Origin of the sequence: Marinobacter manganoxydans MnI7-9, from assembly GCF_000235625.1 — a bacterium.
In the GTDB taxonomy this organism is placed as follows: Bacteria; Pseudomonadota; Gammaproteobacteria; order Pseudomonadales; family Oleiphilaceae; genus Marinobacter; species Marinobacter manganoxydans.
This window is the reverse complement of record NZ_AGTR01000054.1, coordinates 1-52769: the sequence shown is the minus strand read 5'-3', so window position 1 is coordinate 52769 and position 52769 is coordinate 1. Positions and strand designations below refer to the sequence as shown.

46 protein-coding genes and 2 pseudogenes are annotated in these 52769 nt (G+C 55.1%); 27 read left to right on the top strand and 21 right to left on the bottom strand.

Annotated features, from left to right (window positions below; translation table 11 throughout):
• The 9 genes from KYE_RS13290 to mobI form a co-directional block, all read right to left on the bottom strand.
• Positions 1-527: DUF4276 family protein (locus KYE_RS13290; RefSeq protein ID WP_008174237.1), on the bottom strand; the 527-nt coding region annotated here is incomplete at its 3' end.
• Positions 524-1636: an AAA family ATPase gene (locus KYE_RS13285; RefSeq protein ID WP_008174235.1), complete on the bottom strand. Its 1113-nt coding sequence runs from the start codon at positions 1634-1636 to the stop codon at positions 524-526. The genes KYE_RS13290 and KYE_RS13285, both read right to left, overlap by 4 nt.
• Positions 1637-1649: 13 nt before the next feature.
• The gene (gene pglX / locus KYE_RS13280; protein WP_008174232.1) at positions 1650-5117 is read right to left on the bottom strand and encodes a BREX-1 system adenine-specific DNA-methyltransferase PglX; all 3468 of its coding nucleotides are present in this window, start codon (positions 5115-5117) and stop codon (positions 1650-1652) included.
• 84 nt (positions 5118-5201) lie between these two features.
• Complete coding sequence (locus KYE_RS13275; protein WP_008174230.1) at positions 5202-6875, bottom strand: ATP-binding protein; 1674 nt, start codon at positions 6873-6875, stop codon at positions 5202-5204.
• Between the two features lie 40 nt (positions 6876-6915).
• Positions 6916-10497, bottom strand: a complete 3582-nt coding sequence (gene brxC, locus KYE_RS13270) for a BREX system P-loop protein BrxC (RefSeq protein ID WP_008174228.1) — start codon at positions 10495-10497, stop codon at positions 6916-6918.
• Positions 10498-10540: 43 nt separating this feature from the next.
• Positions 10541-11131 carry a DUF1788 domain-containing protein gene (locus tag KYE_RS13265; RefSeq protein ID WP_008174226.1) on the bottom strand — a complete coding sequence of 197 codons (591 nt, stop codon included), beginning with the start codon at positions 11129-11131 and terminating at the stop codon, positions 10541-10543.
• A 17-nt stretch (positions 11132-11148) separates the two neighbouring features.
• Positions 11149-11763, bottom strand: a complete 615-nt coding sequence (locus KYE_RS13260) for a DUF1819 family protein (RefSeq protein WP_008174224.1) — start codon at positions 11761-11763, stop codon at positions 11149-11151.
• Positions 11760-11969, bottom strand: a complete 210-nt coding sequence (locus KYE_RS13255) for a helix-turn-helix domain-containing protein (protein ID WP_008174223.1) — start codon at positions 11967-11969, stop codon at positions 11760-11762. The genes KYE_RS13260 and KYE_RS13255 overlap by 4 nt, the downstream gene beginning before the upstream one ends.
• Positions 11970-12218: 249 nt before the next feature.
• Positions 12219-12821: a conjugative transfer protein MobI(A/C) gene (mobI, locus tag KYE_RS13250; RefSeq protein WP_008174221.1), complete on the bottom strand. Its 603-nt coding sequence runs from the start codon at positions 12819-12821 to the stop codon at positions 12219-12221.
• A gap of 698 nt (positions 12822-13519) precedes the next feature.
• On the opposite strand from mobI, the gene KYE_RS13245 reads away from it, so the two are divergent.
• The 3 genes from KYE_RS13245 to KYE_RS21200 are packed head-to-tail and all read left to right on the top strand — an operon-like array spanning position 13520 to position 15691.
• Positions 13520-13720 carry a helix-turn-helix transcriptional regulator gene (locus KYE_RS13245; RefSeq protein WP_008174219.1) on the top strand — a complete coding sequence of 67 codons (201 nt, stop codon included), beginning with the start codon at positions 13520-13522 and terminating at the stop codon, positions 13718-13720.
• Between the two features lie 11 nt (positions 13721-13731).
• Positions 13732-15456, top strand: a complete 1725-nt coding sequence (locus KYE_RS13240; RefSeq protein WP_008174218.1) for a DUF927 domain-containing protein — start codon at positions 13732-13734, stop codon at positions 15454-15456.
• Complete coding sequence (locus tag KYE_RS21200; RefSeq protein WP_008174217.1) at positions 15449-15691, top strand: helix-turn-helix transcriptional regulator; 243 nt, start codon at positions 15449-15451, stop codon at positions 15689-15691. The genes KYE_RS13240 and KYE_RS21200 overlap by 8 nt, the downstream gene beginning before the upstream one ends.
• Positions 15692-15702: 11 nt before the next feature.
• On the opposite strand, the gene KYE_RS13235 is transcribed toward KYE_RS21200, so the two are convergent.
• Positions 15703-16944, bottom strand: a complete 1242-nt coding sequence (locus KYE_RS13235; RefSeq protein ID WP_008174215.1) for a tyrosine-type recombinase/integrase — start codon at positions 16942-16944, stop codon at positions 15703-15705.
• 185 nt (positions 16945-17129) lie between these two features.
• On the bottom strand, positions 17130-17996 hold the full coding sequence (locus KYE_RS13230; RefSeq protein WP_008174213.1) for a YicC/YloC family endoribonuclease: 867 nt from the start codon (positions 17994-17996) through the stop codon (positions 17130-17132).
• 168 nt (positions 17997-18164) lie between these two features.
• Between KYE_RS13230 and rph the strand changes: the two genes are divergently transcribed.
• Positions 18165-18881 carry a ribonuclease PH gene (gene rph, locus KYE_RS13225; RefSeq protein ID WP_008174211.1) on the top strand — a complete coding sequence of 239 codons (717 nt, stop codon included), beginning with the start codon at positions 18165-18167 and terminating at the stop codon, positions 18879-18881.
• A 196-nt stretch (positions 18882-19077) separates the two neighbouring features.
• Here rph and KYE_RS13220 read toward each other — a convergent pair whose 3' ends face one another.
• Positions 19078-19884, bottom strand: a complete 807-nt coding sequence (locus KYE_RS13220; RefSeq protein WP_008174210.1) for an exodeoxyribonuclease III — start codon at positions 19882-19884, stop codon at positions 19078-19080.
• Between the two features lie 81 nt (positions 19885-19965).
• On the opposite strand from KYE_RS13220, the gene pyrE reads away from it, so the two are divergent.
• Together pyrE and KYE_RS13210 are read left to right on the top strand one after the other, a co-directional pair.
• On the top strand, positions 19966-20604 hold the full coding sequence (gene pyrE / locus KYE_RS13215) for an orotate phosphoribosyltransferase (RefSeq protein ID WP_008174208.1): 639 nt from the start codon (positions 19966-19968) through the stop codon (positions 20602-20604).
• 3 nt (positions 20605-20607) lie between these two features.
• A complete protein-coding gene (locus KYE_RS13210; protein ID WP_008174205.1) occupies positions 20608-21261 on the top strand; it encodes a DUF4124 domain-containing protein in 654 nt (217 codons plus the stop codon).
• Between the two features lie 96 nt (positions 21262-21357).
• On the opposite strand, the gene KYE_RS13205 is transcribed toward KYE_RS13210, so the two are convergent.
• Complete coding sequence (locus tag KYE_RS13205) at positions 21358-21780, bottom strand: hypothetical protein (RefSeq protein WP_008174202.1); 423 nt, start codon at positions 21778-21780, stop codon at positions 21358-21360.
• 279 nt (positions 21781-22059) lie between these two features.
• Here KYE_RS13205 and KYE_RS13200 point away from each other — a divergent pair, with 279 nt between their 5' ends.
• Positions 22060-22539: a fibronectin type III domain-containing protein gene (locus KYE_RS13200; protein WP_008174200.1), complete on the top strand. Its 480-nt coding sequence runs from the start codon at positions 22060-22062 to the stop codon at positions 22537-22539.
• A 7-nt stretch (positions 22540-22546) separates the two neighbouring features.
• On the opposite strand, the gene KYE_RS13195 is transcribed toward KYE_RS13200, so the two are convergent.
• Positions 22547-22885: a DUF2782 domain-containing protein gene (locus tag KYE_RS13195; RefSeq protein WP_008174197.1), complete on the bottom strand. Its 339-nt coding sequence runs from the start codon at positions 22883-22885 to the stop codon at positions 22547-22549.
• An 87-nt stretch (positions 22886-22972) separates the two neighbouring features.
• On the opposite strand from KYE_RS13195, the gene polA reads away from it, so the two are divergent.
• Together polA and KYE_RS13185 are read left to right on the top strand one after the other, a co-directional pair.
• A complete protein-coding gene (gene polA, locus KYE_RS13190; protein WP_008174196.1) occupies positions 22973-25705 on the top strand; it encodes a DNA polymerase I in 2733 nt (910 codons plus the stop codon).
• A 233-nt stretch (positions 25706-25938) separates the two neighbouring features.
• Positions 25939-26313, top strand: coding sequence for a hypothetical protein (locus tag KYE_RS13185; protein WP_008174194.1), 375 nt, complete (start codon positions 25939-25941; stop codon positions 26311-26313).
• A 31-nt stretch (positions 26314-26344) separates the two neighbouring features.
• Here the strand turns inward: KYE_RS13185 and KYE_RS13180 are convergent, their stop codons facing one another.
• The 3 genes from KYE_RS13180 to KYE_RS13170 all read right to left on the bottom strand — a co-directional run bounded on the left by KYE_RS13180 (position 26345) and on the right by KYE_RS13170 (position 30242).
• Positions 26345-27628, bottom strand: coding sequence for an OmpP1/FadL family transporter (locus tag KYE_RS13180; RefSeq protein WP_008174193.1), 1284 nt, complete (start codon positions 27626-27628; stop codon positions 26345-26347).
• A 239-nt stretch (positions 27629-27867) separates the two neighbouring features.
• Complete coding sequence (locus tag KYE_RS13175; protein ID WP_008174191.1) at positions 27868-28989, bottom strand: PilT/PilU family type 4a pilus ATPase; 1122 nt, start codon at positions 28987-28989, stop codon at positions 27868-27870.
• 218 nt (positions 28990-29207) lie between these two features.
• A complete protein-coding gene (locus tag KYE_RS13170; RefSeq protein WP_008174189.1) occupies positions 29208-30242 on the bottom strand; it encodes a type IV pilus twitching motility protein PilT in 1035 nt (344 codons plus the stop codon).
• Between the two features lie 140 nt (positions 30243-30382).
• Between KYE_RS13170 and KYE_RS13165 the strand changes: the two genes are divergently transcribed.
• The 10 genes from KYE_RS13165 (at position 30383) to KYE_RS13120 (ending at position 39439) form a co-directional block, all read left to right on the top strand.
• Positions 30383-31087 (top strand): YggS family pyridoxal phosphate-dependent enzyme, encoded by a 705-nt coding sequence (locus KYE_RS13165; protein WP_039882033.1) that lies wholly within the window; start codon positions 30383-30385, stop codon positions 31085-31087.
• A 61-nt stretch (positions 31088-31148) separates the two neighbouring features.
• On the top strand, positions 31149-31982 hold the full coding sequence (proC, locus tag KYE_RS13160; protein WP_008174185.1) for a pyrroline-5-carboxylate reductase: 834 nt from the start codon (positions 31149-31151) through the stop codon (positions 31980-31982).
• A 22-nt stretch (positions 31983-32004) separates the two neighbouring features.
• Positions 32005-32589 (top strand): YggT family protein, encoded by a 585-nt coding sequence (locus KYE_RS13155; RefSeq protein ID WP_008174183.1) that lies wholly within the window; start codon positions 32005-32007, stop codon positions 32587-32589.
• Between the two features lie 243 nt (positions 32590-32832).
• The gene (locus KYE_RS13150) at positions 32833-34797 is read left to right on the top strand and encodes a dynamin family protein (RefSeq protein ID WP_008174181.1); all 1965 of its coding nucleotides are present in this window, start codon (positions 32833-32835) and stop codon (positions 34795-34797) included.
• A 128-nt stretch (positions 34798-34925) separates the two neighbouring features.
• Positions 34926-36074, top strand: a complete 1149-nt coding sequence (gene metX, locus KYE_RS13145) for a homoserine O-succinyltransferase MetX (protein WP_008174179.1) — start codon at positions 34926-34928, stop codon at positions 36072-36074.
• Positions 36071-36670, top strand: a complete 600-nt coding sequence (gene metW, locus KYE_RS13140) for a methionine biosynthesis protein MetW (RefSeq protein WP_008174176.1) — start codon at positions 36071-36073, stop codon at positions 36668-36670. The genes metX and metW overlap by 4 nt, the downstream gene beginning before the upstream one ends.
• A gap of 2 nt (positions 36671-36672) precedes the next feature.
• The gene (locus tag KYE_RS13135) at positions 36673-37128 is read left to right on the top strand and encodes a DUF4426 domain-containing protein (protein WP_008174175.1); all 456 of its coding nucleotides are present in this window, start codon (positions 36673-36675) and stop codon (positions 37126-37128) included.
• A 6-nt stretch (positions 37129-37134) separates the two neighbouring features.
• Positions 37135-37734 (top strand): RdgB/HAM1 family non-canonical purine NTP pyrophosphatase, encoded by a 600-nt coding sequence (gene rdgB, locus KYE_RS13130; protein ID WP_008174172.1) that lies wholly within the window; start codon positions 37135-37137, stop codon positions 37732-37734.
• A 5-nt stretch (positions 37735-37739) separates the two neighbouring features.
• Complete coding sequence (gene hemW, locus KYE_RS13125) at positions 37740-38906, top strand: radical SAM family heme chaperone HemW (RefSeq protein WP_039882032.1); 1167 nt, start codon at positions 37740-37742, stop codon at positions 38904-38906.
• On the top strand, positions 38906-39439 hold the full coding sequence (locus KYE_RS13120; protein WP_008174168.1) for a hypothetical protein: 534 nt from the start codon (positions 38906-38908) through the stop codon (positions 39437-39439). Before hemW ends, KYE_RS13120 begins: the two co-directional genes overlap by 1 nt.
• A 17-nt stretch (positions 39440-39456) precedes the next feature.
• Here KYE_RS13120 and trmB read toward each other — a convergent pair whose 3' ends face one another.
• Positions 39457-40188, bottom strand: coding sequence for a tRNA (guanosine(46)-N7)-methyltransferase TrmB (gene trmB, locus KYE_RS13115; RefSeq protein ID WP_008174166.1), 732 nt, complete (start codon positions 40186-40188; stop codon positions 39457-39459).
• A gap of 72 nt (positions 40189-40260) precedes the next feature.
• Positions 40261-40941: pseudogene (locus tag KYE_RS13110) on the bottom strand (ATP-binding protein); the annotation flags it as partial.
• Positions 40942-41045: 104 nt separating this feature from the next.
• On the opposite strand from KYE_RS13110, the gene KYE_RS21195 reads away from it, so the two are divergent.
• The 8 genes and pseudogenes from KYE_RS21195 (at position 41046) to KYE_RS13075 (ending at position 51347) form a co-directional block, all read left to right on the top strand.
• Positions 41046-41732: a TnsA endonuclease N-terminal domain-containing protein gene (locus KYE_RS21195; protein ID WP_158217745.1), complete on the top strand. Its 687-nt coding sequence runs from the start codon at positions 41046-41048 to the stop codon at positions 41730-41732.
• Positions 41717-43642, top strand: a complete 1926-nt coding sequence (locus tag KYE_RS13100; protein ID WP_008174160.1) for a Mu transposase C-terminal domain-containing protein — start codon at positions 41717-41719, stop codon at positions 43640-43642. The genes KYE_RS21195 and KYE_RS13100 overlap by 16 nt, the downstream gene beginning before the upstream one ends.
• A complete protein-coding gene (locus KYE_RS13095) occupies positions 43636-44529 on the top strand; it encodes a TniB family NTP-binding protein (RefSeq protein WP_008174159.1) in 894 nt (297 codons plus the stop codon). The genes KYE_RS13100 and KYE_RS13095 overlap by 7 nt, the downstream gene beginning before the upstream one ends.
• Entirely contained in the window at positions 44526-45593 is a 1068-nt protein-coding gene (locus tag KYE_RS22370; RefSeq protein ID WP_008174157.1) for a TniQ family protein, read from the top strand. The genes KYE_RS13095 and KYE_RS22370 overlap by 4 nt, the downstream gene beginning before the upstream one ends.
• The gene (locus tag KYE_RS13090) at positions 45590-46660 is read left to right on the top strand and encodes a hypothetical protein (protein WP_008174156.1); all 1071 of its coding nucleotides are present in this window, start codon (positions 45590-45592) and stop codon (positions 46658-46660) included. The genes KYE_RS22370 and KYE_RS13090 overlap by 4 nt, the downstream gene beginning before the upstream one ends.
• Positions 46661-46733: 73 nt before the next feature.
• Positions 46734-46914 (top strand): annotated as a pseudogene (locus KYE_RS22000) (IS3 family transposase); the annotation flags it as partial.
• 702 nt (positions 46915-47616) lie between these two features.
• Positions 47617-50607, top strand: a complete 2991-nt coding sequence (locus KYE_RS13080) for a class I SAM-dependent DNA methyltransferase (protein WP_008174154.1) — start codon at positions 47617-47619, stop codon at positions 50605-50607.
• A complete protein-coding gene (locus tag KYE_RS13075; RefSeq protein ID WP_008174152.1) occupies positions 50595-51347 on the top strand; it encodes a hypothetical protein in 753 nt (250 codons plus the stop codon). The genes KYE_RS13080 and KYE_RS13075 overlap by 13 nt, the downstream gene beginning before the upstream one ends.
• A gap of 215 nt (positions 51348-51562) precedes the next feature.
• Here KYE_RS13075 and KYE_RS13070 read toward each other — a convergent pair whose 3' ends face one another.
• Positions 51563-52045 carry a hypothetical protein gene (locus KYE_RS13070; RefSeq protein WP_008174150.1) on the bottom strand — a complete coding sequence of 161 codons (483 nt, stop codon included), beginning with the start codon at positions 52043-52045 and terminating at the stop codon, positions 51563-51565.
• Positions 52042-52769 (bottom strand): RHS repeat-associated core domain-containing protein (locus KYE_RS20895; RefSeq protein ID WP_008174149.1); only part of this gene is annotated, 728 nt, incomplete at its 5' end. The genes KYE_RS13070 and KYE_RS20895, both read right to left, overlap by 4 nt.

Here is a 52769-nt window from a genome sequence, read left to right as displayed (position 1 = left end):
GATGGCGCTGTTTCTCGACCGTCATTGATGAGCTCCGGATTTTGGGTGCCGACCATCTTCACCAGATTCCCAATTGGCTGGCCGTGCTCCAGGTACTCCCAATCCAGCTTGGCCGGGTCAGCAAGAATCAGGCTTTCAAATTCATGCAACTGGATATAGGGAATAAAGTTTGGCTTGTTCATTTCATTGCCAAAAGCAACTTCGAGCCGTTCGATCCTTTGATAAGGCTCCAGCCGTTTCGCTTCATCAAATCCTGGAAAATCCTCTGGCAAGGCATATAAATCGAACATGCTGGTAAACCAACATTCCTGATTGGCGTCTTCCTTCATCCAGGTTTCGATATCGGCTTTTGCTTTCTGGTAACTGATCAGGCCACCCCGGTATTCTTTGGCCGCCCGTTTGTCCTTGCTCGTTAGCACACAGCGCGCGTCGGTGTATACATCAAAGTGCGCCAGATGGGGTGTCAGAACCTGGTCGACAAAGGCTTTCTCGGTCTGACCCTCTGCGGTTATGTGCAGTCGAATCACGGCTGCCCTCCCAACACATTTTTCTCCCATAGCTCCGAGAGGCTGTACCGTTGCAACCATTCACCCAGCGCCTCCGGTTCCAGACGGTGGAACGAGCTGGCGCCGGTCTTTGAATTCCGCTCCACGATCACGATCTGATCGGGCAGGAATTCATCCACCAGGCGTGTGGACTGGGTGGCCAGGACCACCTGCGTTTTCTGGGATGCACGTTTGATCATACCGGCAAGCTCAAGCGTGGCAGCCGGATGAAGCCCTAGCTCCGGTTCATCCAGAACAATCACTTTTGGAAGCAACGCCGGTGGCTGCAACAGCAGCGTCGTTAACGCCATAAAGCGAAGAGATCCGTCGGAAATCTGATCTGGACCAAAGAGATAATCCTGGCGGTAGGTATCAGACCAGTTCAGTCGCACGAAACGGTCATTGCCAGGAAGGGTATCCAGTACGAAGTCGTTGAACTGCGGCATGATCTTGCGAATATGCCGGACAATCCTTTCGTAGTACGGGCGATAGCTGTCCGACTCCTTTAAAAGCTTGAGAAAAGCAGCGAGGTTGCCCCCATCGCTGCGTAGGTAGGCCGCATCGTCAACATACACCCGGTCCTTGATTCGAGCGGTATCCGAGGTGTCGTGAAACTGAAAAGACTGAATGCCCCGCAGAAGCGCTGTGAGTACTCTGCTGGTCTGGCGGGAATCTTGAGCCAATTCAGCTTCCGCCCCGCCACTAGACAGAAAATAGCTCTGCGGACTGGAATGCCCAACTTTGTGGTAGCTGACCTGCTCGCCACTGACAAACAACCGATCCGGCAAGCCATAGGACAACTTCACTTCATATGTATCGGTTGTGTTGTCATCCTCCAACGTCACGACAAAACTGACTGATTCCGTCACCTTGGGGCCATAGAACAGAAGCTGGCTAACCCCCTGTTTACCGACATACTGCTGCAGCGCGCCAGTGGTCATGAACCCCAGCAGCCGGAACAGTGAAATCAGGTTGCTTTTCCCGGAGCCATTTGCCCCCAAAAGCACCGTCACATCGTTAAAAGCAATACGCTCGTAGTCGTGGTTGCTGATGGATTTAAAGCCTTTAATGGCAATTTCTTTCAATTTCATAGGTAGCCCTCCTTCATGAGAGGCCAGGAATCTTCTTCAAGGCGTCGCCAAATTTCGGATAGTTGGCCTTCACCCCGTCATCGAGATCGATTTCCACCTGTTCGGTGGCCAGTGGGTAAAGCACATCCCGCTCGTAATCATCCAGCTCGGCGAGGATCTTATTGATCTTCTCGATCTCTTTCAGGGCCTTGGTCTTATCACCCTGGGAAGCCCCAGCACTGATGCTGACGGCCTCCAGATGGTTTTTCCGGGCTTTCAGCTTCTCGTCTTTGAAATCGCGCAGATACTCCAGCACCGTGCCCACGGTATGAGGCTGGTAGCGGTGCATGTAGATCAGCGCGTTGAATGAGCCCTTGGGAGAGGAGAACAGCCAGTAGATGGGTCGCTTCTTGTAGCGACGCACGTGGTCGTTATAGAAGTCCTTCAGGAAGTACTTGCGGATGTCCTTACCCAGTGCCTGCTCGACAAAACGGAGGTTCTCTTCATAGTGCTCTTCGCCAAAGGCGATGCGCAGGAATTCACGGAAGCGCTCGGTTATGTCGTCGGTGAACCAGTCGCCATCGAGCATGGGGATGACATTGTCATCGTCTGCCGGGAAGCTGGGCTCTGGGATCTGCTTCAAGTAATCATCTACAGTCTCACCCTGATTAGCGAGAATCAGGCCCGGCTTATCGAGCGCGTAGCGGCCAAACATGCAGCCCACGGCGTAGGAGACCATCTCGCGCATAGTGTCGGCCAGCAGCAGCACCTCCAGCTCTTCTTCACTTTTATTGTTGCCGTAGCGGTAGTGGGGGTTGCAGGTCAGAGTGATCTCCTCCAGCGGTACATCTGGTGTCAACTCGTCCTGCAGGCCGTAGGCTTCGATAAAGATGCGGTTGTTCTCTTCCTCCAACCGCTGCATTTCCAATGTCATCTCCCGCCAGTGGGTGCGTAGCCTCTGATAGGAGGCATTCAGAGTCGACCGACAGTGGTCTGGAACCAGTAGAGGCAATCTCCTGAAATTCCAAGAAGTTTCGTAGGAATCCCAATCTAATTGAGAGAATAAAACTGCACGGTCTGATATTCTAGCTACTTCTGCATGGGGGACATTCTGCTTAATAGGAATATTATCGAAGTCCCCTGGATTAAAGTGAATAGTTGGATTTAGCACATTTAAGAACAATTGCCCTAAATGTGAATTCATTAACGATAGACCAATCTTCATTAATTTATCGCAGGTAAAGAACGCTGCCGGTGATGCATTATTAAATGTAAATCCTTCTGGAAGTAATCGAACTGAAACACCACCTGAAGTGACATCAGACCACGTTAGGCCCCGTTTACCAAAAAAAGAAACTCCGTCATTGCGAAACCCTTTATTACATCTCATTGCCGCTTTGGACTCATCGTCAAAAGCCAGTAACTCACAATGATTACCATACCATTTTCGGCGCTCCCCACCCTTCATATGGGGCTTGAATCGAGCAACGTCATTCAACCCCGGGGTTAGGTCTCTCTGTTCGGAGGAAACCTCCCACCACAGGCGAATGAACCTTTCGTTATCTCCTGTAGTCAGTCCTTTTTTGGCCTGTGCCAGGCGATCTGACAGGGAATCCTTTCCAAAAGCTTCGAGAACCTCATCCGAAAGCCAGTATGCTATCGGCGCTCCAGGTACGTTGGCAAAGTTCGACTGACGGAAGGTGTATCGATTATTTTTACTTTGTAAGAATAAAGATTCAATATCATCAACACTTCGCACTTGAACATGCTTTTCAAAGAGGCGCCTGTATATACCATGAAACTCCGGATTTCGGTCATTCTTCATGACAAAAGCAACACTACCAAAATCCGATCCAAAAACCCCTCTTCCGAGGTGCAATAAAGAAATTATGGTTTGCTCATCGAGCACTCTCTTTCTTAGAGTTTCGAAAGAGGAAAGAAACATCCAAGATGGGAGATTAATCATGCTCCAAAACCCGAGCCTTCGGCAAAGCAATGCAGACCTCTCCATAAACATTGTCATGAAGTCGGCTTTGCTGGCTGGATAATTCCTCTTCGCCCAAGTACTTAGCCGTGGATTCATTCCCTTACTGCCCATATACGGTGGATTCGAAATCACCACACTGTATCTCGGGCTAAGGTAATCCGTCTGTCGAAGTGCTTGAAGAGCCTTTTGATGGGTTTCACTCAGGAACAATTGACCAGAAACGTCCTTGGCCTCCAGTGTTCGGAGAATTTCGTCCACTTCGGTGAGATCCGAACGAATTAGCGATCCAAAATTATCAGCCTCTTCGAACTGCCTAAGTGTGGTTTGAAGTGGCACACTAAACAAATCCCGTCCGACGAACCCCATGTACTCTCTGAGCTCACTTTCCTCGAACCGAATATTTTCCAGCACGCAGATATTGGGCTGTACCGGCTTGCGGAAGAAGCGTCGCTGCTTAGCCCGGGCCTTCATCGTTAAAGCAAAGGCGGCCAGCTCACCGGCACGTTCATCAATCTCGATGCCGTAAAGATTGTGAGCCAGAATCTTGGCCGGAATATCGGCAGGTTCGTAGCCTTCTTCTTCGTATATGGCATAAAGCAGATCGAATGCATAAGTCAGCATGTGACCCGATCCACAGGCTGGATCGCAGATTTTTATTTCTTCCGGGCTACTGATGCAAAGGAAATCGGTCTCGGGCTCTTCCGGCTTGATGTAGTAGTCCATCTGCTCAATCAAGCCAGAGTCTGGCCGGTTGAGCATCCAAAGGCGGCCCAGCGAATTTTCCACCAGATAACGGACGATCCAGTGCGGGGTAAACAGCTGGGTCGCAGCCGGGATATTGTCCGGCGTAATCTTTTTGTTCTTCTTAAGATCAGAAAATACCTGGTCTTTCTTTTCGGAGATGTAGAACTGATACAGCCAGCCGATCACCTCAACATCCTCACAGGCATCCGGCGTCATGGCTTCGCGGGTATGGGCCAGGATCGAGTTTCCAGATAGCAGGTCATCTGGCATCAAAAGCTCGGTGTAATCGTCAATGCGCTCGAACAGGAACGGCATCGCGATGTACCAATAGTTACAGGCGGCTACGACCAGTAAGCGATAGGCTTCCCCTTGGGGATCCTGGCTGGGCATTTTGCCATCGAGCAGGGCGAAGACCCGTTTTCGGGTATTTTCCACGACCATCTCTTCATCGATATGGCCCATCTTGGCATCCGCCAGGATCTCGGGCTGAAACTGCCCCTCGGCGGGAGAGACCACGCCAATGCGGTTATATCGGTTCACGTCCATAAACCGCAGGGCTACGAGCCGGTTGAACCAGATATACGCCACCCGCTCGACAACCTGCTCTTTACCCTGCTCGGCTATCGCCTCTTCCAGCTTTTTGATGGCCAATGGGCTTTCCCGCCGGGCGGGGCTTTCTTCGGCCAATACCAGCTTTAGCTTGGCGCCGACCTGTTCAATCAGGCTGCGGCGGGCGAACTGGGCGAATTTTCTGAGTTTTGCGGTTTCCATCGATTCATGCCTTGGTTTTGATCGTGACCGAGCGATATACGCTGGCGCATAAATGGGCGTATATATTTACGCTTAGCGCATAAATTAACGCGCGCGCTTGTAAATAGCCCCTTTTCGCTCGCCTACTTGCTCGATTTCTTCCCTTTTCTTCAATCTGGCCAACAACTTGTAGGCTTGATCCGGGCTGATATGGCACAGCTCAATCACGTCAGCACGCTTGATGCTGCCGTGCGTATCAATAAAGCTCATGACCATCTGCTCTTGCTGGATAGGATCAAACCCTGCCTGGCGCACATAGGCGGCCTTTTGCCCCGCGCCCTGATATACCTTGGCGCTCAAGGTGTAGGTGCGGCCCTTGCCGGTTCCGTGGGCTTCCACCATGCCGGCTTCCACCAGTTTTTCCAGGGTACCCCGGACCACGGTTTCGGGCTTCTGCACGGATTTGGCCAGGTCCGCCGTTCTTAAGCGCCGCTCATTGCGTAGCCGGGACAGGATGATCAGGCTGTCAATGGGCATGGCGGCGCCGGTCTGCTCCTCGCGCTCGACGATCATGCGCAGGAACTCGGCGTCCGCGTCTGCTGCGCTCATGCGCACGGAGACGGTGTGAGCGGACGACATGGAGTAGTCGGGGGCGGTGCGCCCGTAGCGGAGCATACCCTCGAAGATCCGGTCGATGCCCCGGCCCGTGCGTTCGGCAAGGCCGATGCGCTTGATAATGTCAGCCAGCAAGGGGTTACGGGAGCGAGGGTCGGCCACCAGCAGGTTGTCCAGGTTGACGCCCTCGACAAAACCACCGGGATTGCTGATGCTCAGGCCGTCGTCGTCCAGTTTGACGTGTACGGCGCCCAGGGCGCTGTAGTCGCGGTGAACCAGGGCGTTTACGAAAGCTTCCCGGAAGGCCCGGCGGTCGAAGTTGGGGATGGGCACGCGAAACAGCCCAACCTGAATCTCCTCTTCCTCCACCCGGGCGCGAAACAGCACTTCGACCTCTTCAAAGGTCTCCAGCAGCGGTTTGCGGTAGAACTCATTGACCAACACATCGGTACCGCGCAGCACCTGGAAGGCTACCTCATGGGAGGGCAGGTGTTGCCGGAGCTGCATTTCGTTCCCCAGCAGCAACAGGCCTGCAACCGTGGGGCGGCGAATGCCTCCCATGCTCACAGTCAGCCCCAGGGCGCCGTCCAGCTCATCGTCCGCCAGGGGCATCAGGCTCTGATCGCCGCCGTATTTCTTGATGGCATTGCGGATCCGGATGCGCTGAATCGGGTCCAGGTCTTCAACCGCCAGGTTTTCCACCGGCAAGGCCGAGGGGTCCGTTACTCCCAGGCTGGACTGGCGCTGAACAAACTCATGGGGGTAGAAGGGCACGGCCTCCGGAGTGCCGTCCATTCTCAGGCGCCGACGTTGCAGCAGGCCATCCGAGGTCGACACCAGCTGCCGGGACTTGGGCACCTGGATCCTGGCAATAGGTTGCCCCTCCAGCTCCAGGGCCTCAACGCGCACGGCCAGCGAGGGGATGGTCTTATTGGCAATCAGTGCGGGCAGGCCGGCGAGGTTGCGGTGGTTGGCATGCAGCCCGGTCGGGGTGCCATCGTCTTCAACGCCCAGGAAAAGGTCGCCGCCCTCGGTGTTGGCCAGGGCCACCACCGCGGCTACCAGATCCCGGTCCGGCAGGCTCTTGACGTCGCTCTTGAATTCGACGGCAAGGTTTTCGCCGCCGCGAATGAGCGCCTGGATTTCCTGTTCGGCTTCGTGCATGGCTATCCCCAACTTTGACCGATTAGACGGTTCGGCACGCTTAGATCTGAACCTTGCGCCCTTGCTGGACTTCAACCAGCAGGGCCTCGCGCAAGGCATTCAGGTACCGGTCCACATCCCCCTCGTCGGCCAACCAGGCCTTGTCGAACGCGACACGGAGGTTGCGGGTGTGAACATAGTCGGCGGGCGATTCCTTGACCTCGGGAGTCCCCCCGTCACTCTGGTCTTCACTCTGGCTACCTGGGTGCTGATCGGGGTCGTCTGCCGGTGCTGATTTCTGATTGGCCAGCGCCACCATTTTGCCCAGCAGCTTCTGGTAGCCCTCTTCTTCAAAGTACCGTGTCCGGTCCTTGATCACGGCAATCAGGCGCTCTTGCCCGATGTAATCGACCAGATCCCGGAACGGTTTGTTGAGTTCATCCTGGCGCGGCTCCGGCAGGGACTGATATTCGTCCATGCTTTGCATGCGTTCCTGCATGGTCTTCAGGGAGGTTTCTGCCTGAGCTCGGGTTTGCTGCACTTTCTCGTCGATGCGCTCCTGCAGGCTATCCAGTTGGCCCTTGAGCTGCTGAATGCGATTCCCTTTGTAGCAGTTGGGGTCGTTCAGGATGGTGCGGATCTGCTCGATCTCGTCCCCGGACACATAGATGAAGTTGGGCTCCTGGCTCTGTAGGAAGGACCGAGCCTGGTTGTAGATGTCTTTTTGTGAGCCGCCCATAAACTTGCGGATGGGGTCGATGACATCCTCTTTCAGGTCCAGCAGCTGGTCTTCCTGCTTGCCCAATTCCGTCAGGTGCCAGGTGTAGGGCTTTCCGGCGACCTCTTTCAGCGTCACCAGGGCAGGTTTCAAGGCATTGAGAAACGGGTACTGATCGACCTGCGCTATCCGCCGATCCAGGTCGTGGTACATGTCCTGGAAGGCTTCGCCGGCCTCTTTACCCAGGGCCTTGGCTTCGCTGCTGCGAGGCGGGCTGTCGAAGAAGTCCTCGTAGAACGACTTGAGGGCTCGGACCTGAGAGGCGGTGAACTCAATCTGTGGTTCCAGCACCACGTTGCCGTGGCCGTGAGTGTTACGCAGGGCGCGCTCCAGCTCGCTGTCCTCCAGGATATTCCCGTCGAGACGCACCTCCACCTTGCCACGGGCACACAGGTTGGCCAGGGTGCAGAGAATTGCGGCGTAATACCAGCCGTAGGGTTTGCGTTCGAACTTCTCCAGCAGGCTCTTGAGGGTGGTGCGGACACCGCCCCGGTTGTTGCTCTGAATGAACGCCAGCACCTCCTGCTCGGATTCCGCCAGGGCTGTGGCGTCGTTACCGAAAAGGCCATCGTCTGTACGGTTGAGGCAATTGCTGATGTCGTTTTCCGTGTAGGAAACACCGCGCAACATGCGGAGGTTGGGGTAAGCCCGTGAAATCAGCTCATGGAAGCCCCGAATAATGCGGGTCTGGGGGTCCTCATTCGCCACTTCCACATCGGCGCCGCCAATGAGCAACTTGGACTTGCCAATGAGGGTCTGAACCTGCTGCCGGAGCCTGGCCTCGCGCTCACGGTTCTGGAAGCCCTTGTCATTCAGGATCCGTTTGACGGCTTCTTGCTGGGTAACGGAAATGTTCTGCTTGATGTACTTCTCGGTGCGCTTGAACATGAGCAGATCGCGCACCAGGCGCTCGTCCGACGGCATGAGCACAAACAGTTCGTCCGCCTTGTACGTAGAGGCTGTACGGAGCATTTGCTCGTTGTCGGTATGCTCGTGGAACGGGCTGATGACATTGATCGAGAGCTCGTATTCACGCCCATGCAGACGATCATCCAGTTTGCGCGAAAAAGAGTAGTCCTGCCCCTGGTTCTGGGAAGAGCCGGCGTCATAACGGATCTTGCGCTGCTTTATAACAAAGTCGAAAACGATCTTTTCCAGCTCGTCCGCGACATCCGATGATTCGACCTCGGTGTTCTTGATCTCCTGCTCGACGTCCTTTTCCTCGTCCGTCAGGTACTCGTACTGGTCCCCGTTGCGCTGTATGTAGGTCTGTTGCTCCAGAAGGCTCAGGGCTTCCTCGACCTTGGTGCGAAGTGCCGGCAGATCCTGATCGAAGGCATCCAGCATCAGCACGCAAAGGTTGCGCACCGTGGGCTTGAATTCCTTGACATATTTGACCAGGAACAGGGCCTTCAGCAGCCGAATGGCGAAGGCATTATCGAGGTGGTTTTCGGCCTGAATAATCGCCCGCTGTATTTGTGATTTCAGTGCGGAGCGGATGCCTTCAAACATCAGGTCAAAGGTGGCCAGTTGGCCCACCTCGTGATTACCGATGTGGATGGCCACCTGCTGGAAAACCCCAAGCATGGAGCGCTCACCGACGGAACTGTGTTTACCCTCGAAGGCGTTGTGCTGCGACAGGTTCTGGATCGCCGATTGAAACAGCGCGAACTGGTAGGGGACGAAGGGGTAGCTGTGGATAAAGTGGTCCCTGTCCCGGAAGTTCCGGTAGGTAGCCGATCCATCCGCGAAGTCAAAGAGGGTTTTGAAGTTGTTCGCCTGTGCGTGGTAGACGTCCGACAGCTGATTGACGCCTTCTTCGGTCTTGGTTAACAGGCGCTTCTGGATGACCTCTGCCACGTCCGCGCTGGACAGCTTCATGCGGTTATTGAACCGTGCCTGAATTTTCGAGAAGTCGTTGCCTTGTTGCTTGCCCATTTCGCCAACCACGTTTTTCATCTCTTCCTGCGCGGTGACGATAATCCAGGCCCGGCCCCGACACTTGGTGGCGAGGCTCTCGGCAATGGTTTGCAGGTTGGTCATCAGCTTGGTGTTGTCGGCAATGTACTGGCCGACCTCGTCCACAAAGAAGTTCAGGCGGAACTCTTTGTGGCCACCCTCTTTTGCCTGCTTCTCGATATAGGCATTCACATTGTCCGCGAAGTCTTCAATCGAGACTCGGTATTCGCTGCGGTACTTGTCCAGAATGCCCGCTGCCGACTGCGGGTCGCCACCGGTCACAGCGGCGTAGGCTTGGGCAATATTCGGGCCTTCCAGAAGGGCTTGCTCCCGGCCTTTCTGCCAGGGGCGGCCGGCGATGGTCTCGTACTCGGCTTTGAATTGTTCGTACAGGCCACGGCCGTCCAGATCGCGCTCAAACTGGGCAATGTGCCCTTGTTTGCCGTAGTAGCCGCACATTTCGTCGAAGACTTTAACGAACACGGCCAGAAGCGCATCAATCTGGGTTTTGCTGATGACATCGGCTTTCTGATCGATGTTGAACAGAATGCTCTTCGCCGGAATTGAGACAGCTCGCTTCAGGTCGCCCCGGAGAATTTCATTCTCGCTGCACTTGGGAAGGAACAGGTCCAGGGTTGTAGCACCGTCCATTTCCCGGTTTTCAAGCAAAAGGGCCAGCATTTTGAGCAGGTGAGACTTACCGGACCCGAAGAAGCCGGAGACCCATACACCGTTGGCCCCTTCGTAGTTATTGTAGGCGTCCAGGAACTCTTCGAGGCGTTTCTCGACTTCGTTGGTCAGTACGTATTCTTCAATTTCGAGGCGAAGACTGGCTTCATCGTCGGCTTTGATAACGCCTTCAATGGGGCGGTCAACGGGCTTTAGAAAAATATTCTTCAATGTCATTGTACTTTCCCTTAATGATTACGCCTCGAATCGTATCGTCCGCTCAGGCTTCGTAATGAAAGATGTTGAACGCACGGTAGTACTTGTCGTCATGCAGCCTGCCGAACAGATCCAGAGATGCACCGGTTTCCAGCGAGTGGGTATAGGAGCCCGGGAAGAACATCACCGTTGGCTGGTCTTTGGCGGTGCTCTGCAAGTTGTTGAGCACGTTATGGGAGCGTATGTAGGGGAAGACCTCGCCCACCCCTGAGAGAAACAGCACGTCAAAATCAACGGACTGGAGTTTTGCCGCAATAGCGGGCACCAAATGGGCTTCCGGGTCCAGCACTCCCTGTAGCAGTTCTTTCAGCTGATCCTTTGAGACCGTGGGCTCGAGCTCCAACACCTGCTCCCAGATGTCTCTTTCTTTCAAAATATCGACGGCCAGGTCGTACAGATTGATACTCAGGATCCGGATGCCCGCCTGCTCCAGCCGGTTAACCAACTGCCGCTGAAGACGCTCCATCTCGACCGCTTCTTCAGGCCGGTAGGGGCAGATGAAGAAAGGCACTTCATTACCCAGTCCCTGTTTGTTCAGGAACCGCTGGCCGGAAACCACGCTAAACAGGTGCTGTAGTCGCTCCTGCATCGGCATTTTGGCAATGTCCTTTCTCAAGCTGACATCCCCCTGATATCGGATTCATAGACTGGGAAGTAGAAAAACTCGTCAGGATTGTTCTGACGCAGCAACTCAATCAGCCTGGGGCTTAGCAGTATTGCGTTTATGGTTTTGTCCTTAGCTAACAACCCTGCCTCCCGCAGCATTCTGAACAGGACCTGTCGCAATTTATCGCGCGTTGAGGCGCTGGCATTATCCAGTTCGTCATGCCATTCCGATTTACGGTTATAGAAGGCATCGAAATCCTCAAAACTGAGGTCCAGCTTCATCGCGACAAACCGTTCGTGTAGCACTTCCACCGCAAAGTCTGCGATAAAGCGGTAAAGGCGGCACACTGCAACCCAGAGGAGGTGCGCCTGGTCCTGGTGGTTTGCCTCGGCCAGGAAAGTCAGTTCGCTCTCGGTCAACGTCTTCAGGCGTGCAATCGCCTCTCTACAGGTGCGCTTTGCCGTGCTTTCCGTTCTGGCCTGTAGCAGGTTGTCATGTAGAGCTTGAGTCCGCACCTCTTCCCAGTCACGTAGCGACAGGTACAGCTCGGCCAGCTTCACCGATTCTCGGTGATACAGGCTGCCGGACGTGAAGGAGATGCGATACCGGCCTTGGGTCATTCGGAACGCTCACCCTTGCTCGTCTCGGCGGCTCCACCGCCCTTGACCCACTCATCTACTTCGACTTTTTTGAACTTCCAAAATCGCCCCATACGGTGGGCGGGCATTGCGTGCTTGTCGATCCAGCGGTACACGGTGTCATTGCTGACACCGAGGTGCTTGCCAATTTCGTCTACGGATAACCAGCGATCTTCCATCTCGGCCATGTTTTCGCTTCCTATGGGCGATGGTGTTGCCACCTCATCTGAGGCGGCACGGTCTCATGGGCTGAGCAGCCCTACACTACATTGACTGATCAATATATAGAGGTACCACGCCGCATTCAACCGATTTGACCCGGATAGACCGGCAAAGGACAGCATCCATAGCTACCGTAAATTTAGCCGCGCCCACCAATAGCCCCACGCAATCAACACCTACGGTGTGAGCGGCAGGCCTTTTACCGCCAACAGCCCTCATTCCGCCTCGTTGGAGGGGCTTGAACTCCCGCTGGCAGCCTCCTTCAGTCCACCGAGGTGCTCCTCCAGATCTTTCAGGAGGCGCTCGCTTTTCCGCACGATTCGACAAAGCTCCGCCTGGTTGGCATTGAGTCTTCGCAGCATTTCAAAACCAGTCTCAGTCTCCATGATATGGGGTTGCTCCCAGTCCTGAGCCCGAGTGAAGGCCGGTTTGTGGTAGCGGAACCGACCTTCTTTGCGAATGTACTCACTGAACACTGATCGGCCCTCGCCACTCTTCTTCGGGATAAAGCGGTTGTAGTACCAGGACAATTCCAGTTTTCTTTTTCTGAGTCGAACGCGGCAGCCGAAGTGCCCGGGATAGCCGGGTGTCTTGTCGGTACGATAAGCCATGTTGTGGGACCAGAAGTGATCACAGAGCCGCTGCGCCAGATAGCGGTACCTCGCTTGCTCCACGTCCGCTTGCTGGTGAATCGCCGTCAGAAACTGACGGCATTGCGTGATGGCGGCTTTGATACCACGTTGGTGGTTCACATTTTGGGCTCGGCTGACCGCCTCCCACTCTTCGCAGATTTCCTGGTGGGTCATTCGTTTGCTCATGGCTGGCTCCTCGCTATGGATTTGCCAACAATCGTAAGCAGCTGAGTGCTTGGAGCTGCCATGCGCTTTTGCCTTTTTCGGACGAAAAGACGGGGTTGGAGGCAGATTCCTTCCTCCAAGCCATGGGACCTTTCCAATTCCTGTCCACGTAACTACCTGATTTGGGACTTTGCCGCTGCGCTCCCACACTCCATGAAATAGCTCGCATGGGCTGAAGGGTCCGCGTTCCATTATTTATTTGGGACCCTGGCTTACCACCTCAGTGACAACACCGGTATACAGTGGCGTTACTTCCTCGGGGTACTTACAAGGGGCTTGGAAGAGACCTTTTGGAGCACCGGTGTGATGCAGGCACGTCCCGTGAAATAACAGGGTCTCGACAAGGCTTTTTGAGAGGCTGTTTTGATCACGTCCAGCATTGACTTTCACATGTGAAAGTCAGCGGGAGTTACCGCTTCATAAAATGATGCCGTGATGATGGCGGCTAGCGGAGACTGTTCACATTTTCGCCAGAATTTATCCAAAAACCGATGGCCGCCACATGGAAAGCGCCTAAACCCTAAAATTTATCCTTTAAATTCAGCGTTTTAATATCTTTTTCTCTTTGCGCCCAAATTGGCCAATTCCACGGTTCTGGTGTGAATTCAGGACTATTCATAATCACTCCTGACCGTTAAACAACGAATTAGGAGTGGATTATGCAACGACAGTATTTCAACGAGACGAACGAGCGTTTGCTCACCTATGAAGAGGTTTGTGCCGTCACCCAGCTTTCGCAAGCCACGCTTCGACGGTACGTGAAAGCCGGTCGTTTCCCTGCCCCCATAAAGCCAAGCCCGCAAGGAAGGGCCGTCAGGTTCCGGATTCAGGATGTTCGTGACTGGCTAGACCGGCTGTGACGGAGGCGCGAATGAAATATCAATTGAGAGACTCAGGGCTGTACTGCTACAGCTCTGAAGAGTGGCAGAGGGTTGGCGGGTGGATAGAGGTTGTTGCCCGAACCCGCCTCTCCAATAAAAAACACGGCCACGGCGCGCTGCTGCAGTGGAAAAATATGGACAACGTCCTGCTGCGCGAGGTGGTGTATGCGAGGACTCTGAACGGTGATAACGCTCGTCAGATACGAGAGCTGTTGGTGGACACCGGCTATCCCCTCGAACCCGGCAATATTAGCTGGACACGACTGCAGCGGTATTTGCTGGAGGAAATGGCAAAGGCGCCTCCGGCCACAATCGTCGACCGCAGCGGCTGGCATGGGCCTATTTTCGCGACGAGCAGCTGGACGGCAGGTCAGGCGGATGAGCAGCACCACTTTGTAGGGCAGCTATCGACCTCACCGTTGCTCCAGGAAAGCGGGTCTCTTCGAGACTGGCAGAATCAAGTGGGGAAGCTCTGTGGCGGCAACCCGCTGGCGATCCTCAGCGTCGGGGTGGCACTCGCGGCGCCCCTGCTAAAGCATGCGGAGCTTGAAAATGGGGCCTTTCACTTGGTTGGTAATAGCTCCACCGGGAAAACGACGTTGCTGCAGGTGGCCGCGAGTGTTTGTGGAGCACCAACGTTCGTGAGGAACTGGGTAGCGACTGCCAATGGCTTGGCAGCCGTCGCTGCTGAGCACAACGACATGTTGTTAGCGTTGGACGAGATTGGCCTGGCTCGGCCGGAAGATGTCGATGTGGCGACGTATCACATAATGACCGGTGCCAGTAAGCTGCGCGCGAATATCTCAGGGGATCTTGCTGAACAAACGCACTGGCGAACGCTGGCGTTAAGTACTGGTGAGGTATGGCTGTCGGAAGTGTTTCAGGAAATAGGAAAGTCGGTTAAAGCCGGCCAAGAGAATCGTCTTGTCGAGATCCCCGTTTTTGGAAAATTTGGAGCCTTTGACGAGGTGCATGGCTTCAGCAGCCCCCAAGAGTTCGTGGACGCGTTGAAAAGCCGCACCAGGCACTACCATGGCACGCTGTTCCGGCACTGGCTTGAGCGTCTCACAGAAGATGTGGATGACTTGCCCGGCTATATCCAGAATGAGGTCGCCCGGTTGACGGACCAATGGAAGACCTCTCATATGGCTTCGCAAGTCCTCCGGGTGATCAGGCGGTTCGCACTGATCACCGCTGCTCTGTGCCTAGCCTGCCGGAACTATCTACTCCCCTGGTCGGAAGCGGAGTCAGTTCGAGCGGTACACCAAGCAGTTGGAGCCTGGCTTCGGAGCCGAGGTCACATCTTCAATTCGGAGGAGCACCGCATTTTGGCTCGCCTTCGCGATGCGATTTACAAATGGAATCACCGCCTCGTTGACATAGAGCGGGGGGATTACGGAAGAGCAATTGGTCTGCGACGCAAAGTGGCCGGTGAGACGCAGTGGCTGATACCCAAAAATACTCTGATCAAGGAGCTTGGCCTTCGTAGTCGATACACTCGGGAAATTGAGCCGCTTATCCAGAGAGATTTCATGGAAACCAATGAGCAGAGCCGTGGCACCATGAAAATCAAGCTGCGGGATCGATCGGAGCGTTTTTTCGCCCTGTGGCCTGATCGCATCAAGGCGTATTGGGAAGCGCTACCGGATGGAGATGGACTTTCCCAGTTTCCCACTATTCCCACTGGTGATTCGGAGGTAGAGGAGGATGATTGATAAAACCTTCAGTCCGCCTTCGGAAGAGGTGCGCACCAAGCTTCTGGCTCGTTCTGGACAGTGTGAGCGGCTGGTTCGGGAGTCGGACCGTCGAACGATTACGGGTGTCAGTCGGACGCAGTGGTGGACTTTGGAAAGAAAGCGAGTGGCTCCGGCACGGCTCAAGTTGGGCTGCAACTCGGTGGCGTGGCGACTATCGGATCTGTTGGCTTGGATCGAACAGCAAGGGGCTTGATTTGGCCCCTTTTACTCTCCAGAACTAACTTCACCTCTCACGATGGGCGCTAACCATTCGCAGAGCGCCTCGTGAGCCTCTTTTCGTTCTTCAAAATACGCATGCTTGTTATAGACCCGGTCAGTCCGGTTGCCGGGCAGCTGATTCAGGCAGCGCTGGGCCAGATTGTCATCAAAGCCGAGCTTACCCAGTTTCGTACGGGCCGTGCCGCGAAGATCGTGGACGCGGCGCTTGTCAAATGAGAAGAGCTTTTTCTCAAAGAGCTTCTTGAGCGCATGGTTGAGCGTATTCTCGCATACGTGCGGAGTCCGTGCTTTTTTGCTGATCCTGCGAGCTGGGAAGACCCACTCACTCCCACAGGAGCGTACTTTCAGTTCATTCAACCATTCCACGGCGGGTTCCGCCAACGGGATATCGATGGCCCTTCTCTTTTTGGTCCTTTCCTCGGGCAGGTACCAGATACGGTTCTCCAGATCGAATTCCGACCAAGGCGCGGCCAAAAGCTCCATCTTTCTCGTACAAGTCGCTATCAGCAACGCGCAGGCCAAGTAGTTCTCTCGACTGAACTGCGCCGGAATCACCCTAAGTTTGGTAAAGAACTCGGTGACTTCGCCTTCATTCATTGGGTAGTTGGCGGCCTTCTCCTCTCCGCCGGCGTCCCTGGGACGGAATGGCGAGGCCGGATTGAACCTGGTGACGTCCAGTTTGATGCCATGATCAAACAGATTCCTCAACAGACGCATCAAGTCATTTGAGAGGGTTGGGCGGGGCTTATTGTCGTCATAGCCATTGGCCACGTCGCGCAGAATTTCACTGATATCCACTGGCCGGATCTTTTCCAGCTCCACCTTCCCGATGCGCCAGGCCACCTCGCGTTCGTACAGGCTCTTCTCTTTATGGTGAGACGCGATTTCTCGTTTGCGAAGCTCGTAGTAGTCCGCGTACAGGTCATTGAGCGTTTTGAAGGGGTTTTGGTTGACCTTCTGCCGCTCCTGAACCGGGTCAGCACCCTCACGCTTGATCGCCAACCTCAGCTTCGCCGCCTCATCACGGGCGTCGGCCAATGACCAGTCGTCCACCTTGCCGATGGTGTATTCGCGCCGGAGCTTGGTAGCTGGGGTGGTATAGCGCAGCATCCAGTAGGCATCGCCGCGCTTCGGGGTCATGAGGTAGAGACCATTGCCATCGGCATGCCGCACGGATGGCTTCTCTTTGATCAGTTTCTTGACGGTCTTGTCGTGTAGCTTGCCCACTTTCCTGCCTTAAAAAAATTGGGGAGTACAATCTCGCCGACATAATATAGCGAGAAAATACTCCCCAATCTACTACCCATCACTACCCAAACTTGCCAGAATTTACACGAACACTATGAGCGTCGAAATTACATAACCATTTGATTTATAATGCGTTTAAAAACAACGCCGAACACCCAAGAACATCATTCAATGTTCTGCACCTGCTCTCGCATCTGTTCGATCAGAACCTTGAGATCCACTGCAGTACGGGTAACGCCGGCATCAATGCTCTTGCTGCTCAGGGTGTTGGCCTCTCGATTGAGCTCCTGCATGAGAAAATCCAGCCGCCGGCCAATGGCATCTTCGCTTTTCAGAGTATCGGACACCTCACCGATATGGGCATCCAGCCGGTCCAGCTCCTCGGCCACATCGCTTTTCTGAGCCAGCATCACCATCTCCTGGGCAACCCGCTCGGCATCCAGTTCCACTTTGGCTTTTTCGAACCGATCTCGCAGCGCTTTCTCCTGCGCCTCGAGCAATTCCGGCATACGCCTACGGACGTCGGCAACGAGATCACCCATGGTTTTCAGGCGATCTTCGAACAGTGGCCGCAGGCGCTCCCCCTCCCGCTCGCGCACCGATGCAAGTTCGGCCACGGTTTGCTCGAACAGTCCGACGGCAGCCTCTTTTGCAGGGCTATAATCCTGTTCCGGCACTGACAGCACGCCCGGCCACCTGAGTATGTCCAGGGCATTGATGTGGGCCGGATTATCCAGAATCCGGTTGATGTGGTTGGCCGCCTCATTCACCGCCTGGGCCATGTCTTCGCTGATCTCGAAACTTTGCGAGCCTTTCTCTGCCGACTGCAAGCGCATGGAGACATCCACCTTGCCCCGTTTCAACTGCTTTCTCAGTTCCTCCCGGAACCGGTTCTCCAGCTCCCGGAACGCTTCCGGCAGGCGGAAGGAGGGTTCGAGATACCGGTGATTCACGGTCCGGATTTCACAGGTCAACGTTCCCCAGTCTCCCTGGACGTCCTTGCGGGCAAATGCAGTCATACTTCGGATCATGTCAGCTCCGCTTCGATAGTGTTGTATTGGTGAAGTTTAACAGGCTCTTAACAGCAACGGCGAACCGGACAAAAGGCCAACCCCAACGTGATATACTGACCGGCCTTTTCGACAAACGTTCGCCCGGGACTCGCTCCCGGACATTCAAAACTGACCTCAGGAAAAACTATGCGTCCAAGCGGCAGAACGCCCGAACAACCCAGAGATGTTCGAATCACCCGCAACTACACCCGTCACGCCGAAGGCTCTGTGCTGGTGGAATTCGGGGACACAAAAGTCATCTGCACTGCCTCCGTCGAAAACAAGGTTCCTCCGTTTCTGAGGGGTGAAGGCAAGGGCTGGATCACCGCCGAATACGGCATGCTGCCCCGCTCTACCGGCAGCCGAATGGGCCGTGAAGCCGCCCGCGGCAAGCAGGGTGGCCGGACCGTCGAAATCCAGCGCCTGATTGGCCGTTCCCTGCGTGCAGCGGTGGATCTGACCGCTCTCGGTGAACACTCCATCACCATTGACTGCGATGTCATCCAGGCCGATGGCGGCACCCGCACCGCAGCCATCACCGGCGGCTGCGTGGCACTGGTTGATGCCCTGAACCACCTGGTTGCTGACAAGCGCCTCAAGAAATCTCCGCTCAAGCAGATGGTCGCCGCGCTTTCAGTCGGTGTTTACAAAGGCACCCCGGTGGTGGATCTGGACTACCCGGAAGACTCCGAAGCCGAAACCGACATGAACGTCATCATGACCGACCAGGGCGGTTTCATTGAGATACAGGGGACTGCGGAAGGTGCACCGTTCGACCAGTCAGAACTGGACAGCATGCTGACTCTGGCCAAACAGGGTATTGAGCAGTTGTTTGAGATTCAGAAGGCGGCGCTGGCAGATTAAGTTTGTTGCCCGCGTGTCCGGAGGGGGAAACCTTTCCGGGACACGCTACTGTTCGAAAACCTCACAAGCCTGGGGTGCCTGCGTGGCAACGCTTTCCCAGACTGTTGAGGGCCATGGATGGCCCGATTCAAGCGCACAGGGAAGTGCTTGTAGCGTGCCTGGGAAAGCGTTGCCGCGCAGGCGCCTTCCTCAGAGCTTAGAAGCCGATTTCGATGTCGTAATCCATGATCACCGGGGCGTGATCAGAGAATCGGGTTGAGTCGTCAATCCAGCCATCTTCGATGGTCTTGCGGATTCCCGGTGTCAGCAGCTGGTAATCCACCCGGATGCCGGCATTCTTGCGGGAACCCTCGGCCTGCTCGGGCCACCAGGTGAACTGGTTGCTCTGCTTGTTGATCTCCCGGAAGCCGTCAACGCAGCCCATCTCATCGAACAGACGATCCAACCAGGCACGCTCGTGGGGCAAGAAACCAGAGAAATCCAGTTTGTGGTACAGCGGGCTGGCGTCGGTTACGTGATGAGCAGTCTGCAGGTTGGCGCAGAAGATGAACTGACGGCGCTTACGGAGGGTCTTTTGCATGTGCAGACCGAAGGACTCCATGAATTCGTCCTTGTGGTCGAGAACCGTCAGGTCGTCCTCGCCAATCAGCTCGTCCTCACGACCCAGCGCACAGGGCGCCAGTACGCAGGCAACCGAGACCTTGTCAAAATCGGCCTGAATGAACCGGCCTTCCCGATCGGCCTGTTCGTTGGCAAATCCATACATGATGGCCTTCGGGAAATGACGGGTGTATATGCCGACACCGCCATCTTCATTCTTTTCGCCATCAATAAAGTAGGCCTCGTAACCTTCCGGAATCAGGTTATAGTCCTCAATCTCGTAGGCCCGCATGCGATGGTCCTGGACGCAGACCACGTCAGCGTCCTGCTCCGCCAGCCAGTCGAAAAAACCTTTTTCAACAGCCTGGGCGAGGCCATTGACGCTGATTGATACTACCCGCATACGTATTCCCTGATTCGGTTTGTGTGTATGATACCGTTTTTACGAGCTAATTAAAGATCAACACCCGCCAGAAGCCTTGTCATGCACGACTATCAGCAAAAATTTATCGAATTTGCCATCCGCCGGAATGTACTACGTTTTGGTGAGTTCACGCTCAAGTCGGGCCGAACCAGCCCCTACTTCTTCAATGCTGGACTTTTCAATACCGGGGACGACCTGCTTCAGTTAAGCAAGGCCTATGCCGCCGCGATCGCGCGCAGCGGCCTGGATTATGACATTATTTTCGGCCCTGCCTATAAGGGCATTCCGTTGGCCACCGTCACAGCAATGGCGCTGGCTACAGACGGTAACAGCAAACCCTTTGCGTTTAATCGTAAGGAAAAGAAAGATCATGGTGAGGGCGGCAACATTGTTGGCGCACCGTTGCAGGGCAAAGTACTGATTGTCGATGATGTAATCACCGCCGGTACCGCGATCCGGGAATCCATCGATATCATCCGGGCCGCCGGGGCTGAACCTGCAGGCGTGCTGATTGCTCTGGATCGCCAGGAAAAAGGCAATGGCGAACTGTCTGCCATCCAGGAAGTGGAAAAGGAATTCGGTATTCCGGTCGTGAGCATTATTCGTCTCGAGCAGGTTTTGGACTATCTTAAAGCCAACCCGGAGTTTGCCGGGCATGCCGAAAAGGTAGCCAGTTATCGGGATCGTTACGGAGTCTGATTGATGGCCAATCGTCTGACCGCACTGTCTGTTAAAACAACGGCGCTGGCGCTTGCCCTGGGGTTTTCTGCCCAGGCGGCTGCCAATATGTACCGTTACACGGATGAGAACGGCCAGATCGTAATCAGCAGCACCATCCCCCAGGAAGCCACCAAGCGGGGCTATGACATCCTGAGCAAAAATGGCCGCGTGATCGAAACCATTCCGCCGGCACCAACCGAAGAAGAAATTGCTGCCCGGGAAGCGGAAAAACAGCGCCAGAAGGAACTCGCAGAGCAGCGCGAGCAAGACCGCGCGCTGCTGAAACGCTTCAGCCATCCGGATCAGGCCGTGAAAGCCATGCACCGGAAAATCCGCGAGCTAGAGGGTCTTATCCAGCTCAAGCGCGGCAATATATCGGTGATATCGAGCCAGCTGGATAACGAACAGAGTCGGGCCGCCAACATGGAGCGGGCCGGTCGCGAGATTCCCGAGGGCACGCTGGAGAAGATCCGGCGGCTGGAGGCCCAGATTCGCGACATTGAGCGGGAAATTGCCTCACAGACCCAGGAAATCGACGAACTACGAAAGGCTTTTGAGGACGACATCGAACGCCTGGAAGAAGTTACCGGCGAGGCACGAACTCTGCCACTGGATCACACCAAGACCGACAACTGATTCTGCACTGAAATTTCCGAGACCAAAAAAAAGCCACCGGTGTTAGCCGGTGGCTTTTTCATTTCACTCACCTACCGATGAGGTGCTATACACAATTCAGGCGGATGCAGTGCTCTTCTTGGCAGTGGAAGTGGTCTTGCGCGCAGTCGTCTTGCGTGCAGCCGGCTTCTTCGGCTCAACAGACTTCTTGGCATCCTGCGCTGCGTCAGACACGTCTTCCGCGGCTTCTGCAACTGCATCAGCGCCTTCGGCTGCTTCTTTTTCCAGCTTGGCGACCAGGTCACCAGCAAAGCTGCCAAAACGGCTGTTCAGGTTGCGAAGCTGATCGAACAGGCTGTCACTGTAGCCGTTGTAACGCTTGCGCAGGGTCTTCACGCTGTACTCGCGCGCTTCAGACTCGAGCTTCTCGGCGTAATCGAACGGCTTGGAAGCCAGCTTCTTCTGCTGCTCTTCAGCAGCATTGATACCCTTGTCCACGATTTCCTGGAGCTGTTCCTGATAAGACTTGAGTTTACCCATGATAAATCCCCTTGGTTTACTGAAAGTTCCAAGGCCCTGTCGAAACCAGTGCAACGAGGGCCTTACTTCAATCTCACAACCCAAGTTACGCTCTAAAATTAGAATGTTCATACTAAAAGCAGGAAGTGAACGAATAAGGGCTTTTACGGATTATTCACTTGATCCTGAAAACCCGGCTGGCATAATGCCGGGCTGTCAAAGAAGCCCGTCTCCCCGTTTTATTCAGGCTCCATACGTTTAATCAACAAAGGCCTCGATCAGGCCCGTATGCGAGTAACCATGACCACCAGCAAAACCCGACAACCGCATTTCTTCATATTTCTTTTACCAGTGATTGCCGCCTCTTTCCTCCTTGCTGCCTGCCAGGAAGATTCCCGCGCCGTCAGCACCAGCTCTGACAGGGCCAGTGAAATCGCAGATTCGCGGCTGAACAAGGCGACCGACGGGCTCATGACCACACTTGGGCAGACTCGGGAAACCGGATATACAGCCACTGAGCCGAAGGAGTTGACATGGACAGCTCCACTGACCCGTGAGGACGGCTCGTCACTGGAACTTGGAGAGATTGCGGAATTCAGGGTCTACTACCGGTTCAGACACCAGGACAACTTCAAGGTTATCCGCATTGAGAGTCCTGCAACCACAAGACTCTCTCTGGCGGAGATGGCGCCAGGCGCTTACGAGTTCGCCATCACCACCGTGGATATTCAGGGGTTGGAGAGCCGGCGCTCAACGCCGGTCAACGTCGATCTGATCTGACTGCGGTTTACCAGCGGAAAATCACCCAGCTAGGCACCAACATGTCGGACTCGGTTTCACGGATCCAACCGCCGCCATCCGCCGGCACCAGGTAATACTCCGGTCCGACTTCCGGTACAACCTTGATTTCCATCAGCTGTCCGTTGACCCGGTATTCATAGAACACTTCCTGCTCACCCGGGCGAATAACAATCTCGGGGCCCTGGCTTGCAGGCTGGTAATCCGAGATCACCACTGGCTCGTCGGGAGTTGTCACCGGCGTCTCATCCAGAGCGCCTTCTTCCTGGGCCAGAGCAGCCAAAGGCAGACAGGCTAGCAACAAAGCCGGGCAGGCGATTCGTTTCATTTTCGTGATACCCTTTCGTCCATCGATTTCAGTACAGAGTTGCATAAGCCAACCCACGCTTCAATCAGATTCCGGACCTGTTTTGACATGACCAGCAAAAACACACCACCTGTGGTTCTTGTGGACGGATCGTCCTATCTTTTCCGTGCTTATCATGCACTTCCACCGCTCACCACAAGCAAGGATCATCCGACAGGAGCCATTAAAGGCGTGATCAGCATGCTCCGCCGCCTGGAGCAGGATTTTCCCGGGTCCAAGATGGTGGTGGTGTTCGACGCCAAGGGCAAAACCTTCCGGCACGATCTCTATGAAGAGTACAAGGCCAACCGACCTCCCATGCCGGAGGATCTCGCCTGCCAGATCGAGCCTATTCACGAGATCGTAAAGGCCATGGGGCTGCCGCTGCTAACTGTGACAGGCGTTGAGGCCGACGACGTGATCGGCACCCTCGCCAACGAAGCAACCAGCAAAGGCATCGATGTGGTGGTCTCCACCGGCGACAAGGACATGGCGCAGCTGGTCAGCGATCACGTTACGCTGATTAACACCATGACCGAGACCCGGATGGACCGGGACGGCGTGGTGGAGAAATTCGGCGTTACTCCGGAGCAGATTGTCGATTACCTGGCCCTGGTGGGCGATAAGGTGGACAACATCCCCGGCGTCAACAAGTGCGGACCGAAAACCGCGGTCAAATGGCTTCAGAGCTATGACAACCTGGACAACGTCATCGAACACGCCGACGAGATCAAAGGCAAGATCGGTGAATACCTGCGGGACGCAACGGAGACCCTGCCCCTGAGCCGTGAACTGGCGACCATCCGCACCGACGTGGAACTCGATTTTGGCCTGGAAGACCTGAAACTCCGGGAGCAGGACGACCAGCAATTGCTTGAGCTGTTCAGGGAGTATGAATTCCGAAGCTGGATCGCCGAACTCGAAGAGAACGAAAGTTCCTCTTCCAGCAATGCCAGAGCCGGCGATGAAACCCCCAAACCGGAAACCGGCGAAAAAGACTACAGCATCATCACCGACCAGAAAGAACTGGATCAGTGGCTGGAGCGCCTTGGGGCGGCGGAGCTGTTTGCCTTCGACACAGAGACCACCAGCCTTCGCTACATGGACGCCGAAATCGTCGGTGTCTCCTTTGCCGTAAAGCCGGGCGAAGCCGCCTATGTCCCGCTGGGGCACGACTATATGGGCGCGCCCGAGCAGCTGGACCGTGATCAGGTGCTGGACCAGCTTAAACCACTACTGGAGAACCCCGACGTGGCAAAGGTCGGCCAGAATCTGAAGTACGACAAAAACGTACTGGCCAACCACGGCATTACCCTGGAGGGCATTGCCGAAGACACCATGCTGGAATCCTACGTTCTGAACTCTGTGGCCACGCGGCACGATATGGACAGCCTCGCCATGTACTACCTCGGCGAGAAGACCACCAGCTTTGAGTCCATTGCGGGGAAAGGCGCGAAACAACTCACTTTCAACCAGATTGACCTTGAAAAGGCGGCGCCCTACGCCGCCGAAGATGCGGACATTACCCTGCGCCTGCACCAGACCCTGCGACCGAAGCTGAAAGAGACCGGAAAACTGGCCGCTGTGTACGAAGATATCGATTTACCCCTGGTGCCGGTACTGTCGCGAATGGAGCAGCGTGGCACCCTCATCAGCGCGAGTACTCTGCGCCAGCACAGCCAGGAACTGGCGGAGCGCATGGCGGAGCTGGAAAAAGAGGCCCATGAAGTGGCCGGGGAAACCTTCAACCTGGGCTCTACCAAGCAGCTGCAGGCGATCTTCTACGACAAGATGGGGCTGCCGGTCATCAAGAAAACCCCAAAGGGCGCGCCGTCAACAGCGGAGCCGGTGCTTCAGGAACTCGCCCACGAACACGAACTGCCGCGTCTGATTCTTGAGCACCGAAGCCTGAGCAAGCTGAAGTCGACCTACACCGACACGCTGCCGGAGCTGATTCACCATCGTACCGGCCGGGTACACACGTCCTACCATCAGGCTGTCACTGCTACCGGTCGACTGTCCTCGTCGGAACCCAACCTGCAGAATATCCCCATCAGGAGCGAACAGGGACGCCGTATACGGCAGGCCTTTCTTGCGCCCGAGGGATACAAGCTCGTCGCTGCCGACTACTCTCAGATCGAGCTTCGGATCATGGCCCATCTCTCGGGAGACAAAGGACTGCTCAAAGCGTTTGAGAAGGGCGAAGACATTCACAAGGCAACGGCATCGGAAGTATTCGGGGTCAGCCTTGACGATGTGTCCTCAGACCAGCGTCGGAGCGCCAAGGCCATCAACTTCGGCCTGATCTACGGCATGTCCGCCTTTGGCCTTTCCCGGCAACTGGACGTTGAGCGCAAACTCGCCCAGGAATACATCGATCGTTATTTCGAACGCTATCCCGGCGTTCTTAAATACATGGACAACATCCGCAAACAGGCCCATGACGACGGTTTCGTGGAGACGCTCTTCGGCCGCCGCCTGTACCTGCCAGAGATAAACGCCCGCAACAAACAGCTGCAACAGGCTGCGGAGCGAACCGCTATCAACGCCCCGATGCAGGGTACTGCCGCGGATATCATCAAGCGGGCCATGGTGGATGTGGAGAACTGGCTGCTCAAAGAGCACGCCGATGAAGCTCGCATGACCATGCAGGTGCACGATGAACTGATTCTTGAGGTCAAAGAATCGGCACTCGACAAGATCCGATCAGGACTTGAGAAGCGCATGTCGGCAGCGGCCGAGCTGGATGTTCCCTTGCTGGTGGAAGCCGGCGTCGGCGACAACTGGGACGAAGCACACTGACACTCCCCAAAACAGGGCATGGACGCCCTTGCACGCACCGAAAACGCTCATACTTGCAAGCACTGAACCTGCCCTCAGCTTTCGCGGCTTGCCGCCAGGCCGCGGAGGTGCCAAGGCCGGCCGATTCTATCGCCTTTACGGCACGATATTCGCTACGATTCCAGAGTCGGCGCCGCCCCATCAGACACTCCGGGCTGCGCCATGTTGTGACACCCATCTCCGAGGCTCATACCATGACTTCTCTGGCATCTGAACGTAGCTGGCTGCTGGACCCCAGCGTGCTGAAACTGGTTCACCAGTGCCGCCGCCTGATTCACACGGAATTCGGCGTCAAACTGCACCTCACGGAAGAGCATCTGGAACAACAACTGGCCGATTACGCGCGGAAAACCCGCTCCAGTCAGCTGACTCGTGTTTGGGAGACCCTCAAAGAACGGGTTCCGCAGCTCAATATTGAGCCCGAGGAAGAAGATGACGGCCTCAAGCGTAACTACAGAGGCCAGGTCATTGCCGATGCTCCGCCCGCATCAGCGGAACAGGACGAGGAGGGACAGATCGACCCGCCACGGAAGAAAAAAGTCATCTACCGTGGCCAGGTGGTTGGCTGACCGGCCTTCAGCCGGCCAGATTCTCCGGATTTTAGAAGGACTTGCTTACTTCGAACGCAGCGCTCCAGGCGCTCAGATCGTACTCAGCAGCGTAAAGGCTTGGATCCTCGACACCAGGCGCCAGTTGCGCGATCTCGCTCGGGTTTTCATGCTGGTAATTCCGATCGTTGACTCGTGGATCGTCCGTGAACAAGAGCGTTCCAACCGCTACGTCGACCGTCCAGCCACTTTGGGCGTCAGCCCATTGGGCACCGAGAGTCAGCCAGTGACGATCACTGGAGGGAATTCGGGCGGTAACATACTGATTCACGGGCGACTCATCCCAGGCATATCCGGCTTTAAACGCCCATTCAGGCGAAGCCTGCCAGATAGCACCAGCGTTGATCTGCCAGCTGTTTTCCCATTGTTCGGTAACATGAGAAATCACAGCGCCTTCTTGCGGCGCACCACTAACGGCACCACCAGCTTCGGTGCTGACGATATCAAGCTCCTCGAATCGGCTCCAACGAGCGTAAGTTGCTCCAGCCAGAAGAGTAACGTTATCGGTAAGGCTGTGACGAAGCCCCAGGGTCGCGCTCTCAGGAATCGCAAGAGGCACCTTGATACTCTCTGAGGCGGACAGCGTCGGCCCCATCGGGTTGGACGGATTGGTTATGCCAGAGATTTCCAGGTCACCCTCCAGCTCGAGTTCCGTACCCGTCTGAAGCGTGAGGCCAATCTGAGTAGCGCTGGTCAGCTCATAAAGAAAGCCAACACGGAACGTCATGCCAACATCGTCACCCTCTGCATCCGCATAAGGCTCCTCAAGTGCAAGCGCCGCTGTCCCTACTTGAGCACTGATGTCCTGGTAGCGGCTCAAGCGTCCTTCCGCGTATAGGACATTCAAACCAACACCCATTGACAGGCCCTGGCCATTGTTAAGAGAAACCGAGGGCGTGAATGCGATCGCCGTGAGCTCTGTCTTGTCAGCGAAAAAACGCCCTGCAAAGTCGTTATCGTAATCCGCCGCCAAACCATAGGGCGCATGGATTCCAAAACCTACATCTATCGACTCGTTGATTTCATGACTTAGATAAAAATTCGGCAGCACCGCAGGGTCTGCAATATCCCCTCCGCTACTGGCCGGGCTTACAGGCACCGAGGGATTGTTTCTGGAGGTCCGGATACTACTTTCCTTGGCCTCAGCATCAATATCCAGAACCGCAGCACCAAACGAAATATTTGTGCCCGACAACTGGCTCATACCGGCGGGGTTAAAAAGAACGGTGGTCGCATTTTCGGGGTTGGCGGCGGCACCGGCGTTAGCGGTGCCCATCGCACTGGCGCTCTGCTCATTGAGGGAGAAGCCGCCTGCCAGGGTAGAGGCAGGTGCGGCGAGCGCCGCGAGGGTGGTAAGACGTACAGCTCGTGCAAGCGTTGAGGAACGGTGGTGGATGGTATCTCCTTATTGAATCGCGCGGAGTATACGCACCACCCCTTACTGGCCTCAAATGCCATCCCTAACGGTTCGGGGCCCTAACTTTCTACGACCAACGTCTTATGCTCAGCCGGTATTCAGTCATCCTGAATGGAAAGCTTGTCGACGGAAGACGAGAGCTTGTCGGCTCCCTGGGCGTCGGCACCCAGTTTGATCATCAGGCGCAGGTCGTTAGCAGAATCAGCATGAGCCAGGGCGTCCTCATAAGTAATCGACCCTTCTGCATAGAGCTGATAAAGCGCCTGGTCAAAGGTCTGCATGCCGGATTCGTTGGATTTGGACATCAGCTCTTTCAGCCGATGCACCTCGCCCTTCCGGATGAGGTCCGATACCAGCGGGGTATTGATCAGCACCTCGATAACCGCCTTACGGCCCTTGCCATCTGGCGTTGGCACCAGCTGCTGAGCCACGATCGCCTTGAGGTTCAGGGACAGGTCCATCCAGATCTGGTTGTGCTGTTCCGGCGGGAAGAACTGGATGATCCGGTCCAGCGCCTGGTTGGCGTTGTTGGCGTGCAGGGTCGCCAGACACAGGTGACCGGTCTCGGCGAATTGCACGGAATATTCCATGGTCTGCCGGGTACGAACCTCACCGATCAGAATAACGTCGGGTGCCTGGCGCAGGGTGTTCTTCAGGGCCACTTCAAAGCTCTCGGTGTCGATACCCACCTCGCGCTGGGTGACGATACAACCCTGATGCTGGTGCACGAATTCGATCGGGTCTTCGATGGAAATGATGTGGCCACGGCTGTTGCGGTTACGATGCCCGAGCATGGCCGCAAGGGACGTAGACTTGCCGGTACCGGTAGCGCCCACGAACATGATCAGGCCACGCTTGGTCATGGCCAGTTCCTTGATTACCTCCGGCAACGACAGATCATCGATTTGCGGGATCTTTACCTCGATCCGACGCAGCACCATCCCGCACAGGTTGCGCTGGAAAAAGGCAGAAACACGGAAACGGCCAATGCCACGGGCACTGATAGCGAAGTTACACTCATGGGTTTCCTCGAATTCGGCGCGCTGCTTGTCGTTCATGGCGCCGTAAACGAACTCCCTGGTCTGCTCCGGCGTCAACGCGTTCTTGGTGACCGGTAGAACCTTCCCGTTCACCTTCATACTCGGCGGCACACCCGCTGTAATAAACAGGTCCGAACCGCCCTTCTCCACCATCAGCCGTAACAGTTTTTCGAATTCCATTTTTTGTACCCAGCCTTCATCGTTTGGTGCCTGGGCGGGGCGGGTACAGCTTCCCGGGACACGCTGTGAATACGTCCATGTACGCTTGACTGCAGCATCCATGCTGCAGACAGTCCCGGGAAGCTGTACCCGCCCCACCCGTCAAACCATATTCGGGGAGTCTGACTGATTCCCCTTTGCTCCCGGCACCGATAATTCAGTTTCAGGAGCAAACCAGATTAAAAGTTGTCAGGCATCTTGGCCTTGGCCCGCGCTGCTTCTCGGGAAATAAGCCCTTTCTGCAGCAGCCGCTCGAGGCACTGATCCAGCGTTTGCATGCCCAGGGAACCACCGGTCTGGATTGATGAGTACATCTGGGCAATCTTGTCTTCCCGAATCAGGTTCCGGATCGCAGACGTACCGATCATGATCTCGTGCGCCGCAATCCGGCCGCCGCCCATTTTCTTCATCAGGGTCTGGGATATAACTGCCTGCAGGGATTCTGACAGCATCGACCGCACCATGGACTTTTCCTCCGCCGGGAACACGTCGACCACACGGTCAATGGTCTTGGCGGCAGAGGTGGTGTGAAGTGTGCCGAACACAAGGTGGCCCGTTTCGGCCGCCGTCAGCGCGAGGCGGATGGTTTCCAGATCCCGAAGCTCACCCACCAGAATGATGTCGGGGTCTTCCCGCAGTGCTGAACGCAGTGCTTCGTTGAAGCCCAGGGTATCGCGGTGAACTTCACGCTGGTTGACCAGACATTTCTTGGAGTCGTGTACAAATTCAATGGGGTCTTCAATGGTAAGAACGTGTTCGTAGCGGGTGTCGTTGATGTAATCGATCATCGCCGCCAGCGTGGTGGACTTACCCGAGCCGGTCGGGCCGGTCACCAGAACCAGCCCCCGGGGCACTGAAGACACGTCCTTGAACACCTGCCCCATACCCAGATCTTCCATGGTCAGTACTTTGGAAGGGATGGTCCGGAACACGGCGCCTGCGCCACGGTTCTGGTTAAAAGCGTTAACACGGAAACGGGCGACGCCCGGAACTTCGAAGGAGAAGTCGGTTTCCAGGAATTCCTCGTAGTCCTTACGCTGCTTGTCATTCATGATGTCGTAGATGAGCCCGTGGACTTCTTTGTGCTCCATGGGCGGCAGGTTGATGCGGCGTACATCACCATCAACACGAATCATCGGGGGCAAACCGGCAGAGAGGTGCAAGTCAGACGCACCCTGTTTCGCCGAAAAGGCAAGCAGTTCAGTAATATCCATAGGAATCCTCGGAAGGCTTTTTCTTTTATCCCGGTAGCTTCCGCCCGGCGGGGCCCCGGCGCGGTTCACTTGGCATTTCAGTGACCTGCGGGTAACGTGTCACCGTACAAGTGACAGACCGAGCGTGGCATTCTCACACTATGAGCAGCATAGCAGACAACATCGGGAGCGTAACCCGACGCATACAAAAAGCAACATTGCAGGCAGGCCGTGCGCCCGGGTCTGTGCATTTGCTCGCCGTCAGCAAAACCCGACCACCGGAAGACCTGCGGGAAGCCTTCGCTGCCGGGCAGCGGGCCTTTGGTGAGAACTACCTCCAGGAAGCGCTGAAAAAGATCGAGGCGCTGTCTGGTCTTGACGGACTGGAATGGCATTTCATCGGCCCGATCCAGTCCAACAAGACCCGGCAGATGGCCTCTGCCTTCGCCTGGGTGCACAGCGTGGACCGCCTCAAGATTGCCCGTCGCCTGAGCGAACAGCGCGATCCTGCGCTGCCGCCATTGAATATCTGTCTTCAGGTCAATATTAATGAGGAAGAGAGCAAATCCGGCTGCACTCTGGATGAGCTGCCGGATCTGGTGGCCGAAATCGGCGAATTGCCAAACCTCAGCCTGAGAGGGCTGATGGCCATTCCGGATCCGGATCAGCCCGAAGCAGGGTTAAGAGCCAGTTTCCGGAAACTTGCCAATACTCTGAAACAGCTGCGGTCAGACCATCCCGACGCCGGCCCACTCGACACACTGTCGATAGGCATGTCCGGCGACCTGGAAGTCGCGATTGCGGAAGGCGCCACCTGGGTACGGGTCGGCACTGCCCTATTCGGCAAACGCCCAGTAAAGAGCTGAACCGGCCGGTTCCTGCTATGATCAGGGCCGGACGTTTAACCGATCAACCGGGGAGTTAACCTTGAGCACATCACCAACCATTTCTTTTATTGGCGCCGGCAACATGGCCAGCGCCATCATTGGCGGTATGCTGGATAACGGCTATAAGGCCGGCAATATCTGGGTCAGCGCGCCGGATGACGCGCACCTGCAGACAATCCGCAAGCGCTTTGGCGTAAGCGTCACCACAGACAACCGGTACTGCGCCCAGCAGGCTGACATGGTAGCTCTGGCGGTGAAACCCCAGGTCATGGCCGATGTCTGTCGCGACATTGCACCAGTGGTCCAGAACACTCGCCCACTGATGGTATCCATCGCCGCCGGCCTGACAGCGGATACCCTCGATGGTTGGCTTGGTGGCGGCCTGCCGATGGTTCGGGTAATGCCCAACACACCGTCCCTGGTCGGCAAAGGGGCTGCAGGCCTGTTTGCCAACAAAGAAGTGAAAGACAAACAGAAGAAGATGGTGGAATCGGTGTTCGAAAGCATCGGGTCAGCGCTCTGGGTTGAGGACGAAAACCTGCTGCACGCGGTTACCGCCCTCTCCGGCAGCGGCCCCGCCTATTTCTTCCTGATGCTTGAGGCGCTTGAGGAAGCGGCCACCGAGGCTGGCATCGCCGCCGGAACCGCGAGGGAACTGGCTATCCAGACCATGGCGGGAGCCGCGGAAATGGCCGGTCGAAGCGAGCACGATCCCGGCCAGCTCAAGCGTAATGTGATGTCTCCTGGCGGAACCACCGAACAGGCCATCAACACGTTCGAGGAAGGTGGTATGCGCGATCTGGTAGCCAAAGCGTACAAGGCCGCCTTCAAGCGTTCGGAAGAAATGGCCAAAGAACTGGCAGGCAAACAGTAACCGATAACGGAGACACGGCTTCATGCTGGCAGATATTCTGATTACCATCCTGCTCATCGCATCCACCTTTTACCTGACCATTGTGCTGCTTCGGTTCCTGCTTCAACTGGCCAGGGCCGACTTCTACAATCCCATCACTCAATTCGTGGTCAAGGCCACCAATCCACCGCTACGCCCGCTACAGCGGGTTATTCCTGGCCTGGGCGGTTTCGATGGAGCTTCGCTGGTTCTTGCAGTCATCATTCAGGGCATCACCTTCTTCCTGATCCTGGTGGCGCTGAACGGCGGCATTCCGGCCATAAATCCGATTACGCTGCTGGTGTGGGCGGTACTGAACGTACTGGACCTGATCGTGAAGATCTATTTCTGGTCGGTAATTGCAGTGGTCGTCGTCAGTTGGATCGCGCCGGGCAGCGGCCATCCGGCCATCCAGCTGGTCGCCCAGATCACCGAGCCGGTCATGCGCCCGGTGCGCAATATCATGCCCTCCATGGGCGGCCTGGACCTGTCACCCATCATCGTTTTCCTGATTCTGAACGTGATCTCAGTGGTGATTGAACACATGAAAATGGCCGCAGGCCTCGGCTCCATCGGGCTCGGTATGTAAACGCCGTCTCAAATATACATTTTGTAACACTTAGCCACGAAATCCATCATTCCCGAGCTGCAAAGTCATGCAACTGATTTTGCAGCTTTTTTAGTGAATTTCCGGCAAGTTTGGCCATTTCTTCCACTCCGGCCCAGCCACAAACTTGGAAATAACAGGATAGTATTAACGGTAATTAATCCGTCACCCGTGAGCACCCCGTTCTGAGCGGGATACCAGGAAGTCGCGCAGAAGGAAAATCCGATGAACCAACAGGGAACTCTGTCGCAGCAGGTAGAGGCTTATCACAACTGGAAAAAAGAGCTGATCCGCCAGATCGGCAGGTACCGGCTGTGGCTGCAGGATAACAATCTGTTCTCCGACGATGTCAGCACCCGCATACGCCACGGGCTGGAGCTGCTGATTGAGGATGAACTGACCATTGCGTTTGTCGGCGAATACTCCCGCGGTAAAACCGAACTGATCAACGCCCTGTTCTTCTCCGAGTATGGCCAGCGCATGCTGCCGTCCCAGGCGGGGCGCACGACCATGTGCCCCACGGAGCTGTTCTTCGATCGCAGCGCCAATGAAAACTACCTGCTCCTGCTTCCCATCGAGACCCGAAACGGCGAACTGTCCCTGCAGCAGTTGCGCAAGCAGCCGGAACGCTGGGTCAAACATGAGCTGGATGAGCGCGACCCTGAGATCATGCGGGAGGTGCTTGCCGAGGTTGCCCGCGTCAAGAGTGTGCCACCTGAGGAGGCTCGCGCACTCGGCTTCGACGAAGGCATGCTCGAGAATGATCGCAACAACCCGGGCAATGTACTCGTACCTGCCTGGCGGAACGCACAGATCAGCATCCGCCACCCCCTGTTCGAGCGCGGCCTGCGGATCCTCGATACGCCGGGCCTGAATGCTCTTGGCTCCGAGCCGGAGCTGACGATCAGCATGCTGCCCCGCGCCCATGCGGTGATCTTTGTGCTGAGTGCCGACACCGGTGTGACTGCCAGCGACATGACCATCTGGAAAGAGCACATCGACACCCAGCACGCCGATCATCGCGCCGGCCGCTTTGCCGTGCTGAACAAGATCGACGTGCTCTGGGATGACCTCCAGGGCGAGCGCCACACTAACGAGGCGATTGAGCGGGTGCGCGGTTATACGGCCGACCACCTGGGCATGCGCCAGCACGATGTCATCCCGGTTTCTGCCAAGCAGGGGCTGGTCGCAAGGGTGAAGAAAGACAACGACCTGTTCGACCGTTCCAATATCAATCAGCTTGAGCAGCTGATTATCCAGCGCATCCTCATGCACAAGGAACAGCTGATCACCCAGAGTCTGATCAACGACCTGCTGGGCATGCTCCAGAACAGCCAGGCAGCCATGCAGTACCGCCTCGAATCCCTGGAGGAAGAGCTTCAGGCGTGCGCGGGCGTTACCATGGACAAGGCAGCGCTGGGCCGCCTCGCAGAACGCGCCCAGAAAGACTACGACTTTTACTACAAGAAGCTGATCACCCTGCGCTCCAGCCGTCGCCTCATGGACTCCCAGGGCGACCTGTTGAAGAAGCTGGTGAGCGAAGACCGCTTCGAAGCCCATGCGGAACATGTCCGTACCAGTATGTCGAAGAGCTGGACCACTGCGGGGATGAACCGCGCCATGGATCAGTTTTTCGAACTGCTCGAAAGCGACTTGACCAACCTTCTGAGCGAAGGGCACCTGGCCGAAAAAATGGTGGGCGCGATTTACCGTCGCTATAACGAAGACAACCGGGCACGTCACCTTGAGCCCATCCCGCTGCGGGCCGGGCGCCATGTTATTGCCATCCGCGAGTTGCGCAAAAAAGCGAGACGCTTCCGCATCAGTCCGAAGAACCTGCTCACCGAGCAGTCGGTCCTGGTTCGCCGTTTTTTCAATGTCATGGTGGGCGAAGCCCGCACACTGCATGCCCGTGTACGCCAGGACGTTGAGCGCTGGCCATCGGAAGCCCTGCTACCGATCATGCAGTATTCCATGGAGCAGAAGCAGCTTCTGGAGCACCAGATCCGGCGCCTTCGCGATATGGTCCGCAACGACAAGGACAGCCGCACCGAGCGCCTGCGCCTGACCAACACCATTGCCGACCTGCGCAGGCAACTGGAACTGGCCGACGCGATGCAGCGCCAGATCCGCAAACCGGCCCCCACCCTGATCCAGCAAAAAGTGGTGAACATCTCCGGCGCTGTGTAGTGTCCCGCAAGCGCGACCATTCAGGCGGTTGCAGCCATCACGCCCCGGCTTTAAACTGCTGGGCTGGCGATGGCTTTGTCATTGCTTTTCCAGACACTTACGGATCGAACCAGGAACCATTCGCGCCGATGCCTGATACCCTGCCTGCGGATTCTGTCGGGATTGTCTCCCCGCAGACCTATCATTTCGACGCTCCCATCGATCTGGCCTGCGGCCAGTCCCTGGAAAACTATGACCTGGTGGTGGAAACCTACGGCACCCTGAATGCCGACGCCAGCAATGCCGTTCTTATCTGCCATGCCTTGAGTGGCCATCACCACGCGGCCGGCTACCACTCTGCCGAGGACCGCAAACCCGGCTGGTGGGACAGCTGTATCGGCCCCGGAAAACCCATCGATACCGATCGTTTTTTTGTTGTCAGTCTGAACAATCTGGGGGGCTGCCACGGCAGCACCGGCCCCAACAGCATCAATCCCGAAACCGGAAAGCCGTTTGGCCCGGAGTTTCCGGTTATCACCGTGGGCGACTGGGTCAAGAGTCAGGCGCTGCTGGCAGATCGGCTCGGCATTCAATGCTGGGCGGCCGTTGTTGGCGGTTCCCTCGGCGGCATGCAGGCCCTGCAGTGGAGCCTGGACTACCCCGATCGCCTGCGGCATGCGGTGGTGATTGCGTCCACTCCGCGATTGACCGCCCAGAATATTGCCTTCAATGAAGTGGCACGCCAGGCAATAACCTCTGATCGGGAGTTTCACGACGGGCGCTATTACGACTTTGATACGGTTCCCAGGCGTGGTCTTATGCTGGCGCGGATGGTTGGCCATATCACGTATCTGTCTGATGCCTCCATGGGCGAGAAATTTGGCCGCGAACTCCGTGACCAGGCTTACAAGTTTGGTTATGACGCGGAGTTCCAGGTCGAGAGCTACCTCCGCTATCAGGGCGAACGCTTTTCCGAATCGTTTGACGCCAACACCTACCTGTTGATGACCCGTGCCCTGGACTACTTTGATCCGGCCTACGAGTTTGGCGGCGACCTCTCGAAAGCACTGGCAGCGGCCAGTTGCGAATACCTGGTGTTGTCATTCAGCACCGACTGGCGCTTCACGCCGGCCCGCTCGGAAGAAATGGTCAATGCCATGATTGGCGCGCGCAGGAAGGTCAGCTACGCCGAGGTGGACGCACCCTGGGGGCACGACGCGTTTCTGATTCCGACCCCGCGGTACACTGACATCTTTAACGCCTATATGGACCGGGTAGCACGGGAGGTCGGCGCATGAGACCGGATCTCGAAATCATCCAGCAGTGGGTTCAGCCCGGCCACCATGTTCTGGACCTGGGCTGTGGCGACGGCACTCTTCTTGATTTCCTCCAGCGGGAACGGGGTGCCAGTGGCTTCGGCCTGGAGATAAACCCGGACCACATCACCGCCTGCATGGGCCGCGGAGTGGCGGTTATCGAACAGAACCTGGACACCCAGGGGCTGGGGAACTTTGAAGATGGCAGTTTCGATATTGTTCTGATGACCCAGGCGCTTCAGGCGGTCCGGCGTCCTGACAGGGTACTGGATGAAATGCTGCGGGTTGGCAGCGAAGGCATCGTGACCTTCCCCAACTTTGCTCATTGGCGATTGCGCTGGGGACTGACTTTGAGCGGTCGTATGCCCGAATCCGAGGCACTGCCGTATAAATGGTATAACACGCCCAACATAAGGTTGTGCACCTTCAAGGATTTTGAGGCACTGTGCCGTCAGAAAGGCATCAGGATCAAAAGCCGCCGGGTGGTTGATGGCCAGCACCAGAACAGTTGGCTGGCTCGTCTCTGGCCGAACTTGTTGGGCGAAATTGCCATTTACCGAATCACACGGGAGACCTAGCAATGATCGCAAAAACCTTTTCCACATTCCGTACGCTGCTGGCAATCACGCTGATTGGCCTGTTCAGCCTGCAGGCACAGGCCGGCTCGAAGGATTTCGGAGACTACAAGGTACTCTGGAGTGTCCTGCCCAGCACCTTCCTGGCTCCGGAAGTCGCCCAGGCCAATAATCTTCAGCGGAGCAAGGGCATAGGCATCGTCAATATCTCCATCATGGAGGAAAACGACGATGGCTCAATGTCCCCGGTGAGCGGCCAGGTCGAGGGCAAGGTAACCAACGATGTCCAGCAGGTACGCTTCCTGGCGTTCCGCCGCATCCAGGAGGGCGACTCCGTGTACTTTATTGCCGAGTATCAGTATTCCTCCGGCGAACTGATGACTTTCAATATTACCGCACGCCCTACCGGACACCAGCAGGACCTGGCGGTACGGTTTGCTCACACACTGTTCAGCGATTAAGCCTATATGACCAACCGACTTGTCATCGCCAGCAATAACAGGGGCAAAATCGCCGAGTTGACCGAGCTCCTGGCACCTCTTGGCATGACGCCGATTGCCCAGGGCGAACTGGGCGTCGGTGAAGCCGAGGAGCCGGCGGTCACCTTTGTAGAAAACGCGATTCTCAAGGCGCGCCACGCGGCCCGGGAAACCGGGCTGCCAGCACTCGCTGACGACAGTGGTCTGGCGGTGGACGCGCTTGAAGGCCGCCCGGGCGTGCGCTCTGCCCGCTTTGCCGGCGATGATGCAACCGATCAGGACAATGTGGACGCGCTGCTCGACGCCATGGCGGGCGTGCCGGACGGGCAACGGGGCGCCCAGTTTCACTGTGTGCTGGTATACCTGCGCCATGCCGAAGACCCGACCCCGATCATCTGCCATGGCCGCTGGCCGGGCTCGATCCTCAGATCCCCTCAGGGCGATGGCGGCTTCGGTTATGACCCGGTGTTCCTGGCACCAGAGCATGGCTGCAGTGCGGCGGAACTGTCCCGCGCCGAAAAGGGCAGCATCAGCCACCGCGGACGCGCCCTGAAGATTCTGCTGGATCAGCTGAAGGCCGAGGCCTGAAACAGTTGAGTAATACCAGCCCCGGGGACGATCAGCAGCCAGCGGCGGTTAGGCCGCCGTTGAGCCTCTATATTCACGTACCCTGGTGCGTGCGGAAGTGCCCCTACTGTGACTTCAACTCCCACGCTTTCACCGGGACAATCCCGGAATCCGCCTATCTGCAGGCTCTGCTCGAAGATCTCGACCAGGACCTGGCCTTTGCCACCGATCGACCAATAGAGACCGTGTTCATCGGAGGCGGCACTCCGTCCCTGATGAGCGGCGACTTCTACGATCGCCTGTTCAGGGAACTGCGGGCACGCCTTGCCTTCGCCACAAATGCCGAAATTACCCTGGAAGCCAACCCCGGCACGCTCGAAGCCGGCCGGTTCGACGCGTTCCGGGCAGCGGGCATCAACCGTCTGTCCATCGGGGTCCAGAGTTTCAATCCCGACCATCTCAAAACGCTGGGGCGCATTCACGATGCCGATGCCGCCCACCGGGCCATACGCGCCGCTCGCCGTGCCGGGTTCGATAACTTCAATATCGATCTGATGCACGGTCTGCCGGGCCAGACGCCCGGGCAGGCACTTGAGGACATCCAGACTGCCCTGGACTACAAACCACCGCATCTCTCCTGGTACCAGCTGACCCTCGAGCCCAATACCGAGTTTTACAGCCGTCCGCCAGAACTGCCCGACGACGATCATCTCTGGGACATCTATCGCCGGGGTTCCGATTACCTGCACCAACACGGCTACGAGGATTACGAAGTCTCGGCCTGGAGCCTCCAGGGAAGGGCCTCCCGTCACAATCTGAACTACTGGACGTTCGGGGACTACCTGGCCCTCGGGGCTGGGGCCCACGGCAAGATCAGCCTGGTGGACGGGGGTATCAGGCGATACTGGAAGACCCGGCAGCCGGACGCTTACCTGAACCGGATCGGCAGCCGAACGGCCGGTTCTGATGCGATTGCCGTGGACGATCTGCCGCTGGAATTCCTGATGAACGCCCTCAGACTGAAAGAAGGAGTGGATGAAAGCCTTTTTTCTGAACGAACGGGTTTACCCCTGACAACAGTTGGAGTAAAACTTGAACAACTGCGGAATGAAAAGCTGCTGGTAAGCGATCGACTCCAGGCAACCGACCTGGGCCAGAGATACCTTAACAGCCTGTTGGAGCGTTTTCTGTAATGGACCCTGCACACGGAGTGGCAGCATTTCCCAAAAGCCTGAAAGCCAGCCTGGTCGTGGCTGCCGTGCTGCTGTTCGCTCTGCTTATGGTCAACCAGCCTCTGCAGACGGCATCAGCACCCCAGGGTATCGTGAGCTATCAGCTGGCCGGGACTGCCGATCAGGCCCACGCCATTTTTCGCAGCTGGGGAAGCGAAGGGGTTGCCTGGGCGAAGGTTTCGCTGTGGCTGGACTTCCTGTTCATTCCTGCCTACATGCTGGCCCTGATTCATCTTACCCGGCACTTTACCCGTGATCGCCCCGGCATTCGCGAGCGGGTGGGTGCCCGTTGGGTACGGGCCCTGTTCGCAACTGCCGGCCTGAGCGACGGTGCAGAGAACATTCTGTTGCTGAACAATTTCAACCCGCCCACCGATGAGATGAGCCTGTCCGCAACCCTATGCGCACTCATCAAATTCACGGCGCTCACGCTCGGCATCGCCGGGCTGGTCATCATCCGGGCGTCACGGCGCCACCCGCTCGCGCATCACTGACCCCCGATCAACGCCTCTTAATTGGTGCGATAGAACAACAGGTCCCAGACACCGTGACCGAGGGTTTCGCCCCGCTTCTCAAACTTGGTAATTGGACGGTCGTCAGGGCGCGGTGAATAGCCACCGGTCTCCTGGGTGTTGGCAAAGCCCTCGGACTCGCTCATCACCTCGAGCATATGCTCGGCATAATTCTCCCAGTCGGTCGCCAGGTGCAGAATGCCGCCTACCCTCAACTTGTGACGAACCCGCTGGACAAACTCGTGCTGGATCAGCCGGCGCTTGTGATGCTTTTTCTTGTGCCAGGGATCGGGGAAGAACACCATCACGCGATCCAGGCACGCATCCGGAAGGCAGAGGTCAATCACATCGTTGGCATCAATACTGTAAATCCGGACGTTTTCCAGGCCACGGTCCTCGATCTCCTTGAGCAACGCGCCAACACCGGGCTGATGAACTTCAACCCCGATAAAATCCTGTTCGGGAGCGGCCTCAGCCATGTCGGCCAGGGACCGCCCCATACCAAAACCGATTTCCAGGTTCAGCATGTTGTCGCGGCCGAACACTTCCCTGGGATCAATCATTCCGTCCTCACGGGTCAGCCCGTACTTCGGCCAGCTCCGCTCGAACGCCTTTTTCTGGCCTTCCGTCATCCGGCCCTGGCGCAAAACAAAGCTGCGCACACCGCGACGGGTGGTGACCGGCGAATCGGCGGCCTCTTTGGGATCTTGCGGTTCTTTATGGTCTGTCATCTGCAATCCTTAACCGCAGGCAGCGGGTCATGGTTAACGGGATTTGCCAACAGTTTACCAGAGTGTTGTCGCTCAGGCGGAGACCACCGAGTTGCGGCCCTGCTGTCGGTCGAGCTGCCGGTAACCCAGAGCCTCAACCAGATGGCTCTGTCGTAGCTCCTCGCTGCCTTCAAGATCGGCAAGCGTTCGGGCAACTCGCAATATGCGGTGCAGTGCACGGGCCGAAAGCCCCAGCTTTTCCATGGCACCGGTGAGCAACTGCTCGCCCTGGCGATCCAGCCGGCACGCAGCCTGCAACGCACGCCCGGACAAGGCCGCATTCAGGCAACCCCGCTCTGATTGCCGGGCTCTGGCAATCAGGACACGCTCCCGGACGGTGGCGCTGGTTTCGCCATCCCCGCCCGACTGCATCAATACGTCGCCACCCTGCACAGGCACCTCCACATGCAGATCAAACCTGTCCAGAAGGGGGCCGGAAATTTTCGACCGGTAACGGGTAACCTGTTGCGGCGTACACTGACACTCGATGGTGGGATGACCACTGTAGCCACAGGGGCAGGGATTCATTGCAGCCACGACCTGAAATCGCGCCGGAAAATTCACCTGCCGTGCTGCCCGGCTGATCGAGATTTCGCCGGTTTCCATCGGCTCACGCAGGACCTCCAGCACCCGGCGTTCAAACTCTGGCAACTCGTCGAGAAACAGTACGCCCCGGTGAGCCAGTGAGATTTCTCCGGGCCTGGGGCTGCTGCCGCTGTAGGAAACACGTATAAACTAGAATACAATAGTCTTAATGGCGCATAAATCCGTGCAATTGCACTAATAGATTGGAAATTAATTTGTGCTTAATGAATAGAATGACATACAAATTTAACGTAATTGCTAGAACGAGCAAAAGGACTCTTCCTGGCTGTTACCGAAGTTCGTCCGGATACCTACATACACCGGCAGGAAAAGTAGCTTATGAGTCAGGTCTGGAGCGAGATTACTTCACGCAGCTTTCGGTTCATCCGGGTTTTCGGCGCATTACATGGAACCCAATCGAGCTGGAGTACACTGATTCTTATGGCAAGCGCCGCACTTATACACCAGACGCATTGGTCGAATTCGGTCTTGGCTCCGGAATGCCGCCCTGCCTTCTACTAGAGTTAAAGCCCCGGAAAGCGCTAAAAGAGAACATCGATCAATTGCGAGACGGCTTTTATGCGGCGCGGGAGTACGCATCTAGCATGCAAGGCTGGCGCTTCGAGGTGCGCACTGAGCTTTCGCTGATTCCAGCGTTGGTGTCCAATGCCAACTTTTTGGCACGTTATCACGCGATTTCTTTAGAGGATCAGTTTCCTGACTATCCCAAGCGTTTATTTGAAGAGCTGAGCGCTCGTGGTCGCGCTACTCCTGAGATATTGATCACGGCATGCTGCTCCACATTCGAAGAGAAAGCCATGGCGCTACCTTACGTATGGGCAATGCTCGCCCAACGCATTGTGGCTTTCGATATATATTCCCCCATCGACAATAGGAGCCCGATATGGATTCCTTCCTGAAACGCGAGGGGACGCCCGCTACTCTTCCATTAAAGCCGGGCACCTTGCTTGATTATCAAGGTCGGACAGTCAAGGTGATCGAAACGATCAGCCTTGAACGGGTCATGGTTAACGACGAGAGTTCCGGGCAAATAATTAACGCTCCGATTTACCAACTCAAACCGCTAATTGTCAGTGACTCCTCAACAGCAACTTTGACTGCATCATCTTCACGTGATTATGCAGATTATGGCGACAAAGAATGGACGGAGATCAACCGGCGATTCGACATCATTTTTCCCTTATTGTCAGCTCAGTCTCGGACGCTTGATGACGTTAAGGCGGTGTCAGAAAGTTCCGGTTTTTCAGTAGCCATGATCTACAACATGATCAAGCGATTTGAGGCGACTCAAAGTAAAACTAGCCTCCTTCCACGCAAGCGCGGCAGGCGCAAAGGCACACGCCTTCTCGATGCCAAAGTCGAAGCAGTCATCGCCGAGGGGATTCGACTGCATTATCTGACGGCCCAGAAGAAATCAGTCGTCAGAGTGGCCGACTTTATCGAAACGCGTTGCCGCACATTAAGCATCGAGCCGCCCAGCGTAGGAGCGGTACGCAAACGCATTAATGATCTGGAGCCGAAGAAAACCAAGAGAGCCCGACATAGTCACAGCGAGTCTAAGCAGGAAATTGATCAAGTGGAGACGGGCATCCCTGGCGCAGAGCGACCTCTCGACTTCATTCAGATTGATCACACCCAGGTCAACACTATTGTTGTGGATGAACATGATCGAATGCCGCTCGGGCGACCGTGGATCACATTGGCAATCGACGTGAATACACGTTGCGTTCTTGGAATATACCTATCTTTGGACAGTCCGAGTTTTGTGTCAGTGGGCAGCGCTATCTCCAACATGCTGCTGACTAAACATGACTATCTGGCATCTCTTGAACTTTCAGTCGAGTGGCCAATGTACGGCGCACCAAGAAAGATTGGGGCGGACAATGGTGCTGACTTCAAATCCAACTACCTGACACGCTCAGTCGAAGATTATCCATTCTCTATCGAGTGGCGACCGCTAGGAGGCACCAATTTTGGCGGCCATATCGAGCGGCTCATGAGCACATTTTCACTGTGGGTACGCGAGTTGCCAGGGGCGACTTTTGCTAATCCCAAGGAACGGGGCGATTACGATTCAGAATCTCAGGCAGCGATGACTTTGTACGAGCTTGAGCAGTTTATCGTTCGCCACATCTGTGAGAAGTATCACAAGACACCGCACAAAGGATTAAGAGGCGCGACGCCTTATCAGGAATGGGAACGAGGCATTCTAGGCTCTCCGGGACAGCCGGGTGTTGGGATGCCCTCTGTCTACAGCGACCCCAATCGCGTGCGCATCGATTTCCTGCCATTCTTCTATCGAACTATCACGCGATCAGGCATCACTTACAAGAACATTCCTTACCAAGATATTGAGCTATTCGGTTCGGAGAGGTTGGCCCGAGAGAGGAAATCCGAGGAAGAAAGGAAAAGTTTGTTTCGCATCGACCCGCGAGACATTACGCGCATTTGGATGTGGGATCCGGTTCTGGAGGGCTATCACGTTATACCCTGTGCAGTGCGGGATATGCCAGCAATCAGTCTTTCCGAATTCAAAGCACACGAACGAGAACTGAAAAACCGAAACGAAGCACACGACGCCTTTTCTATCGCGAGACATGCTGAGGACAACTACCAATTGGTTGAAGATGCGAAAGAGAAGACCAAGCAAGCTAAAGCGAAACGCAAATCAACCGAAAGACGCAAATATAACGCCATGAAGTCGGTAAAACCAGAATCATCTCTTCCCAACGAAGCCTCACCATTACAATCGACCAACGGTTTTGTTGACGTCGACATTGCGGCATTCGAAGGAGCGGAAGAATGGTAGCAGCTGAGGGGCGGAAGCTTGATGAAGAAGCTTTAAAGATGTTGGATCAGGGTAATGCCTCACGCATTGCCTATATCAAACAAGACCGCTGGATTGGTTACCCTGCCGCCACAAGAATTGCACAAGGTCTAAACGATCTGATCACGCATCCAACTTCAAGCCGCATGCCTAGCATGGCCATTGTAGGCCGCCCCAACAACGGCAAAACAACTCTTGTTAGACGATTCATCAGCATGCACCCGTCTCAGAATACCGAGAACGGAATTCGTACACCAATTGTCCTCACGTATATGCCAGCCTCATCAGACGAGCCAAAATTTTGGACGAGTCTCCTGACGCAACTAATGGTCGTCCACAGGCCAGCAGCTAGCGCAAGAGCATTACAGAACCAAGCTGAGAGGGTGCTGCGTGAAATGGGCGTACGAGTTTTGATTATCGATGAATTCCACCATCTCGCCTCTGCTCCGCTTCGCCAGCAAGAAAATGTTTTGGCAGCTTTAAAGAATCTCAGCTCTTCTTTGAGCCTGTCCTTGGTGCTTGTCGGCACACAGGCACTGCTAGGTGCATTACGGGCAGATGATCAATTGGCAACTCGTTTGACGCCTTACGTCCTAGAACGCTGGGAAGCCAACCAAAACTATCAGAAATTATTGTTCAAATTCGAAAAACAGCTGCCTCTTCAGAATCCATCCAACTTGGCCGATCCGAAGCTAGCCAATGAAATCTTTAGTCGTTCGATGCAAACAATCGGGGGGACCAAATCTGTAGTGATTGAAGCCGCGATTAAGGCAATAGAATCAGACACAGAAGTGATAACGCCGGATATCGTGAGGTCGGTCGATGTAGTGACGCATCACGATTTCGGCAAGTTAATGAAAAAAATATGATTCATCTTTTTCGGTGGCCACGAGAAGATGAGACTCTATCATCCTGGCTATATTGGCAAAGTAGGCTGCATGGCCTCTCGCCCCAGACTTACACCGCGATGTCATTGCCTGGCCTTGAAATTTGGACGCGGGATGCGGATCGCTGGCTTTCTGATATTGCAATTCAGAAGATTGCCTGCTGCTTGGGGCAAAGCCAGGCAACGGTCAAAAGCATGACCCTCGCTGGACGTTATGGGGAAGTACTGGGTGAGATTCGCCAATACAACTCAGTACACTGGATTATGCCTATTGGAGTTTATCACCGTCGCAGGCGCCTTCACGGTCAGCAATTCTGCCCAGAGTGCTATCTGGAGGGTAGCGTGTTAAAGCTATCTTGGAGGTTGGCTTGGAATAGCTTCTGTGAGAAACATCAGTGTCCATTGATTGATGCCTGCCCTGCATGCGATGAACCGTTAACACTTTTCTACACTGACCCGTATCACCACAATGTTTGTTTCAACTGCGGGCGTTACATAGCCTCGCCGGGACAGAAGGAAAGGCACTATGACCTGTGCATGGCTTTTTCACGGCGGTTCTCGTCTGCAGTGAGGGCGGATGCTCCCGACCCTGGATCCCTGCGCACTCTAATGACGCTGCAACTTGGGCAGTCGCAGGGCCGCCACTTGCAAAGCACATGGCGCAGCAGGATTGGGGCTGTGCCTAGCGCAACTGCGCGAGGGCGCTGGGAGTATGTTCGCACGGCCGAACGTCGTGTGCTTATCCCTGCAACGGAAGCTGCTCTACAAACAGGTCTGAAGCGAATTGTGGATGATCTCATCGGGCATAGGATCACCCGCGAATGTCTACGAAATCACCAGGTCGGTCAAAATCTCTGGCTTGAAAAATATGTTTACCCAGAACTTGACACAAAGCAGCGGTCCCCGAAATCGCGTTCTAATTATAAGGCCGAGATGGCCGACCCACTGAGAGAAATTCAGCGTCGGCACACGAGCGCCAGTCGCAGGACACGACGAGAAGCACGGGCGCATTGCATTGATATTATGCTTGGGATACCCCGGCAATGAAGGAGAAAGGGAGTTGCCCGAAGTGCGGCGAAATAACACCAAATAAGGGTAATCGGCTATGCGCAACCTGTTACTGGATTCCTCGGGCACAGCACTCCGCCAAGCTGCAACTGGCTCGACTAGAGCAACCTTGGGTTCAAGAACTGTGGCGTGCTTTTGAGATCTGGCTACTACGCAACTTCAGTCCATACAACGCTTGGAAATGGATGTTTCCGAGCGGTGATGCGTTCGCCGAGTTCGATGAGCGGTTTTGTTCCGCGCAAGACATGACCACAGAGTCTGTGCTAGCGATAGGCGGACCAGAATGGTTGCGGAAGCATGGTTATGTGTCCCGCTTTCTGGCCCATACCAAAATTGTCGATATTACAGATCGCGAGCGTAATGAATGGGCGGAGTTGCGGAGGATCCAAGACATATTAGACGCCAGCACTGGCGAAAACCGACAAATTCTTAATGCCTTTATTAATTACTGCCGCCGAGGTAAAGGTATTCAAAGCAAAACGCTGAGGGTTTACCTCAAAGCTGGTCAGTCTTTCTTGCAGAGTACGAAATCCCCGATATGCGAAGTCAGCGAAAAGACCATATACAACTTCCTACGCAGGCATCCTGGGCACAGGTCGAGTTTGTTCCGATTTGTTACTTTCCTGCGCGAGGCCGGATATGCGCCCGAGGCCGCCGTACCGAAGCGTCCCAAGAAGTATCGATCAGGTTACAGCGCGCGGGTAATAGGGCGTATTGAAGCATTTTCCAAGGAGTTCGATGCAACGGGATCAATACCCAGAAAGAGAGCACTCTGCGCGGCGGCGATTGCCGAGATGCTAGGGGTACCCCTGGAGTATTGCCTGAGACTGCACCGACAGGATATCAATCTTGAGGTTCAGTCCTGCGAAGTTAGAGTTCAGGAGGATTGGTACAGCTGCGCTATGGTCATTGATCGACTTATCCGAGAAGTCGCAAAGATAGATATCGGTGATGATAGATTGTTCCCGGGAAAACTACCCAGCGATACTTTGTCGGCGGTTGGCGCCGCTTATCATGTAAAGATAGCACTCAAGAACGTAATTTAATTGATGGAAAAGCCTGAGTAACTGGAGGGACGCTGAATTAGAACTCACTGATTGTCGTCATGTGGACTTCCCCCGCATGCACGAAATCCTGGTTGCGGAGGGGGCTTCAACCAGTGTGAATCGGGTTGCCCGATTGGTAGCCAAACATGGCATTCAAGGGTGGCCACGCAAAAGACGCGGGCGCTGGACGCCAGTTTAATCGACCACCAGGTATCCGTAATCATCTGATGCGGAATTTCTCAGCCCTTGAGCCGTCGAACTACAGACTCCTTCCGATCTGTTTTGTATAACTCTAGCGGGATGGCTACCCCACCTAAAGCCTAGAGCAACCATGCAGATTAGGAGCCCCCCTAGACATCACAGCCCTAAATCCCTCTCGCACCTCCCACCTGTTAATAGGCCTCGCCACGCTCTGAAGATGTTTTCTCTAGAGAAACTGTTCTATAATCTAAACAGTTTTGTTCTACATCTAAAACAGAAAGCGTAAATATGCCTGCCACCAAGTCGTTCACCGCGAAAGATGTTTGTTCCGCTTTAGGAGGAATAAGCCGGTCAAGGCTTCACACGTGGGCGCAACTGCCACCCTTTTGCGACAGGCCAACTCGTGAAAGGAGCGCACGACGCTTCACGAAGGCCGATTTAATTACGTTCGCCGTTCTGCAAACGTTAGAGGACACCCTGGGCATGAGACGCAGAGAGGTCCAACGAATCTCAGCTGCTATCCATCGTTATGTCAGCGCGCCACATCAGGTTCCTGGAGAAGAGTTGATCTTTATTCCACAGGGAAACCTGGACGAAGAAGAGGCCTTTCGTTTGTTCAGAGGCCAGAATCCCACCAGCTTAGGCTGGGTTGTCGATATGTCTAAGGAGCGAGAACGCATCGATTTGTACTTGGGACTCGAATCCTCTCAACGAGAGCTACCCTTGATCACAAACATCGCATCAGGGCAGCAAAGATGAATCTGCTACAGGAATTCGGTGCACCCAACGAGAGCTGTGTGGATCTGCGCGACAACCGGGATGCTCGTTGTCTGAGGTATGCGGATCTATATCGGAATCGAGAACACCCGCTGGTTGACTATGTTGTTGAACATCAGGTCCAGGCGCTGCTATATGTCGTCGACCAAACTCATTTTCGAGATGACGTGTTACCCGTTCATGATCTCCAAAAAATTCTTGCCATGCGGGGTGAGCCGGCTTGGTTGGGCATATTGAAACCGGGACGACTGGATATTTACGCCACCGATCTGCGTCCCTCAGAAGACACGGCCCCAGTCCGGTTTTCTCGCTATTCCAACGAAGCTCCAAGCATTCTTCCCAGACTTGCGCAGGGTGAGGACTTCGTAGCACCTGCTACTCTGCGCCTGCGTGATGTCCTTCTCAATTTGATGAGCGATGCAGGCGAAGCGCTACGCGATCTTGGCGTATCAACTCACGAGGCAATAGCACTCACGGGTCGAGCGCTGTTTCTGCGCTACTTGATAGGTCGAAAGATTGTGCTCCCCGACAATCTGGTCGATATCGCTCCTAGCGCCAACTCACTTAACGAGTGCATGGACACAGATGTAGCACTGGCAGAGACTAATAACTGGCTCGATAAAACCTTTAATGGCGACCTTCTAACCCTCCCCGCTATCGATTACGCCGTTTATTTCCGCCAATTAGTTCAACAACACGGGCAAAGTGTCACTCAACCTTTGAGTGCGATAATGACCCTTGATACCGCCATTGAACCCGGCGCGTCACAACAGCAGCTGGATTGGGGGGATCTTGATTTCGATCACCTGCCAATTGGTTTGTTAAGTGAGACCTATGAAGAACTGATTCATCGGTTCGATCAATCAGCCCGTCATGCCACGAGCGTGTACTACACGCCCTATCACATTGCCGAATACATGGTGGAAGAAGCCTTCCACGCACATCCGGAGGGCTCAAACGCGAAGGTACTGGATCCCGCTTGCGGGGCCGGCGTGTTCCTAGTCGCAAGCTTGCGTAAGCTAGTGGAGTTACGCTTTCGCGAGACTGGTGAGCGACCATCGCGTCAACAAATTCGGGACATGCTTTACGAACAATTGGTTGGCTTCGATACCAATGGCCATGCCCGCACGCTTGCAGCACTAGCCTTATACCTGACCGCCCTCGAACTTGATCCACTCCCCGCACCACTTGAAGAGCTGCGCTTCAAGAAACTTGAGAACAGTGTTCTGATCAACGTTGCTGATCCAGAGTGTAACAGTAACGAGCTGGTGCCTATGGCAGGCAGCTTGGGTGATCACGTGTTTGATCACTACCAGCATGCCTTTGACCTAGTCATTGGCAATCCGCCCTGGACAAGTTTAACCAAGGAGTACCGAAGCATTGAACGGGTTTTTACCAAGAGGTGTAGAGAGGTAGCCGCACAACGCGGTCTGGATGAAATTGCTAAGTCTTACCATAACCCGGACGGCGTTCCTGACTTGCCCTTCGTTTGGGGAGCCATGTCTTGGGCCAAGCCCGGTGGACGCATTGCTCTGGCACTGGCAGGGCGCTGGCTGTTCAAGCAATCTCACAAGGGAACTGCGGCTCGCCATGCGTTATTCGAAGCCCTGAAAGTAACCGGCATCCTGAATGGCGCTGCACTGAGGCAAACCCGAGTCTGGCCAAGCGTAGATCAGCCGTTTTGCCTACTGTTTGCCGACAATGAGCTGCCAAAACCAGACGATCGATTTATCTTCGTTAGCCCGCACTATGAACCAAACCTCAATGGCAAGGGCCTGCTACGAGTCGATGCAAATGACGCCACCCCAGTAGCTTTCGATCTGGTAAAAGCCAATTCGGCTGCGCTAAAAACCTTGTATCGCGGCACTGTGCTGGATCTGGCCATCGTAGAAAAGATAAAACAACACGCAGAATGCACTGTTGGCGACTATTGGCAGGAATGCTCAGGCCTTTTCAAAAGCCAAGGTTTTCAAGTGGCAGGTGGCACCCAAGACGATAGCTTCCTTGATGGAAAGCCCGAATTACACGCAAATTATGACCTACAGCCTTTTTTGGTACTAGATAAGGAACTTAGTCGCTATACCCCCCGAGGACTTCACCGCACTAGGTCACCAGAAGTCTATAAGGCGCCTCTATTGCTGGTAAGAAAATCTTTGCGCGAAGATCGCTCAAGAGGGAGAGCACTCCTCAGCACCAGCGATGTCGCATTCTCTGAGTCTTATTATGGGTACTCTGCATCGGGTCATCCATTGTCAACCTTCCTTACACACTACTTGCTGGTATTACTTCACAGCAGGTTGTTTGAGTATGTCACGCTAATGACAAGCGGAGAGTTTGGTGTTGAGCGAGAAGCGCAGCAAAAGCTTGACGTTGACCGCCTTCCTTTTATACCACCGGAAGCTCTGTCGTCAGGTCAACGTCAGTCCATTGAAACCTGCGCACAGAGTTTGATGAACAATCATCCCGACTGGCCATCGCTCGATTACACCGTTGGGCAGCTCTACGGTTTGTCGACTTTCGACCAGCAAGTCCTTTCGGATACTCTCGCGGTAAATGCACCCTACGCATCAGCTCGCGACAAAGGGCTGACGAGGATTGAAGAGGAACAGGCTAAGGCGTTCATCGCTTTTTTGGAAAAAGAACTAGCCGGAGCACTTGGCGCAGGCGGCCATAAGATAAAAGTGCAATTCCTGAATGAGACTAGCGCAGCACTTCCCTGGAGGTTTTTCTCCGTCACATTAGAGGGCGCCTTCCCACCATCTACGCTTCCAGAATATTGGATTCAACAGGTGAACAGTCTCGGTGTTAGCCGAATAACTATTCAGAATGCCACCCAGCCCAGTCTCACGATAGGACTACTCAACCGCTATCGGTACTGGACACTAGGTCAGGCCCGCCTGCTCGCATCAGAACTGGTCTGGGAATACGGGGCGCGTTTAGAGGAGCTCAGCCAGCAATGCGTGGATTGATGACAGGACTGTGCACAGACACTGAAGGTCCGTGCAAAATTCCAGTATTCTTAATGGATGTGGTTCAGAATGCACTCGCTTACGCTTGGCGTTTATTGCTCAAGGAAGTCGCAGAAGGGCAATTCTCTATTTGCGACGAAGAAGAAGACACGATTACTGAGCGGTTATATATGATTCTGGATGAAATCTCCACCAATCATCCAGAGGCTATTGAGGGGCTTTCGCTTTTTCAGACCCCTGTTCGAGAGGGTAACCTGCGCAACCGAACAGGAAATAAGCTCGATTGCCAGCCCGATCTCACATTCCGTCCGCTTCGGGGTCAGCTGGTGACCAGAAGCAGTGCGATGACAGCAATATTAGTCGAATGCAAACCCATCGATTCCGCACATCCTATCGGCGGTACTTACTGTAAAACGGGCATAAGCCGGTTCGTCAGAGAGGATTATGCTTGGGCAGTAGACCGCGCCCTTATGCTGGGATATGTCCGAAACATCTGTTACCTCCCCAACGGTCTTACTTATGTACTAGACAGCACTACTGGGCAAAAGGAGTACCGCGTCAAGAACAGAGTTGCATCACTTGGTCAGACCATTTTTGGTGACGATGTATACTCGAGCGTGCACTATCGTGGCTGTGATGCAAACCCTAAAACATCTAAATCACCAATTGCATTACATCATCTCTGGTTGAAGACCGAGGAGCCCTGCGAGAACACTAGGTGTAAAATCTCACTGCTCTGATGATCTGACCTGACCCGGCTGCCGACGCAGATGAACAACGCCATCGAAGAGCTATTACGCCACAACTGGAAGCCAGCTATACCTAACAAGATGTGATCAGCGGACGCCTCATTTTAGGAACATCCGCAGTAACGGGGAAGCCCCCTTGGTCGCAACCCCTGGAAGGTCGTTTGCTCTCCACTTTGTAATATTGCAGATGCCAGCAGCATGTTAATTTAACTTACTTTTAAGGGTTGCAATCGCACATCCACTCCACTGAAATCTACAACAACTGCCTCTCCTGAAAATTCACCTAGAATCTTGTTAAATGGTGGCAATTCATAATACCAACCATCATCACCAATTGAGACAAAACGGTCAAAAACGATGTCATCTTGCGTTACATCTAGTGATTGTTCATTCAGTACATCGTAGACATGTTTGCCAACGAGGGGCTTGCAAATCAGCCTATGGGTTTGCTGACGATCTGGATATAGAACTCGGGAACTTTCCCCATTGCAATCCGCTCCATCGCCATACACGTTTAACACAATATTTTTGTCATCCAGTAAGCCTTCAACAATAAGCTCCCAATTTGCCTGAAGCCAATCATCTTTCAGCGACCCAGATGAGTCCTCCTTAACTAATAGAAGTAAATCTTCCCAATACAAAAATAGTAAATTGGAGAAATGCGTTAGTAGATTATTGATGGACATCATTTCGTCAAATCCTTCAACAAGTCTAACTCTTGTTGTGTCGGTGCCCGCTTAAACCCCTTAGAGCCAGGCAAAGAGTTCTCAAATTTCGTTTTTTGAAGCGATCCAGGCGGAGCCTTTGGATGAGTATTGGGAGTAAACTCTTTTACTCGAGTTGGAGAAATATCTATTACGCTACCATCTTCCCTAGTGATCCTGACCGCGTTATCACCTTTCCGGGTCGTTCGAGTTACAACCTGATCTCCCTTACTTAATCCCTTTGAAACATTAGCACCTTTCAACCCCATTCTCATAGCGAAGCCGACAGCCTTTACGCCCGTCACCCCATAGGTTCCAGCACCAGAGCGATTGATCGAGTCGGAGGTTTCCTCCATGGTCCCAACTTCAGCTACTATACCCAGCGCCTCAAATGCGAGAACCCCGAGTATCGGCACAACCGGAAACGCCAGTTCTCCATCCGGGTCTGCATAGCTGTACGGATTGTTATTCCCGTACGCATAGCGGTTGAACGAGTGGATGTTTGTTTCGTGCCATTTGACGGGATCGATTCCTGTGAACCGCCCGATCGAAGACGTGTACCAACGCGCTTTGTGGTCGGCCAGGCCCGTTTCTTCATCCAGCCAATTACCGGTGTAGCCGCGCTCGTCGGTATTGACCGTGAGCTTGAATCCCCAGGGATCATAGGCCTGTTGCCACACCACGGCCCCGGTACTGTCAGTCGCCGCAA

Bases quoted from the DNA above. Each gene is read 5' to 3' on its own strand.
- KYE_RS13285 (WP_008174235.1), bottom strand. From the start codon at position 1,636: ATGAAATTGAAAGAAATTGCCATTAAAGGCTTTAAATCCATCAGCAAC.
- pglX (WP_008174232.1), bottom strand. From the start codon at position 5,117: ATGGAAACCGCAAAACTCAGAAAATTCGCCCAGTTCGCCCGCCGCAGC.
- KYE_RS13275 (WP_008174230.1), bottom strand. From the start codon at position 6,875: ATGCACGAAGCCGAACAGGAAATCCAGGCGCTCATTCGCGGCGGCGAA.
- brxC (WP_008174228.1), bottom strand. From the start codon at position 10,497: ATGACATTGAAGAATATTTTTCTAAAGCCCGTTGACCGCCCCATTGAA.
- KYE_RS13265 (WP_008174226.1), bottom strand. From the start codon at position 11,131: ATGCCGATGCAGGAGCGACTACAGCACCTGTTTAGCGTGGTTTCCGGC.
- KYE_RS13260 (WP_008174224.1), bottom strand. From the start codon at position 11,763: ATGACCCAAGGCCGGTATCGCATCTCCTTCACGTCCGGCAGCCTGTAT.
- KYE_RS13255 (WP_008174223.1), bottom strand. From the start codon at position 11,969: ATGGCCGAGATGGAAGATCGCTGGTTATCCGTAGACGAAATTGGCAAG.
- mobI (WP_008174221.1), bottom strand. From the start codon at position 12,821: ATGAGCAAACGAATGACCCACCAGGAAATCTGCGAAGAGTGGGAGGCG.
- KYE_RS13245 (WP_008174219.1), top strand. From the start codon at position 13,520: ATGCAACGACAGTATTTCAACGAGACGAACGAGCGTTTGCTCACCTAT.
- KYE_RS13240 (WP_008174218.1), top strand. From the start codon at position 13,732: ATGAAATATCAATTGAGAGACTCAGGGCTGTACTGCTACAGCTCTGAA.
- KYE_RS21200 (WP_008174217.1), top strand. From the start codon at position 15,449: ATGATTGATAAAACCTTCAGTCCGCCTTCGGAAGAGGTGCGCACCAAG.
- KYE_RS13230 (WP_008174213.1), bottom strand. From the start codon at position 17,996: ATGATCCGAAGTATGACTGCATTTGCCCGCAAGGACGTCCAGGGAGAC.
- rph (WP_008174211.1), top strand. From the start codon at position 18,165: ATGCGTCCAAGCGGCAGAACGCCCGAACAACCCAGAGATGTTCGAATC.
- KYE_RS13220 (WP_008174210.1), bottom strand. From the start codon at position 19,884: ATGCGGGTAGTATCAATCAGCGTCAATGGCCTCGCCCAGGCTGTTGAA.
- pyrE (WP_008174208.1), top strand. From the start codon at position 19,966: ATGCACGACTATCAGCAAAAATTTATCGAATTTGCCATCCGCCGGAAT.
- KYE_RS13210 (WP_008174205.1), top strand. From the start codon at position 20,608: ATGGCCAATCGTCTGACCGCACTGTCTGTTAAAACAACGGCGCTGGCG.
- KYE_RS13205 (WP_008174202.1), bottom strand. From the start codon at position 21,780: ATGGGTAAACTCAAGTCTTATCAGGAACAGCTCCAGGAAATCGTGGAC.
- KYE_RS13200 (WP_008174200.1), top strand. From the start codon at position 22,060: ATGACCACCAGCAAAACCCGACAACCGCATTTCTTCATATTTCTTTTA.
- KYE_RS13195 (WP_008174197.1), bottom strand. From the start codon at position 22,885: ATGAAACGAATCGCCTGCCCGGCTTTGTTGCTAGCCTGTCTGCCTTTG.
- polA (WP_008174196.1), top strand. From the start codon at position 22,973: ATGACCAGCAAAAACACACCACCTGTGGTTCTTGTGGACGGATCGTCC.
- KYE_RS13185 (WP_008174194.1), top strand. From the start codon at position 25,939: ATGACTTCTCTGGCATCTGAACGTAGCTGGCTGCTGGACCCCAGCGTG.
- KYE_RS13180 (WP_008174193.1), bottom strand. From the start codon at position 27,628: ATGGGCACCGCTAACGCCGGTGCCGCCGCCAACCCCGAAAATGCGACC.
- KYE_RS13175 (WP_008174191.1), bottom strand. From the start codon at position 28,989: ATGGAATTCGAAAAACTGTTACGGCTGATGGTGGAGAAGGGCGGTTCG.
- KYE_RS13170 (WP_008174189.1), bottom strand. From the start codon at position 30,242: ATGGATATTACTGAACTGCTTGCCTTTTCGGCGAAACAGGGTGCGTCT.
- KYE_RS13165 (WP_039882033.1), top strand. From the start codon at position 30,383: ATGAGCAGCATAGCAGACAACATCGGGAGCGTAACCCGACGCATACAA.
- KYE_RS13155 (WP_008174183.1), top strand. From the start codon at position 32,005: ATGCTGGCAGATATTCTGATTACCATCCTGCTCATCGCATCCACCTTT.
- KYE_RS13150 (WP_008174181.1), top strand. From the start codon at position 32,833: ATGAACCAACAGGGAACTCTGTCGCAGCAGGTAGAGGCTTATCACAAC.
- metX (WP_008174179.1), top strand. From the start codon at position 34,926: ATGCCTGATACCCTGCCTGCGGATTCTGTCGGGATTGTCTCCCCGCAG.
- metW (WP_008174176.1), top strand. From the start codon at position 36,071: ATGAGACCGGATCTCGAAATCATCCAGCAGTGGGTTCAGCCCGGCCAC.
- KYE_RS13135 (WP_008174175.1), top strand. From the start codon at position 36,673: ATGATCGCAAAAACCTTTTCCACATTCCGTACGCTGCTGGCAATCACG.
- rdgB (WP_008174172.1), top strand. From the start codon at position 37,135: ATGACCAACCGACTTGTCATCGCCAGCAATAACAGGGGCAAAATCGCC.
- KYE_RS13120 (WP_008174168.1), top strand. From the start codon at position 38,906: ATGGACCCTGCACACGGAGTGGCAGCATTTCCCAAAAGCCTGAAAGCC.
- trmB (WP_008174166.1), bottom strand. From the start codon at position 40,188: ATGACAGACCATAAAGAACCGCAAGATCCCAAAGAGGCCGCCGATTCG.
- KYE_RS21195 (WP_158217745.1), top strand. From the start codon at position 41,046: ATGACATACAAATTTAACGTAATTGCTAGAACGAGCAAAAGGACTCTT.
- KYE_RS13100 (WP_008174160.1), top strand. From the start codon at position 41,717: ATGGATTCCTTCCTGAAACGCGAGGGGACGCCCGCTACTCTTCCATTA.
- KYE_RS13095 (WP_008174159.1), top strand. From the start codon at position 43,636: ATGGTAGCAGCTGAGGGGCGGAAGCTTGATGAAGAAGCTTTAAAGATG.
- KYE_RS22370 (WP_008174157.1), top strand. From the start codon at position 44,526: ATGATTCATCTTTTTCGGTGGCCACGAGAAGATGAGACTCTATCATCC.
- KYE_RS13090 (WP_008174156.1), top strand. From the start codon at position 45,590: ATGAAGGAGAAAGGGAGTTGCCCGAAGTGCGGCGAAATAACACCAAAT.
- KYE_RS13080 (WP_008174154.1), top strand. From the start codon at position 47,617: ATGAATCTGCTACAGGAATTCGGTGCACCCAACGAGAGCTGTGTGGAT.
- KYE_RS13075 (WP_008174152.1), top strand. From the start codon at position 50,595: ATGCGTGGATTGATGACAGGACTGTGCACAGACACTGAAGGTCCGTGC.
- KYE_RS13070 (WP_008174150.1), bottom strand. From the start codon at position 52,045: ATGATGTCCATCAATAATCTACTAACGCATTTCTCCAATTTACTATTT.